The sequence below is a fragment of the Ramlibacter tataouinensis genome (assembly GCF_027941915.1).
GTDB lineage: Bacteria > Pseudomonadota > Gammaproteobacteria > Burkholderiales > Burkholderiaceae_C > Ramlibacter > Ramlibacter tataouinensis_C.
The window spans coordinates 2244029-2301070 of sequence record NZ_CP116009.1; the positions used below are offsets into that span (position 1 = coordinate 2244029).

49 protein-coding genes and 1 pseudogene (2 of these 50 only partly in view) are annotated in these 57042 nt (G+C 69.8%); 23 read left to right on the forward strand and 27 right to left on the reverse strand.

Features of this window, described 5'->3' with window-relative positions:
- The 7 genes from PE066_RS10535 to PE066_RS10565 all read right to left on the reverse strand — a co-directional run.
- Nucleotides 1-1683, reverse strand: the 5' portion of a protein-coding gene (locus PE066_RS10535; RefSeq protein ID WP_271232496.1) for an AMP-binding protein. The gene continues 27 nt to the left of window position 1, outside the view; only the first 1683 of its 1710 coding nucleotides appear in the window; the start codon lies at nt 1681-1683; the stop codon falls past the left edge of the window.
- Between the two features lie 191 nt (nt 1684-1874).
- Nucleotides 1875-3701, reverse strand: coding sequence for an AMP-dependent synthetase/ligase (locus PE066_RS10540; RefSeq protein WP_271232497.1), 1827 nt, complete (start codon nt 3699-3701; stop codon nt 1875-1877).
- Nucleotides 3702-3711: 10 nt separating this feature from the next.
- The gene (locus tag PE066_RS10545) at nt 3712-4536 is read right to left on the reverse strand and encodes an ABC transporter ATP-binding protein (RefSeq protein WP_271232498.1); all 825 of its coding nucleotides are present in this window, start codon (nt 4534-4536) and stop codon (nt 3712-3714) included.
- A 13-nt stretch (nt 4537-4549) separates the two neighbouring features.
- A complete protein-coding gene (locus PE066_RS10550; protein ID WP_271232499.1) occupies nt 4550-5728 on the reverse strand; it encodes an ABC transporter substrate-binding protein in 1179 nt (392 codons plus the stop codon).
- A 16-nt stretch (nt 5729-5744) separates the two neighbouring features.
- Nucleotides 5745-6782, reverse strand: a complete 1038-nt coding sequence (locus tag PE066_RS10555; protein WP_271232500.1) for a branched-chain amino acid ABC transporter permease — start codon at nt 6780-6782, stop codon at nt 5745-5747.
- Between the two features lie 10 nt (nt 6783-6792).
- The gene (locus PE066_RS10560; protein WP_271232501.1) at nt 6793-7671 is read right to left on the reverse strand and encodes a branched-chain amino acid ABC transporter permease; all 879 of its coding nucleotides are present in this window, start codon (nt 7669-7671) and stop codon (nt 6793-6795) included.
- On the reverse strand, nt 7671-8534 hold the full coding sequence (locus tag PE066_RS10565; RefSeq protein WP_271232502.1) for an ABC transporter ATP-binding protein: 864 nt from the start codon (nt 8532-8534) through the stop codon (nt 7671-7673). The genes PE066_RS10560 and PE066_RS10565 overlap by 1 nt, the downstream gene beginning before the upstream one ends.
- 103 nt (nt 8535-8637) lie before the next feature.
- Between PE066_RS10565 and PE066_RS10570 the strand changes: the two genes are divergently transcribed.
- The gene (locus PE066_RS10570; RefSeq protein ID WP_271232503.1) at nt 8638-9354 is read left to right on the forward strand and encodes a TetR/AcrR family transcriptional regulator; all 717 of its coding nucleotides are present in this window, start codon (nt 8638-8640) and stop codon (nt 9352-9354) included.
- 7 nt (nt 9355-9361) lie between these two features.
- Here the strand turns inward: PE066_RS10570 and waaF are convergent, their stop codons facing one another.
- The 6 genes from waaF to radA form a co-directional block, all read right to left on the reverse strand.
- A complete protein-coding gene (gene waaF / locus PE066_RS10575) occupies nt 9362-10360 on the reverse strand; it encodes a lipopolysaccharide heptosyltransferase II (protein ID WP_440480601.1) in 999 nt (332 codons plus the stop codon).
- A gap of 125 nt (nt 10361-10485) precedes the next feature.
- Nucleotides 10486-10704, reverse strand: a complete 219-nt coding sequence (locus tag PE066_RS10580; RefSeq protein WP_271232505.1) for a zinc-finger domain-containing protein — start codon at nt 10702-10704, stop codon at nt 10486-10488.
- Nucleotides 10701-11636: a branched-chain amino acid transaminase gene (locus tag PE066_RS10585; protein ID WP_271232506.1), complete on the reverse strand. Its 936-nt coding sequence runs from the start codon at nt 11634-11636 to the stop codon at nt 10701-10703. The genes PE066_RS10580 and PE066_RS10585 overlap by 4 nt, the downstream gene beginning before the upstream one ends.
- Nucleotides 11637-11672: 36 nt before the next feature.
- Nucleotides 11673-12095 (reverse strand): glycerate kinase, encoded by a 423-nt coding sequence (locus tag PE066_RS10590; RefSeq protein ID WP_271232507.1) that lies wholly within the window; start codon nt 12093-12095, stop codon nt 11673-11675.
- A 98-nt stretch (nt 12096-12193) separates the two neighbouring features.
- Complete coding sequence (locus tag PE066_RS10595) at nt 12194-13711, reverse strand: BCCT family transporter (RefSeq protein ID WP_271232508.1); 1518 nt, start codon at nt 13709-13711, stop codon at nt 12194-12196.
- Between the two features lie 54 nt (nt 13712-13765).
- A complete protein-coding gene (gene radA, locus PE066_RS10600) occupies nt 13766-15142 on the reverse strand; it encodes a DNA repair protein RadA (RefSeq protein ID WP_271232509.1) in 1377 nt (458 codons plus the stop codon).
- 116 nt (nt 15143-15258) lie between these two features.
- On the opposite strand from radA, the gene PE066_RS10605 reads away from it, so the two are divergent.
- The 12 genes from PE066_RS10605 (at nt 15259) to PE066_RS10660 (ending at nt 24653) form a co-directional block, all read left to right on the forward strand.
- Nucleotides 15259-15549, forward strand: coding sequence for a hypothetical protein (locus PE066_RS10605; RefSeq protein WP_271232510.1), 291 nt, complete (start codon nt 15259-15261; stop codon nt 15547-15549).
- 87 nt (nt 15550-15636) lie between these two features.
- Nucleotides 15637-16134 (forward strand): homoprotocatechuate degradation operon regulator HpaR, encoded by a 498-nt coding sequence (gene hpaR, locus PE066_RS10610; RefSeq protein WP_271232511.1) that lies wholly within the window; start codon nt 15637-15639, stop codon nt 16132-16134.
- Complete coding sequence (locus PE066_RS10615; RefSeq protein ID WP_271232512.1) at nt 16131-16742, forward strand: fumarylacetoacetate hydrolase family protein; 612 nt, start codon at nt 16131-16133, stop codon at nt 16740-16742. The genes hpaR and PE066_RS10615 overlap by 4 nt, the downstream gene beginning before the upstream one ends.
- Entirely contained in the window at nt 16739-17491 is a 753-nt protein-coding gene (locus PE066_RS10620; RefSeq protein WP_271232513.1) for a fumarylacetoacetate hydrolase family protein, read from the forward strand. Before PE066_RS10615 ends, PE066_RS10620 begins: the two co-directional genes overlap by 4 nt.
- A 1-nt stretch (nt 17492) precedes the next feature.
- Nucleotides 17493-18950: a 5-carboxymethyl-2-hydroxymuconate semialdehyde dehydrogenase gene (gene hpaE / locus PE066_RS10625; RefSeq protein WP_271232514.1), complete on the forward strand. Its 1458-nt coding sequence runs from the start codon at nt 17493-17495 to the stop codon at nt 18948-18950.
- A 2-nt stretch (nt 18951-18952) separates the two neighbouring features.
- A complete protein-coding gene (gene hpaD / locus PE066_RS10630; protein ID WP_271232515.1) occupies nt 18953-19879 on the forward strand; it encodes a 3,4-dihydroxyphenylacetate 2,3-dioxygenase in 927 nt (308 codons plus the stop codon).
- Between the two features lie 32 nt (nt 19880-19911).
- The gene (locus PE066_RS10635) at nt 19912-20319 is read left to right on the forward strand and encodes a 5-carboxymethyl-2-hydroxymuconate Delta-isomerase (RefSeq protein WP_271232516.1); all 408 of its coding nucleotides are present in this window, start codon (nt 19912-19914) and stop codon (nt 20317-20319) included.
- 1 nt (nt 20320) lies between these two features.
- Nucleotides 20321-21121 carry a 2-oxo-hept-4-ene-1,7-dioate hydratase gene (gene hpaH / locus PE066_RS10640; RefSeq protein ID WP_271232517.1) on the forward strand — a complete coding sequence of 267 codons (801 nt, stop codon included), beginning with the start codon at nt 20321-20323 and terminating at the stop codon, nt 21119-21121.
- Nucleotides 21122-21132: 11 nt separating this feature from the next.
- Complete coding sequence (locus PE066_RS10645; protein WP_271232518.1) at nt 21133-21951, forward strand: HpcH/HpaI aldolase/citrate lyase family protein; 819 nt, start codon at nt 21133-21135, stop codon at nt 21949-21951.
- Nucleotides 21952-21967: 16 nt separating this feature from the next.
- Nucleotides 21968-22744 carry a class II aldolase/adducin family protein gene (locus PE066_RS10650; RefSeq protein WP_271232519.1) on the forward strand — a complete coding sequence of 259 codons (777 nt, stop codon included), beginning with the start codon at nt 21968-21970 and terminating at the stop codon, nt 22742-22744.
- Between the two features lie 13 nt (nt 22745-22757).
- Nucleotides 22758-23732, forward strand: a complete 975-nt coding sequence (locus PE066_RS10655) for a 2-dehydropantoate 2-reductase (RefSeq protein ID WP_271232520.1) — start codon at nt 22758-22760, stop codon at nt 23730-23732.
- 9 nt (nt 23733-23741) lie between these two features.
- The gene (locus PE066_RS10660) at nt 23742-24653 is read left to right on the forward strand and encodes a DMT family transporter (protein WP_271232521.1); all 912 of its coding nucleotides are present in this window, start codon (nt 23742-23744) and stop codon (nt 24651-24653) included.
- Here the strand turns inward: PE066_RS10660 and alr are convergent.
- Entirely contained in the window at nt 24650-25744 is a 1095-nt protein-coding gene (gene alr, locus PE066_RS10665) for an alanine racemase (protein WP_271232522.1), read from the reverse strand. The two genes, PE066_RS10660 and alr, sit on opposite strands and share 4 nt — an antisense overlap.
- A gap of 122 nt (nt 25745-25866) precedes the next feature.
- Between alr and lplT the strand changes: the two genes are divergently transcribed.
- From lplT to PE066_RS10680, 3 genes are all read left to right on the forward strand, one after another.
- Nucleotides 25867-27156 (forward strand): lysophospholipid transporter LplT, encoded by a 1290-nt coding sequence (gene lplT, locus PE066_RS10670; protein ID WP_271232523.1) that lies wholly within the window; start codon nt 25867-25869, stop codon nt 27154-27156.
- On the forward strand, nt 27143-28060 hold the full coding sequence (locus tag PE066_RS10675) for a DMT family transporter (protein WP_271232524.1): 918 nt from the start codon (nt 27143-27145) through the stop codon (nt 28058-28060). The genes lplT and PE066_RS10675 overlap by 14 nt, the downstream gene beginning before the upstream one ends.
- A gap of 61 nt (nt 28061-28121) precedes the next feature.
- Nucleotides 28122-28607 (forward strand): glutathione peroxidase, encoded by a 486-nt coding sequence (locus tag PE066_RS10680; RefSeq protein ID WP_271232525.1) that lies wholly within the window; start codon nt 28122-28124, stop codon nt 28605-28607.
- Here PE066_RS10680 and PE066_RS10685 read toward each other — a convergent pair.
- Nucleotides 28537-29721, reverse strand: coding sequence for an acyltransferase family protein (locus tag PE066_RS10685; RefSeq protein ID WP_271232526.1), 1185 nt, complete (start codon nt 29719-29721; stop codon nt 28537-28539). The genes PE066_RS10680 and PE066_RS10685 overlap by 71 nt on opposite strands.
- A 144-nt stretch (nt 29722-29865) precedes the next feature.
- Between PE066_RS10685 and PE066_RS10690 the strand changes: the two genes are divergently transcribed.
- Nucleotides 29866-30780, forward strand: a complete 915-nt coding sequence (locus PE066_RS10690) for a LytTR family DNA-binding domain-containing protein (protein WP_271232527.1) — start codon at nt 29866-29868, stop codon at nt 30778-30780.
- Nucleotides 30781-30800: 20 nt separating this feature from the next.
- A complete protein-coding gene (locus PE066_RS10695) occupies nt 30801-31559 on the forward strand; it encodes a CPBP family glutamic-type intramembrane protease (protein ID WP_271232528.1) in 759 nt (252 codons plus the stop codon).
- Here the strand turns inward: PE066_RS10695 and glcF are convergent.
- From glcF to PE066_RS10710, 3 genes are all read right to left on the reverse strand, one after another.
- Nucleotides 31548-32774 (reverse strand): glycolate oxidase subunit GlcF, encoded by a 1227-nt coding sequence (glcF, locus tag PE066_RS10700; protein WP_271232529.1) that lies wholly within the window; start codon nt 32772-32774, stop codon nt 31548-31550. The two genes, PE066_RS10695 and glcF, sit on opposite strands and share 12 nt — an antisense overlap.
- 3 nt (nt 32775-32777) lie before the next feature.
- The gene (gene glcE, locus PE066_RS10705; RefSeq protein WP_271232530.1) at nt 32778-33869 is read right to left on the reverse strand and encodes a glycolate oxidase subunit GlcE; all 1092 of its coding nucleotides are present in this window, start codon (nt 33867-33869) and stop codon (nt 32778-32780) included.
- 64 nt (nt 33870-33933) lie between these two features.
- Nucleotides 33934-34860 carry an SMP-30/gluconolactonase/LRE family protein gene (locus tag PE066_RS10710; protein ID WP_271232531.1) on the reverse strand — a complete coding sequence of 309 codons (927 nt, stop codon included), beginning with the start codon at nt 34858-34860 and terminating at the stop codon, nt 33934-33936.
- Between the two features lie 66 nt (nt 34861-34926).
- Here PE066_RS10710 and PE066_RS10715 point away from each other — a divergent pair, with 66 nt between their 5' ends.
- The gene (locus PE066_RS10715) at nt 34927-35616 is read left to right on the forward strand and encodes a hypothetical protein (protein ID WP_271232532.1); all 690 of its coding nucleotides are present in this window, start codon (nt 34927-34929) and stop codon (nt 35614-35616) included.
- Between the two features lie 38 nt (nt 35617-35654).
- Here the strand turns inward: PE066_RS10715 and PE066_RS10720 are convergent, their stop codons facing one another.
- The 9 genes from PE066_RS10720 to PE066_RS10760 form a co-directional block, all read right to left on the reverse strand.
- A complete protein-coding gene (locus PE066_RS10720; RefSeq protein WP_271232533.1) occupies nt 35655-37130 on the reverse strand; it encodes an HlyD family type I secretion periplasmic adaptor subunit in 1476 nt (491 codons plus the stop codon).
- Nucleotides 37031-43381, reverse strand: coding sequence for a VCBS domain-containing protein (locus tag PE066_RS10725; protein ID WP_271232534.1), 6351 nt, complete (start codon nt 43379-43381; stop codon nt 37031-37033). The genes PE066_RS10720 and PE066_RS10725 overlap by 100 nt, the downstream gene beginning before the upstream one ends.
- A complete protein-coding gene (locus PE066_RS10730; protein WP_271232535.1) occupies nt 43378-44019 on the reverse strand; it encodes a hypothetical protein in 642 nt (213 codons plus the stop codon). Before PE066_RS10730 ends, PE066_RS10725 begins: the two co-directional genes overlap by 4 nt.
- Nucleotides 44016-46169 (reverse strand): peptidase domain-containing ABC transporter, encoded by a 2154-nt coding sequence (locus PE066_RS10735; RefSeq protein WP_271232536.1) that lies wholly within the window; start codon nt 46167-46169, stop codon nt 44016-44018. The genes PE066_RS10730 and PE066_RS10735 overlap by 4 nt, the downstream gene beginning before the upstream one ends.
- A gap of 177 nt (nt 46170-46346) precedes the next feature.
- Nucleotides 46347-47828: an ammonium transporter gene (locus tag PE066_RS10740; RefSeq protein ID WP_271232537.1), complete on the reverse strand. Its 1482-nt coding sequence runs from the start codon at nt 47826-47828 to the stop codon at nt 46347-46349.
- Nucleotides 47829-47850: 22 nt separating this feature from the next.
- Nucleotides 47851-48189, reverse strand: coding sequence for a P-II family nitrogen regulator (gene glnK, locus PE066_RS10745; protein ID WP_271232538.1), 339 nt, complete (start codon nt 48187-48189; stop codon nt 47851-47853).
- Nucleotides 48190-48212: 23 nt separating this feature from the next.
- The gene (locus PE066_RS10750; RefSeq protein ID WP_271232539.1) at nt 48213-48941 is read right to left on the reverse strand and encodes a TorF family putative porin; all 729 of its coding nucleotides are present in this window, start codon (nt 48939-48941) and stop codon (nt 48213-48215) included.
- Nucleotides 48942-49135: 194 nt separating this feature from the next.
- Complete coding sequence (locus PE066_RS10755) at nt 49136-50200, reverse strand: FAD:protein FMN transferase (protein ID WP_271232540.1); 1065 nt, start codon at nt 50198-50200, stop codon at nt 49136-49138.
- 16 nt (nt 50201-50216) lie between these two features.
- Nucleotides 50217-50621 carry a c-type cytochrome gene (locus PE066_RS10760; protein WP_271232541.1) on the reverse strand — a complete coding sequence of 135 codons (405 nt, stop codon included), beginning with the start codon at nt 50619-50621 and terminating at the stop codon, nt 50217-50219.
- A 290-nt stretch (nt 50622-50911) separates the two neighbouring features.
- Between PE066_RS10760 and nosZ the strand changes: the two genes are divergently transcribed.
- The 4 genes and pseudogenes from nosZ to PE066_RS10780 all read left to right on the forward strand — a co-directional run.
- Complete coding sequence (gene nosZ, locus PE066_RS10765) at nt 50912-52858, forward strand: TAT-dependent nitrous-oxide reductase (RefSeq protein WP_271232542.1); 1947 nt, start codon at nt 50912-50914, stop codon at nt 52856-52858.
- A 49-nt stretch (nt 52859-52907) separates the two neighbouring features.
- Nucleotides 52908-55522 (forward strand): annotated as a pseudogene (locus tag PE066_RS10770) (4Fe-4S binding protein).
- A 30-nt stretch (nt 55523-55552) separates the two neighbouring features.
- Nucleotides 55553-56812 (forward strand): nitrous oxide reductase family maturation protein NosD, encoded by a 1260-nt coding sequence (locus tag PE066_RS10775; RefSeq protein WP_271236557.1) that lies wholly within the window; start codon nt 55553-55555, stop codon nt 56810-56812.
- Nucleotides 56784-57042: the start of an ABC transporter ATP-binding protein gene (locus tag PE066_RS10780; RefSeq protein ID WP_271232543.1), read on the forward strand. Its footprint extends 677 nt past the window's final position; the window shows 259 of its 936 coding nt (coding positions 1-259); the start codon lies at nt 56784-56786; its stop codon lies beyond the right edge, outside the window. Before PE066_RS10775 ends, PE066_RS10780 begins: the two co-directional genes overlap by 29 nt.

Below are 57042 nucleotides of genomic sequence, written 5' to 3' on the forward strand. Positions count from 1 at the left end.
CGCATTTGCCGCTGCCGCGGGATGGCGCAACTCGCGCCGAAGAATCTTGCCGATGTTCGACTTCGGCAGCGGCTCGCTGCGGAACTCGACGATCTTCGGCATCTTGTAGCCGGTGAGGTACTGGCGGCAATGCTCGAGCAGAGCCTGCTCGGTCAGTGCCGGATCCTTCCTCACGACGACAATCTTCACGACCTCGCCCGAGCGCTCGTCGGGCTCCCCGATGGCCGCCACCTCGGCCACGCCCGGGTGCAGCGCCACCGCATCCTCGATCTGGTTGGGGAAGACCTTGAATCCGGAGACGACGATCATGTCCTTCTTGCGGTCCGTGATCCTGAAGTACCCGCGCTCGTCCACCGACCCCATGTCGCCGGTGCGCAGCCAGCCGTCGTGCGTGAAGACCTTGTTCGTCTCGTCCGGGCGGTTCCAGTAGCGTGGCATGACCTGCGGGCCGCGCACGCAGATCTCGCCGACCTCGCCGGGCGCGAGCTCGCGGCCTTCATCGTCGAGGATGGCCGCCTGTGTGGAGGGAATCGGCAGTCCGATCGTTCCGGTCCACTCCGCAATGTCGATCGGGCTGGCCATCACGACCGGCGACGTTTCCGTCAGCCCATACCCTTCGACGATGGCCGCGCCGGTGCGCTGTTTCCAGCGTTCGGCCACCGTGCGCTGCACCGCCATGCCCCCCGCGCTGCTGAGCTTGAGGGCGCGCGTGTCGACCTCGGCAAACTCCGCCGCATCGAGCAGCGCCCGGTACAGCGTGTTGACGCCGATGATGATCGTGAAGGGATACCTCTTGAGGTCGTGGATGAAGGCCTTCATGTCTCTTGGGTTGGTCACCAGCACGGTGTGTGCGCCCATGTTCATCAGCACGAGACAGGAAGTCAGCGCGTACACGTGGTAGAGCGGCAGCGGGCAGACGAGCACCTCCTTGCCGTCCACCAGGTCGCGCGCCATCCACGCCGTCATCTGCAGCACGTTCGCGACCAGGTTCCCGTGCGTGAGCACGGCGCCCTTGGCCACGCCGGTCGTGCCACCGGTGTACTGGAGGAAGGCCATGTCATCGCGATTCAGAGGCACCTCCTCCAGGTGCCGCCCCCGGCCGGCGCGCAATCCGTCGTTGAACCCGGTCGCGCCGGCGATCTTCCATGCGGGCACCATGTGCCTCACGTACTTCACCACCACGTTGGTGAGCAGTTCCTTGACCACCGGAAACATGTCACCGACCTCTGTCGTGATCACGGCCAGGTTCAGGGTCGGGTTTCTCTCCAGCGCTTGCTGCAGCGTGTGGGCAAAATTTTCCAGCACCACGATGGCGCTCGCGCCTGAGTCCTTGAGCTGATGCTCCAACTCGGGCACGGTGTACTGCGGATTGACGTTGACGACCACCAGGCCGGCGCGCAGCACGGCGAACAGCGCCACCGGATACTGCAGCAGGTTCGGCATCATGATTGCCACCCGGTCGCCTTTGCGCAGGCCCAACGTCCCCTGCAGGTAGGCGGCGAAGTCGCGGCTCGAGCGGTCGAGCTCGGCATAGCTCATCGATGCGCCCATGTTGCTGTAAGCGGGCAGGTCGCCGAAGCGCTGGCAGCTGTGCAGCAACATGTCCCTGAGCGAGGCGAACTCATGCACATCCACCTCGGCTGGAATCCCGGCTGGGTAGAGCTTCAACCAGATTGCTTCCATCTCGAATCGCTCCTTCCAACCTCGAGTGAAGCGATGGTTAGCCACGGCCGTCACGACATCGAGGCAACTCGCGCAACCACGCGAACATGGACAAGCATGCTCGCACGCCTGGGCAGGTTGAGCAACTCAAGCGCAGTGAAGGCGACTGGCGCGTATCGTCGCGTTTCCCGCTTCGCGATGCAGCCTTCCGCTCACGCGTACAGCTGCTCGATCTCCCCCGCGTACACCTTGTAGATGCTGGAGCGCCGCACCTTCATGGTGGCGGTGACTTCGCCGTCGTCGTGGTCCAGCTCCTTGGTCAGCAGGTGGAAGCGCCGCACCTGGGACACGTTGGCCAGCCGGGCGTTGCCCTTGTCGATCTCGGCCTGCACCAGCTGGCGCACCGGCTCCAGCTCCACCAGCGAGCGGAAATGGGTGAAGGCCAGGCGCTGCGCCTCGGCCCACTTGCCCACCGTCTCGTAGTCGATCTGGATCAGCGCCGAGACGAACTTGCGCGCCTCGGCCACCACGATGCACTCCTTGATGAAGGGGCTGGCCTTCATGGTGTTCTCGATCTCCGAGGGCGTCAGGTTCTTGCCGCCGGCGGTGATCATGATGTCCTTCAGGCGGTCGACGATGCGCAGCTGGCCATCGGCGCCCTGCTCCACCACGTCGCCGGTGTGCAGCCAGCCGTCGCGGATCGACTGCGCCGTGGCCTCGGGGTTCTTGTAGTAGCCGGCGAACACCACGTCGCCGCGCAGCAGCAGCTCGTCCTGTGCGCCCAGCCGGACTTCCACGCCTTCGGTGGCGCGGCCCACGGTGCCGATGCGCACCTCGTCCAGGTCCTGGCCCAGCACCATGCCGGTCGATTCGGTCAGGCCATACACCTCCACCAGCGGCACGCCCAGCGTGCGGAAGAAGCGCACCACGTCCGGCGGAATGGGCGCAGCGCCGGTCAGCGCCACCTCGGCCCGGCGCAGCCCGATGAAGTTCTGCAGCGCGCGCAGCACGGTCCAGTAGGCGAAGGCAAAGCGCAGCCGCTCGCCCAGGCTCCATTGCCCCCGGGGCTTCTCCGCCATCGGCGCGGCGGCCGCCAGAGCCCGCCGGTACAGCGCCTGCTGGAGCGAGCCCGCCTCCTGCATCTTGATGCTGATGGCGGCGTGCAGCTTCTCCCAGATGCGCGGCACACCCAGGAACATGCTGGGCGCGACCTCCCGCAGGTCTTCCTGCACGGTGCGGATCGATTCGCCGAAGTTCACCTGCGAGCCCAGGTACAGCGGCACGAAGGTGGTCAGCATCTGCTCGGCCACGTGGCACAGCGGCAGGTACGACAGGTGGCTGGTGCCGGCGTGCAGCCGCAGCCGCTGCACGATGCCGGGCACCACGCCGCGGATGTTGCGCCAGGAGATCATGGCGCCCTTGGGCGCGCCGGTGGAACCGGACGTGTAGATCATCAGCCCGATGTCGTCCAGCGTCTGCGCGGCCAGCGCGACGTCGATGCGGCCGTGGCCCTCGCTGGCGGCCATGGCGGCGCCGGCGGCCTCGATCTCGGCGAAGGTCTTGATGCGGGCCCGCTCCTCGGGGCCGTAACTCGCCAGCCCCTTGGTCTCGACCATGACGATCCAGCGCAGGCGCGGCAGCTGCCCGATCGCGTCGAGCAGCTTGTCGACCTGCTCCTGGTCCTCGCAGACCACGGCCTCGCAGTCGGCATGGCCGACCACGTAGGCCACCTCGTTGCTGGGGCTGGTCGGATAGACGCCGACGGTCACGGCGCCGATCAGGCCGGCGCCCATCTGCGCCAGCACCCACTCGGCGCGGTTCTCCGACAGCACCCCCAGGTGCGAGCCCTGGTGCAGGCCGAGCGAGGCGAGGCCGAGCCCGAAGTGGCCGGCCCGCCGGTAGTAGGCGGTCCAGGTCAGCGGGTGCCAGATGCCGAAGTCCTTCTGCCGCACCGCCACCCGGTCGGGCTGGCGCTGCGCCTGCTCGCGCAGCATCTGCGGCAGGGTCTTCTCCGGCAGGGGATTCACGTATGCATTCATGCGAGGCAGTTCAGGACAGCCATCGTTTGCGGCGCTTGTAGTGCTTCAACTCGCGGAAGCTCTTGGCCTGCCCGCCGCCGCCCATGCCCAGGTAGAACTCGCGCACGTCCGGGTCGGCCGCGAGCCGCTCGGCGGGGCCGTCGATCACGATCTTGCCGCTTTCCATGATGTAGCCGGCGTGCGCCACCGCCAGCGCCAGGCTGGCGTTCTGCTCCACCAGCAGCATGGAGACGCCGCGCTCGCGGTTGATGCGGGCGATGATGGTGAAGATCTCCTCCACCAGCAGCGGCGACAGGCCGAGCGACGGCTCGTCCAGCAGGATCAGCTGGGGGTCGCCCACCAGCGCGCGGCCGATCGCCAGCATCTGCTGCTCGCCGCCCGACAGATATCCGGCCAGGCCCTTGCGGCGCTCGTGCAGGCGCGGGAAGTAGCTGTAGACGGCGTCGAAGTCGCGCGGCGCCGGCTTGCGGCCGGTGAGCGCGTAGGTGGCCACCACCAGGTTCTCCTCGACCGACAGGTCTTCGAACACGCGGCGGCCTTCCATCACGTGGGCCAGGCCGCGCCGCACCAGCTGCTGCGGCGCGCTGCGGTCGGTGGGCGCACCGTCGAAGGTGATGGCGCCGGCCTGCAGCTCGCCGTCTTCCAGCGGCAGCAGGCCGCAGATCGCCTTCAGCGTGGTGGACTTGCCGGCCCCGTTGCTGCCCAGCAGGGCGACGATCTGGCCGCGCGGCACGGCCAGCGACAGGCCGCGCAACACCTGCACGACCTTGTTGTAGACCACCTCGATGTTGTTGACGTCGAGGACGGTGTCCACCGCCGCTGACCGCTGCTGCATCGCCACCGCTTCTTCAGTTCAGCTTGATCCAGTCGGAGGCGGGCACCATCTTCTGCGCCTTCATGTCGGCGCGGTAGACGCGGCCCACCGGGATGGAGTTGCCGCTGATGGTGACCGGCACGCCGATGATGCCGCCGGTGTCGAAGTCCTTGATGGAGTTCAGCGCGGCCTTCAGGTTGGCGCCGTTCAGCGCCTTGCCGGCGTCGAGCGTGCGCTTGGCCGCCTCGGTAAACAGCATGGCAGTCAGGAAGCCCTGCATGTAGGCCGTGCTCTGGTATTCCGGGCGCATGGCGCGGATCTTGTCCAGCATCGGCGCCTTGGCCGAGGTGTCGTAGTAGTAGCGGAACGGCATCACGCCCATGAAGCCGTCGCCCGCCTCGCCCATCTTCATGACGGTGGAGCTGTCCATCGTCCAGAAGGTGCCCATCCACTTGCTGGTCATGCCCTGCTGCTTGCCCTGCTGGATGAACTCGGGGATGGGCGCCAGGATGTAGCCGTGGAAGATGGTGTAGTCGGGCGCGGCGCGGCGCAGCTTGATCACCTCGGTGGACACGTCCACGCTGCCCGGCGGCGTCATGATCTTGGCCGCCACCGACAGGCCCAGCTTCTTGGCCAGCGCCTCGCTTTCGTCGATCGGGTCGCGGCCGAACTCGGAGTCGGAATAGACGAAGGCCACCTTGGCGCCCGGCTTCTCCTTGGCGATGTGTCGCAGCAGGATGCCGAACATCTCGGTGTAGTCGGGGCCGACCAGGAACTGGTTCGGGTACTTCTTGGGGTCGTTCAGCTCGGTGGCGAAGGAGGCCCCGGCCATCAGGATGTTGGCGTTGCGGTCCAGCTCGGGGTTGATGGTCTTGGCAAAGCCGGTGGAGTCGCCGTAGTACAGGTTGACCTTGTTCTGGCTGGTGATCTTCTTGAACGCCGCCACCGACACATCGACCTTGTAGGCGGTGTCCTCGGGCACGTAGCGGATCTTGCGGCCCTTGATGCCGCCGGCGTCGTTGACCATCTTCACGTAGTCGGTGATGCCGGCGTTGATGCCCACGCCGGCGAACGCGAACACGCCGGTCATCGGGATCGAGCCGCCGATGACGATGTCCTCGGCCTGCGCGTGCACCAGCGCCGGGGCGGCCAGCGCGGCGCCCGTGGCCAGCACCAGGCTGCGCCGGGTCAACGAGGGGGATGCCTTCTTCATGCTTGTCTCCTAGGGGTCAGTGACGGAACGGCCACAGGTGGAAATAGCGGCGGATGCGCCGCCACACTTCGGCGAGCCCATGCGGCTCGAATACCAGGAAGCCCACGATCAGCAGGCCGAAGATGACGGTGCGCACCGGCGACAGGAACACCGTCATCGCGGTGCCGCCGGGCAGCAGGTCGAACACCAGCTTGAGCACCTCCGGCACCATGGTCATGAAGACCGCGCCCAGGATGCCGCCCAGGATGGTCCCCATGCCGCCGACGATGATGGCGGCCAGGAAGAAGATCGACATCAGCAGCGGGAAGCTCTCGGGCGTCACCACCCGGAAGAAGTAGGCCCACAGGCCGCCGGCCACGCCGGCATAGAAGGACGACAGGCCGAACGACAGCAGCTTGTAGCGCAGCAGCGGGATGCCCAGCACCTCGGCCGAGATGTCGCGGTCACGGATGGCAATGAAGGCGCGGCCCACCCGGGTGCGGAACAGGTTGGCCGCGCCCCACAGCATGGCGATGGTGACCGGCAGGATCAGCCAGTACAGCCGGAACGAGGTGTCCAGCGGCAACCCGAACAGGCTGGCGGGCGGCATCGACAGCCCGCCGGTGCCGCCGGTGAAAGACAGGTTGGCGAACAGGAAGTGGGCGATGAACGAGGCGGCGATGGTGGCGATGGCCAGGTACAGGCCCTTCACGCGCAGCGACGGGATGCCGACGATCAGCCCGCCCAGCATGGCGACCCCGCCGCCGGCCAGCAGGTTGACCGCGAACGGCGAGCCGGTGTGGATCTCCAGGATCGCCACCGTGTAGGCGCCCAGCCCCATGAACGCCGCCTGGCCCAGGCTGACCAGGCCGGTGTAGCCGGTCAGAATGTTCAGGCCGGTGGCGCTGGCCACGTTGATCGCCACCAGGCAGGCCAGGTACAGCCAGTAGTCGTTGGCGACGAACGGGAACAGCAGCAGCAGCGCGGCGCCCACTCCCAGCCACGCCTTCTGCGTGACCGAGTCGAACAGCGCAGCGTCCGCGACGTAGCTTTCCTTGAGGGTGCCGATGCGCATCGCGGGGTTTCTAGAGGCGTTCGATCTCGCGGGTGCCGAACAGCCCGTAGGGGCGGATCATCAGCACCACGACGAGCACGATGAAGGTGGCCAGCAGCTTGTACTCGGCGCCCAGGAAGGCGCCGGCCAGGGCTTCGACCAGGCCGATGAAGACGCCGCCGACCAGCGCGCCCAGCACGCTGTCCAGGCCGCCGACGATCACCACCACCAGCACCGACAGGCCGAACACGCCCATGGCCGAGGAGATGCCGCCGATCGCACCGACCACGATGCCGGCGACGGCGGCGATCATCCCGGAGGCGACCCAGGCCAGCGAGAACACGCGCGGCACGTTGATGCCCATCATGTAGGCCGCGCCCTGGTCGGAGGCGGTCGCGCGCAGCGCCACGCCGCCGCGCCAGAAGCGGAACAGCAGCAGCACCGCGGCGATGAACACCACCGCCACCAGCGAGCCGTAGGCCACCTTGGGCGCCAGGAAGGCGTCGCCGATCACCACCGGCGTGTTCGGCAGGAATTCCGGCAGGCGGCGCTGGTCCGCCGACCAGATGATCTCCACCACGCCGACCAGGATGGACGCCAGGCCGACGGTGACCATGAAGGCGGAGATCGGCGGCTCGCCCAGCAGCGGGCGGATCATGGTGCGCTCGATGATCGCCCCCAGCAGGCCGCAGCCCAACACCGCGCCAGGGACCGCCAGCCACAGCGGCAGCGAGAACGTGGCGGCGAAGGCGAAGAACAGGTAGGCGCCGATCATCAGCACCTCGCCGATGGCAATGTTCACCACCCGGGTGCCCTTGTAGACCAGCACGAAGGCCAGCGCCGCCAGGGCATAGAGGCCGCCACCGGCCACGCCGGTCAGCGCGATCTCGAACAGGTAGCCCCAATCCATCAGGCCGCCTCCGCCATCGGCTGCGGCTCGCCGTGCAGCTTGCGCCGCAGGACCTGGACGTCGCCGGCACCGAGGTAGGCGCGGATTACCTCGGGGTCGGCCTGCACCTGCGCCGGCCGGCCCTGCGCGATCACCTGGCCGAAGTTGAGCACCACCACGTGGTCGGACAGGTCCATCACCATGCCCATGTCGTGCTCCACCATCAGCACGGTGATGCCCCACTCGCGCCGCACGTCGAGGATGAAGCGCGCCATGTCCTCGGTTTCCTCGCGGTTCATGCCGGCCACCGGCTCGTCGAGCATCAGCACCTTGGGCTGCATGGCCAGGGCGCGCGCCATCTCAACGCGCTTTTGCAGGCCGTAGGGCAACGCGGCCACCGGCGCGTGCCGGATGTGGTCGATCTCGAGGAAGTCGATGATGCGCTCCTCGATCTCGCGGCGCAGCTCGGCCTCCTCGCGGCGGGCCCGGCCGACATAGAGCAGCGCGTCGAGCACGTTGGTCTTCAGGTGCGCGTGGCGCCCGAGCTTGATGTTGTCCAGCACTGTCATGCCGCGAAACAGCGCGATGTTCTGGAAGCTGCGCGCCAGCCCCAGGCGCGCGCGCTGCGGCGCCCGCACCCGGCTGATGTCCTGGCCCTCGAACAGCACGCGCCCGGCGGAGGGCCGGTAGAAGCCCGAGATGGTGTTGAACAGCGAGGTCTTGCCGGCCCCGTTGGGCCCGATCACCGCCGTGATGGTGCCGGGCTGCACGGCGAAGCTCACGCCGGTCAGCGCCTTGACGCCGCCGAAGGCCAGGGTGACCGAATCCACCTGCAGCACCGGGGGCTGCGGCTCGGCGGAAGAAACGCGGGGAGTGGGCTGCAAGGCAGGGAACTTACTGATACGTAAAACGGCTACTCGTGGGTAACTTGCGTTCCATTCTTGGCCGGGCCGCCGCACCGGTCATCGGTGGTTACCCCAGCAGACGATGAACACCCGCTCCCGAACCACGCCCGCGACCGCGGCGCCTGCGCCGGCGCCCGAGTCCCCGTGGTCCACGCCCGCGCAGCGGGCGCAGCAGCGCCAGCGCAAGCACGAGGCGGTGCTGCAGGCGGCCGCCCGCCTGTTCAACGAGAAGGGCTTCCACGCCACCTCGCTGGACGACATCGCGCAGCAGCTGCACGTGACCAAGCCGACGCTGTACTACTACGTGCGCAGCAAGGACGACATCCTGCTCGAATGCGTGCGCACGGCGCTGGGGCTGATGCAGCGTGAGATCCAGGCCGTGCGCAAGGCCGGCGGTCGCGCGCCCGACCAGCTGGTGGCCTGCATGCGCGTCTATGCGCTGATCGTCACGCAGGAGTTCGGCAAGTGCGTGATCCGCATCGGCGAGGACCCGCTGCCGGCGCCGCTGCGCAAGGAGCTGCGCCGGCTCAAGGCCGGCATCGACCTGGAGTTCCGCCGGCTGCTGCAGGAGTGCATCCGCGAGGGCGCGATCGTCGACTGCGATCCCAAGCTGGCGGCCTTCGTGCTGGCCGGCGCCCTGAGCTGGATCGGCCGCTGGTATCGCGAGGACGGCGAGCTGACGCCCGAACAGATCGCGGACCAGGCGATCGGGCTGTTGCTCAACGGGGTGCTGAAGCGGCCGGATCCGCCGCAGGCGCCACCGGTTGCTTCCGGGGCGCGGAAGAAGCGCGCGCCGTAGCGCGCGTTCAGTGCGCCTGCAGCAGCCCCGCCACCCGGGCCGGCGCGATGTCGCGCAGGCAGCGGTGGTGCCCCAGCGGACATTCGCGCGCAAAGCACGGCGCGCAGTCGAGCGGCGGCTGGTAAGCCGGATCGTTCTTCAGCCAGACCACCTGGGCACGCTCGTTCAGCGGCGGCGTGTGCAGCGGGCTGGACGACCCGAACAGCGCCACCTGCGGCACGCCGAAGGCGGCGGCCACGTGCATCAGGCCGGAATCGTTGCTGACCATGGCGCCGGCGCCGGCGATGAGGGCGAAGGCCTGCATCAGCGAGGTCCTGCCGGCCAGGTTGCGGCAGTGGCCCGGCGCACCGGCCACGATCTCTTCGCACACCGGCGCGTCCTTGCCGGAGCCGAGCAGCAGCACCGGGCGGCCCAGGCCGGCGGCCAATGCGGCGTAGTGCTCTGCGGGCCAGCGCTTGGAAGGCCCGAACTCGGCACCCGGCGCGAACACCACATAGCCGCCGCGCGCCACGCCTTGTGCGCCCAGTGATTCAGCGATGGCGCTTTCCGGCACATGCAGCTGCGGGCGATCGGCCTCCAGTCCGTCGCGCTCGCCGCTCAGGGCCGAATAGAAGGCCACCATCGGCGGCTTGCCCCGGGGGTTGGGCAGGCGCTGGGTCAGCACCCCGTAGCGCGACTCGCCCAGGTAGCCGACGCGGCGCGGGACGCCGGCCAGCAGCGGCAGCAGCGCGCTCTTGAAGGAGTTCGGCAGCACGTAGGCGCTATCGAAGCGCCCCCGCAGCTCGCGCCCGAGCCGGCGCCGCGCGGCCCATTGCAGGCCGCCGTGCTGGAAGGGCAGCTCGACGACTTCGTCGACCTGCGGCATGGCGCGGTAGACCGGCGCCACCCAGGGCACCGCGCCGACCGCCAGGCGCTCACCGCGCGCGTTCAGCCGCCGCAGCAGCGGCTCGGTCATCACCGCGTCGCCGATCCATTGCGGGGCGATGACCAGGGAATTCATGGGGATTGCCGCGCTCGGTGCGACGCCAGTGCCGGTCAGCCCCGTTCCCGTGCCATCGCGGAACCGGCTTTGCCGGGCCGCTGATGGCGCCCCTTGAGGGTGAGCGGCCGGGAGGCCGCTTCGGGGGTGGGTCAATGTCCTCCCACCTGCTCGCCGTCCTTGAGCTTGTACACCGTGCCGCAATACGCGCACTTGGCCTCGCCGGTGTGGGCGATGTCCAGGAAGATGCGCGGATGGTTGTTCCACAGCTTCATGCCGGCCTGGGGGCTGGGGCAGAAGATGCCGCCGTTGCCGTTGAGGTCGGCCGCGCGCAGCTCGACCACCGTTTGCTTCTGGGCCGGGGTGCTCATACCTTGGTCAGCCAGTGGGCGTACTTGGGATTGCGGCCGTTGACGATGTCGAAGAACGCGTTCTGGATCTTCTCGGTCACGGGCCCGCGGCTGCCGGCGCCGATCTGCACCCGGTCCAGTTCGCGGATCGGCGTGACTTCGGCGGCGGTGCCGGTGAAGAAGGCCTCCTCGGCGATGTAGATCTCGTCGCGCGTGATGCGCTTTTGCACCAGCTCGATGCCGAGGTCCTTGCAGATGTGCAGCACCGTGTTGCGCGTGATGCCGTTGAGCGCGCCGGCCGACAGGTCGGGCGTGTAGACCACGCCGTCCTTGACCACGAACACGTTCTCGCCGGCGCCTTCGCTGACGAAGCCGGCGCTGTCCAGCAGCAGGGCCTCGTCGTAGCCGTCGTCCAGCGCCTCCATGTTGGCCAGGATCGAGTTGCTGTAGTTGCTGACCGCCTTGGCCTGCGTCATGGTGATGTTGACGTGGTGGCGGGTGTAGCTGGAGGTCTTGACGCGGATGCCGCGCTGCATGCCCTCCTCGCCCAGGTAGGCGCCCCAGGCCCAGGCCGCCACCATCAGGTGGATCTTGTTGCCCTTGGGCGAGACGCCCAGCTTCTGCGAGCCGATCCAGGTCAGCGGCCGGATGTAGCAGCTCTCCAGCTGGTTGGCGCGCACCACCTGCTTTTGCGCCTCGTTCACCTGCTCCTTGGTGAAGGGCAGCTGCATGCGCAGGATCTTGGCGCTGTTGAACAGGCGGTCGGTGTGCTCGGCCAGGCGGAAGATGGCGGTGCCGTTGACCGTGTTGTAGGCCCGGACCCCCTCGAACGCGCCGCAGCCGTAGTGCAGCGTGTGGGTGAGCACGTGGATCTTGGCGTCGCGCCAGTCCACCAGCTCGCCGTCCATCCAGATCTTGCCGTCGCGGTCGGCCATGGAGGGTACTACGGTCATGTCTGTGTCCTTGGGCTGGGAAGCAAACCGGTCATTTTACCGGGGCGCCTGCCCTGGCTCCTGCGCCTCGGCCGGCGGCCGCTCCAGCTGCCAGCGGGCCAGCTTGCCCTGCTCGAACTCGCAGGTCACGCGCGAGCCGGAGTTGTCGGTCCAGCGGAACACCTCGGGCTGCTGCTCCTTCGGCGAGAGCTGCTCGCCCAGCGCCCGCGCCAGCCCGACCACGTGCAGCAGCGTCAGGTTGGCCCGCAGCCGGGAATTGAGCATGACGGCGCTGCCGACGTAGCCGATCGGCTGGTCGGCCGCGCGCTTGAGCACCTGGGTCAGCCGGGTGAAGTGCAGCAGCATCCACATCACGATGCCGCCCGCCACCAGGGCCACGCCGGACCAGCCGAAACTGCGATAGGCGAACGCCACCAGGGCGGCGCCGGCGAGGGGAACGAGAATGCGTTGCCAGTTCATGCCGCGATTGTCGCGGGCCGCCGGCCACCCCGACGGAACGGCCGCGCCGGTCGGCCGCCTTCGACCATTCCGCGGCCGTCCGGCTGCCGGTCCCGGCCTCAGGGCTTGAGCAGCTGGCGCACCTTGCGCTGCAACTCGCGCTCGTGGCGGCGCTCCTCGTGCCAGTCGTGGCGGATCGCCAGCGTGACCGAGATCGCCATCAGCACCACCACGGCGGCGAACGGCAGGGCGAACACGATGGTGGCGTTCTGCACCGCCTGGATGCCGCCGGCCAGCATCAGGCTCATGGCGATGGCCGAGATCAGCACGCCCCAGACCAGCTTGACGCGCCAGCCCGGTTCGGGATCGCCGCCGGTGCTCATCATGCCCAGCACCAGGACGGCGGAGTCGCCGGAGGTGACAAAGAAGATGGCCACCAGCACGGTGGCCACCACCGACAGCACGAGGCCGAAGGGCATGGCGTCGAACATGGCGAAGATGGCGGTGGAGACGTCGGCCTTGACGGCGGCGGCCAGCGGCACGCCGTCGAAGATCTCCATGTGCAGGGCCGTGCCGCCGAACACCGAGAACCAGGCGAAGCCGACCAGCGTCGGGGCCAGCACCGTGCCGATCAGGAACTCGCGGATGGTGCGGCCGCGCGAGACGCGGGCGATGAACAGCCCGACGAAGGGCGACCAGGAGATCCACCAGGCCCAGTAGAAGATGGTCCAGTCGCCCACCCAGGAGTTGTCGCGGAAGGGCGTCATGCGCAGGCTCATGCGCACCAGCTCGCTGAGGTAGGCGCCCAGCGTGTTGGTGAAGGTGTCGATGACGGCGACCGCCGGCCCGAGCAGCAGCACCGCCAGCGCCAGCAGGCCCGCCAGCACCATGTTGATGCCGGACAGCCACTTGATGCCGCGCTCCACCCCGCTCAGCGCCGAGCCGACGAACAGCACCGTGGTCAGGACGATGATCAGGGCCTGCGCCACGCGGCCGATCGGCACCCCGAAGATGGCGTTCAGGCCGCTGTTGATCTGGCTGGCACCCATGCCCAGCGAGGCCGCCACGCCAAAGGCGGTGGCCACCACCGCCAGCACATTGAACAGCGGCGAGGCGCGCTGGACGATGCGCCAGGGCAGCGCCTCGGTGGCCGTGCTCACCAGCGCGCTGCCGCCGCGGCGGAACTGGAAGAAGGCCATCGACAGCCCCACCACGCCGTAGATCGCCCAGGGGTGCAGCCCCCAGTGGAAGAACGCGTAGCGCATGGCGATGTTGGCGGCCTCCGGCGTGCCGGGCGCGACGCCCGGCGGCGGGCTGGCGTAGTGGGACAGCGGCTCGGCCACGCCCCAGAACACCAGGCCGATGCCCATGCCGGCGGCGAACAGCATGGCAAACCAGGCGGCGACGGAGAACTGCGGCTCGTCGTCCTCGGCGCCGAGCTTGAGGTCGCCGAAGCGGCTGAAGGCCAGCACCCCGGCCAGCAGCACCAGCCCCAGCACCACCCACAGGTAGAACCAGCCGAAGTTGCGCGTGATCACGGCCAGCGCGCGCCCGCTGGCCGCGTCGAGCGAGGCGGGCGCCAGCAGGCCCCACAGCACCACCAGCGCGATCACGCCGGCCGAAACGATCAGTTGCATGGCGTTCTCCTTGCCGCCCACAGTATGGAAGCGGCGCCACGCCAGCGGTAACCCTCAGGCCAGGCCGCGCACCACATCCATGGCTTCCTCGATCCGGTCGACCGGATGGATGAGCAGGCCCTCAATCTCGCGGCTGCCCTTCTTCGGCGCATTGGCCCTGGGTACCACTGCCACCGAGAAGCCCAGCTTGGCGGCTTCGCGCAGGCGCTCCTGGCCGCGCGGCGCGGGCCGCACCTCGCCGGCCAGCCCGACTTCGCCGAACGCGATGAAGCCCTTGGGCAGCGGCTTGCCGCGCAGGGACGAGGTGATCGCCAGCATCACTGCCAGGTCGGCCGCCGGCTCGGTGATGCGCACGCCGCCGACCGCGTTGACGAACACGTCCTGGTCCATGCAGGCGACGCCGGCGTGGCGGTGCAGCACCGCCAGCAGCATGGCCAGGCGGTCGCGCTCGAGCCCGACCGACAGCCGGCGCGGGCTGGGGCCGCCGGTGTCGACCAGCGCCTGCACCTCCACCAGCATCGGCCGGGTGCCCTCCAGCGTCACCAGCACGCAGCTGCCGGGCACCGGCTCGGCGTGCTGCGACAGGAAGATGGCGCTCGGGTTGGCCACGCCCTTGAGGCCCTTCTCGGTCATGGCGAACACCCCGATCTCGTTGACCGCGCCGAAGCGGTTCTTGATCGCCCGCACCAGCCGGAAGCTGGAGTGCGTGTCGCCCTCGAAATAGAGCACCGTGTCGACCATGTGCTCCAGCACGCGCGGGCCAGCCAGGGCGCCTTCCTTGGTCACGTGGCCGACCAGCACGATCGCCGTGCCGCTGGCCTTGGCGGCGCGCGTCAGGTGGGCCGCGCATTCGCGCACCTGCGCCACCGAGCCGGGCGCCGAGGTGAGCTGGTCGGAGTACACGGTCTGGATCGAATCGACCACCGCCACCGCCGGCTGGCTGGCGGCCAGCGCGCCCAGGATCTTCTCGAGCTGGATCTCGGCCAGCACCTGCACCTGCGAGCGGTCCAGCCCGAGCCGGCGCGAGCGCAGCGCCACCTGGGCGCCCGACTCCTCGCCGGTGACGTAGAGCGTGGCCACGCCGGCGCGCTGCAGCCCGTCGAGCGCCTGCAGCAGCAGGGTCGACTTGCCGATGCCGGGGTCGCCGCCGATCAGCACCACGCCACCCTCGACCATGCCGCCGCCGAGCACCCGGTCCAGCTCGCCGATGCCGGTGGGCGTGCGCGCCACCTCGGCGGCCTCGATGTCGGCCAGCGTCGCCACGGCCGAGGTGGGCGCAAGCGAGGCGAAACGATGGCGCTGGGCGGCCGGCGTCTCGGCCACGGTCTCGATCAGGGTGTTCCAGGCGCCGCACTGCGGGCACTTGCCTTGCCACTTGGGCGTGCTGCCGCCGCATTCGGTGCAGCTGTAGGTCGTCTTGTCTTTGGCCACGCGCGGCAGTGTAGGTCGGCCGTGCGCAGGCAGGGGTGGCTCCCGTCCCGGCGCCGGACGGACCCTCCCTCGAAGAGGGCAGACGCGCGTTCTTCCGCGGCGCCGGGAGCCTGGTCATGACTGCAACGAAGCTGCTGGCCGGCGCGCTGCTGGGGCTGGCCGCCTGCGCCGCCGGCGCAGCCGCGCCGCCCACCGTCGCCCGGATGGACAGCGCGGCCCTGCGCAAACACTACCTGCAGTGCAGCCGCGAATCCGAACAGGTTCGGCTGGGCCCGCCGCAGGCGCAGTTCTGCGCCGAGGTGGCGCAGGCCCTGCTCCAGCGCGACTTCGGCGGCAGCCTGGAGCGGCAACTGGCCTGGTGGCGGCAGGCCCGGCAGGAGCCGCCGCCGGCCGCGCCCGGCCGCTAGGACCCTGCCCGCGCCGGCAGAACACCCGCCGCGCGGCGGGGCTTTGCCGATGCGCGCCTTTCATTTAACATGTTAAACAAATCGCCCATGCTCACGACCACCTTCTCGCACCGCAACCTGCCGCGCCTGCTGCTGCAGGCGCGCGAAGCCGTGATGGCGCACAACCGGCCACGGCTGCGCGAACACGGCCTGTCCGACCAGCAATGGCGGGTGCTGCGCGTGCTGGGCGAGCACGGCACGGTGGAAACCGGCCGCGTCGCGCGCGAGGCCTTCATCCTCGGCCCCAGCCTGACCGGCGTGCTGGCGCGCATGGAGCGCGACGGCCTGGTCCGGCGCGAGCGCGACCCGGCCGACCAGCGTCGCACCGTGGTGGAGGCCACGGCCCGCGGCCGCAAGCTGGTCGGCAAGCTCTCGAACGCGGTCGAGGCGCACTACCAATGGATGGAAGAGCAGCTGGGCAAGGACCGGCTGGCCCAGCTCTATGGGCTGCTCGACCAGCTGATCGAACTGGAGCAACCCGAAGTGACCCATCGCGATGCCTTGCGCCGCAACGGTGCGAGCCGCAAGCCGGAGGCCTGCGCATGACCTGGCTTCCGGCTGGCACGGTGTACGGCACGCTGCTGAACCAGCGCAGCGAGTACGAGGCGCTGGCGCCGCACATGCACGACGCGCCGTACAAGGCGCCGCCGCGGGCGCCGGTGCTGTACGTCAAGACCGCCAACACCTTCAACCCCGACGGCGGCGCCATCGCGCTGCCGGCGCAGGTGCCCGAGGTCGAGGTCGGCGCCACCGTCGGGCTGGTGATGGGCGCCGCCGGGCAGGTGCAGGGCTGCGTGCTGCTGAACGACGTGTCGGTTCCGCACGCCAGCTTGTTCCGCCCGCCGGTGAAGTTCAAGTGCCTGGACGGCTTCCTCGGCATCGGCAGCGGCGTCCGAAACGTGGACCCCGCCTCGGTGCAGATCGAAGTGCGGGTCAACGGCGACCTTCGGCAGACCGTGCGCTTCGACGCGCTGGTGCGCGATCCCGGCCAACTGCTGGCCGCTGTCGGCGAGTTCATGACGCTGGGCGAAGGCGACGTGCTGATGCTCGGCTGCGATGCCGCGCGCCCGCGCGCCCGGGCCGGCGACCGGATCGAGCTGCGCTCGGCCGCACTCGGCCGCTTGGGCCACACGCTGGTCGCGGAGGCCGCATGAAGCACGCCCGCGTCATCCACCAGGGCAGCGTGCAGCGCGCCATCGAGCGCGACGGCCAGTTGCTGCTGGCCGACGGCCAGCTCGTGCCGCTCGAGGCCGTCACCTGGCTGCCGCCGCTGGAGCCGGTGCCGCGTCCGCGCACCATCCTGGCGCTGGGCCTGAACTACGCCGACCACGCCAGGGAACTGGCCTTCAAGGCGCCGGAAGAGCCGCTGGTGTTCCTCAAGGGCGAGCGCGCCCTCAACGGCCATCGCCAGGCCACGCGCCGGCCCGCCGGCGTCGAATTCATGCACTACGAGTGCGAGCTCACGGTGGTGATCGGCCGGACCGCGAAGAAGGTGCGGCGCGACGACGCCTGGGATTTCATCGCCGGCTACACGGTGGCCAACGACTACGCCATCCGCGACTACCTGGAGAACTGGTACCGGCCCAACCTGCGCGTGAAGAACCGCGACGGCGCCACCCCGCTCGGGCCGTTCCTGGTGGACCGCGGCGACGTGCCCGATCCGATGGCGCTGGCGCTGCGCACCACCGTCAACGGCCAGGTCACCCAGTCGGGGAACACGAAGGACATGATCTTCGACGTGCCCTTCCTGATCGAGTACTTCTCCAGCTTCATGACGCTGCAGCCGGGCGACCTGATCCTGACCGGCACGCCCGACGGCGTGGTGGACTGCCGCCCCGGCGACGTCGTCGTCACCGAGATCGAGGGCCTCGGCGCCCTCATGAACACCATCAGCAGCACCTGACATGCGCATCGACCACCTGATCGCCGGCCAGCCCGTGGCCGGCCGCGACTACTTCGAGACCGTCAATCCGGCCACGCAGGAGGTGCTGGCCGAAGTGGCGGCCGGCGGCGAAGACGAAGTCAACGCCGCCGTGGCCGCTGCCAAGGCGGCCTTTCCCGCCTGGGCCGGGCTGCCCGCGCCGCAACGCGCCAGGCTCATTCGCAAGCTCGGCGAGCTGATCGCGCAGCACGTGCCCGAGCTGGCGCGCACCGAGACCGACGACACCGGCCAGGTGATCGCCCAGACCGGCAGGCAGCTGGTGCCGCGCGCCGCCGACAACTTCAGCTACTTCGCCGAGATGTGCGTGCGGGTCGACGGCCACACCTACCCCACCGACACCCACCTGAACTACACGCTGTTCCACCCGGTCGGCGTCTGCGCCCTCATCTCGCCCTGGAACGTGCCGTTCATGACCGCCACCTGGAAGGTCGCGCCCTGCCTGGCCTTCGGCAACACCGCGGTGCTGAAGATGAGCGAGCTGTCGCCGCTGACCGCCGCGCGGCTGGGCGAGCTGGCGCTGGAAGCCGGCATCCCGGCCGGCGTGCTGAACATCGTGCACGGCTACGGCCAGGCCGCCGGCGAGCCGCTGGTGCGCCATCCGGACGTGCGCGCGATCTCCTTCACCGGCTCCACCGCCACCGGCAACCGCATCGTCAAGGAAGCGGGACTCAAGAAGTTCAGCATGGAGCTGGGCGGCAAGTCGCCATTCGTGGTCTTCGACGACGCCGACCTGGCGCGCGCGCTGGACGCCGCGGTGTTCATGATCTTCTCCAACAATGGCGAGCGCTGCACCGCCGGCAGCCGCATCCTGGTACAGCGGAGCATCTATGCCGACTTCGTGCAGCGGTTCGTCGAGCGCGCCAGGCGCATCACCGTCGGCGACCCGCTCGACGACAAGACGATCATCGGCCCGATGATTTCGCAGGCCCACCTGGCCAAGGTGCGCAGCTACATCGAGCTGGGCCCGAAGGAAGGCGCCACCCTGCTGTGCGGCGGGCTGGATGCGCCGCTGGTGCCCGATCGCGTCAAGCGGGGCAACTTCGTCGCGCCCACCGTGTTCGCCGATGTCGACAACCGCATGAAGATCGCGCAGGACGAGATCTTCGGCCCGGTGGCCTGCCTGATCCCGTTCGAGGACGAGGCTGACGCGATCCGCATCGCCAATGACATCGCCTACGGCCTGTCCAGCTACGTCTGGACCGAGAACATCGGCCGCGCCCACCGGGTGGCCGCGGCCGTCGAGGCCGGCATGTGCTTCGTCAACAGCCAGAACGTGCGCGACCTGCGCCAGCCGTTCGGCGGCACCAAGGCCTCGGGCACCGGGCGCGAGGGCGGCACCTGGAGCTACGAGGTGTTCCTGGAGCCCAAGAACATCGCGGTCTCGCTCGGATCGCACCACATTCCGCACTGGGGAGCCTGACCATGGGCAAGCTCGCACTCGCCGCCAAGATCACCCACGTGCCGTCCATGTACCTGAGCGAGCTGCCCGGCGACCGCCACGGCACGCGCCAGGACGCGATCGACGGCCACGTCGAGATTGGGCGGCGCTGCCGCGAGCTGGGCGTGGACACGATCGTGGTGTTCGACACCCACTGGCTGGTCAACGCCAACTACCACATCAACTGCGGACGGCACTTCAAGGGGCTGTACACCAGCAACGAGCTGCCGCACTTCATCAGCAACATGGCGTTCGAGTTCCCCGGCAACCCGGAGCTCGGCCAGCTGCTGGCCAAGGTGTGCAACGAATGGGGCGTGGAGACGCTGGCGCATGCCGACACCACGCTGGACCCCGAGTACGGCACCCTGGTGCCGATGCGCTACATGAACACCGACCAGCATTTCAAGGTGGTGTCGGTGTCGGCCATGTGCATGGCGCACTACCTGAACGACAGCGCCCGGCTGGGCTGGGCCATGCGCCGCGCCATCGAGGACGAGTACGACGGCACGGTGGCGATCTTCGCCAGCGGCTCGCTGTCGCACCGCTTCGCCCAGAACGGCCTGGCGCCCGAGTACGGCTTCAGGATCTGGAGCCCGTTCCTCGAGCAGCTCGACCGCGAGGTGGTGCGCATGTGGCAGGCCGGCGAGTGGAAGGCGTTCTGCGGCATGCTGCCCGAGTACGCCGCCAAGGGCCACGGCGAGGGGTTCATGCACGACACCGCCATGCTGCTGGGCGCACTGGGCTGGTCCGACTACGACGGTCGCGCCGAGGTGATCACGCCCTACTTCGGCGCCTCCGGCACCGGCCAGATCAACGCCGTCTTCCCAATCACGCCGCAGACCGGCGCCGCCATCCCGAAGGCGCAGGCCTCCTCGGCCGAGGGCTACACCGCGATCAGCAGCCGGCTCTGATCGCGAGCATCCGTAGCCGACCCCGATTGCCCATGCCGCACCTGGTCATCCTGTACACGCCCAACCTGGAGGCCGAGACCGACATGACGACGCTGTGCCGCGTGCTGGCCGACGGCATGCTGCAGGTCAAGGACGAGGCGGGAAGACAGGTGTTTCCGACCGGCGGCACGCGGGTGCTGGCGTATCCGGCGGCGCACTACGCGGTGGCCGACGGCCAGGGCGACTACGCCTTCATCTACCTGAACCTGCGCATGGGCGCGGGGCGCAGCGCGGCGGTGCAGCAGCTCGCGGGCGACACCTTGCTCGAGCGAGCCCGGGCGCATCTGGCGCCGCTGTTCGAGCGGCGCCTGCTCGGGCTGACGGTGCAGGTCGACGAGAGCCCGGGTCAGGTGTACGACGGCAAGCACAGCACGCTGCATCCCCACTTCAACAAGCCTTGACATGCTCCAGCCCGACCTGATCCAGCAACTGGCCGCCGAACTGCACGAAAGCGAACGATCGCGCGTGCAGGTCGAGCACTTCTCCAAGCGCTTCCCCGGCATGACGATCGAGGACGGCTACCGGGTCTCGCGCGCCTGGACGGCGCTCAAGATCGCCGAAGGCCGCCGGGTAATCGGGCACAAGATCGGCTTGACCTCGCGCGCCATGCAGCAGTCCAGCCAGATCGACGAGCCCGACTACGGCACGCTGCTGGACGACATGCGGTTCCAGCCGGGCGACATCCCCACCGACCGCTTCATCGCACCGCGGGTGGAGGTGGAGCTGGCCTTCGTGCTCAAGCGCAAGCTGGAAGGCGAGCGCATCACGGTCGACGACGTGCTGAACGCCACCGAGTACGTGACCCCGGCCATCGAGATCATCGACGCCCGCATCGAGCAGTTCGACCGCCACACCCGGGCGATGCGCAAGGTGCAGGACACCATCAGCGACAACGCCGCCAACGCCGCCATCGTGCTGGGCGGCTCGCGCGTGCACCCGCGCGAGGTCGACCGGCCCTGGTGCGGCGCCATCCTGCGCCAGAACGGCAACGTGGAGGAAACCGGGCTGGCGGCCGGCGTGCAGGGCGATCCCGCGATCGGCGTGGCCTGGCTGGCCATGAAGCTGGCGCCCTGGGGCGAAGGCCTGCAGGCCGGCGAGATCGTGCTGGCCGGCTCCTTCACCCGGCCGGTGGCTGCGAAGAAGGGCGACCTGTTCGACGCCGACTACGGCGCGCTCGGCCGCTTCCAGTTCCGCTTCAACTGAACCGAGGTTCCATGCAAACGCCCCCCAACCCCTTCAAGCAGGCGCTGGCCGCCCGCCAACCGCAAATCGGCCTGTGGCTCGGACTGGGCGATGCCTACGCGGCCGAGATCTGCGCCGGCGCCGGCTTCGACTGGCTGCTGATCGACGGCGAGCACGCGCCCAACGACCTGCGCAGCGTCCTGCAGCAGGTGCAGGTGATCGCCGCCTATCCCGGCTCGCACGCCATCGCCCGGGTGCCGCTGGGCCACGGCGACGCCGGCACCGCGCTGATCAAGCAGTACCTGGACCTCGGCGTCCAGACCCTGCTGGTGCCGATGGTCGATACCGCCGAGCAGGCCGCGGCCATCGTGCGCGCCGTGCGCTACCCGCCGTTCGGCATCCGCGGCATGGCCGGCGCGCGCGCCTCGCGCTGGGGCCGCTGCACGCAGTACGCGCGCGAGGCCAACGACCAGGTCTGCCTGCTGCTGCAGGCAGAGAGCCAGGTGGCGCTGGACAACCTGGACGCGATCGCCGCCACCGAAGGCGTCGATGGCGTGTTCATCGGCCCGGCCGACCTGTCCGCGGCCATGGGCCATCCCGGCCAGCCCGGCCATCCGCAGGTGCAGGCCGCCATCGACGATGCCATCGTGCGCATCGCGCGCGCCGGCAAGGCGCCCGGCATCCTGACCACCGACGAGGCGCTGGCGCGCAAGTACCTCGAGCTGGGCGCCACCTTCGTCGCGGTCGGGCTCGACACCAACCTGCTGGCGCGCGCCACCTCGGCACTCGCGGCCCGCTTCAAGCCGGACGCGCCCGCGCCGGCACCCGCCGCGCCCGGCAACACCTATTGAACCCAGGAGAACCACCATGAGCGCCGTCCTCCAGCCTTCGGCCCGGATGCATCCCGACGAATGGGCCGCGCGGCTGCAACTGGCCGCCTGCTACCGCGTTTTCGACCTGCTCGGCTGGACCGAGATGATCTACAACCACGTCACGGTGCGCCTGCCCGACAGCGTGACGGGCGGCGCCAAGCAGTTCCTGATCAACCCGTTCGGCCTGCACTACAGCGAGGTCACGGCCAGCAACCTGCTGAAGATCGACATCCAGGGCAACAAGCTGGATGCGGACAACCCCTGGCCGGTGAACCCGGCGGGCTTCACCATCCACGGGGCCATCCACGACCACGTCGATGGGGCGCACTGCGTGATGCACACCCACACCACCGCCGGCGTGGCGGTGGCCTGCACCGAGGGCGGGCTGGCGCAGAACAACTTCTACTCGGCGCAGCTGCACGACATGGTGGCCTACCATGACTTCGAGGGCATCACCATCCACGCCGACGAGGCGCCGCGGCTGCTCGCCAGCCTGGGCCGCAAGCCGCTGATGATCCTGCGCAACCACGGCCTGCTCGCCTGCGGCCCGACCCTGCCGCTCACGTTCGTGCGGCTGTGGACGCTGCAGCGCGCCTGCGAGATCCAGATGGCGCAGGCGACCCTCGGCAAGGCCATCCCCGTGCCGGAGGCGGTGGCGCGCAAGACCACCCAGGACTCCTTCCAGTTCGACGCCCGCTTCGGCGCCGGCCAGGACGTGTTCGACGCCCTGGTGCGGCGGGTCGACCGCCTCGACGACTCCTACAAGCAGTGAGGCGCGCGACCCGATGAAAGTCTGCATCTACGGCGCCGGCGCCATCGGCGGCTGGATCGGCACCCGGCTGGCGCAGGCCGGCTGCGAGGTCAGCGTGGTGGCGCGTGGAGCCACGCTCGACGCCCTGCAGCTGCACGGCCTGAGGCTGCAGGAAAAGGGCGAAACCGTGTCGGTGCCGGTGCGCTCCAGCGCCTCGCCGGCCGAGCTGGGCGTGCAGGACCTGGTGGTGGTGGCCGTCAAGGCGCCGGCGCTGGGCGACGTCGCGGCGGCCATCGGCCCGCTGATCGGCCCGCACACCCTCGTCCTCACGGCGATGAACGGCGTGCCCTGGTGGTTCTTCGAGGGCTTCGGCGGCCGCTACGCCGGCACCCGGCTGAAGGCGGTGGACCCGCAGGGGCGCATCGCGCAGGCGATCCCGGCGCGCCACGTCATCGGCTGCGTGGTGCACGCCAGCTGCTCGGTGCCCGCGCCCGGGCTGGTGCAGCACCACTCGGGCCACCGGCTGATCATCGGCGAGCCCGCCGGCGGCCGGACGGAGCGCCTCGGCGAACTGGCCAGGCTGCTGGAAGGCGCCGGCTTCGAGGTCGAGGTCTCGCCGCAGATCCAGAAGGACACCTGGTACAAGCTGTGGGGCAACATGACCGTGAATCCGGTCTGTGCCTTCACCCGTGCCACCACCGACGCGGTGCTGGACGACCCGCTGGTGCGCGGCTTCATCTCCAGCGTGATGCTGGAGGCGCGCGAGATCGGCGCGCGCATCGGCACCCCGATCGACCAGCTGCCGGAAGACCGCCACCAGGTCACGCGCAAGCTGGGCCGCTTCAAGCCCTCGATGCTGCAGGACGTCGAGGCCGGCAAGCCGGTGGAGCTGGACGCGCTGGTCACCGTGGTCAAGGAACTGGGCGAATTGACCGGCGTGCCGACGCCGTACACCGACGTGCTGCTCGGGCTGGCGCGGCTGCACGGACGGGTGCACGGGCTCTATTAAGCTCGGTGCATGTCCGCCATCGCCGCCCCGCGCGCCCTCTCGGGCGCGGCCTTCGCCACCCTGCTGCTGATCGCCCTGATGATGGGCGCCAACCACGTGGCGGCGCGCATCGCCTTCAACCACGGCGCCGACGTCGCCACCGCGGTGGTGGTCCGCAGCAGCGTGACGGCGCTGGTGATCGTCGCCATCCTGGCCTGGCAGCGGGTGCCGGTGCGTTTTTCCGCGCGCCACAAGCGCTTCCTGCCGGCGATCGGCCTGCTGGTGGGCGTGCAGAGCCTGTGCCTGTATTCGGCGGTGGCGCGGCTGCCGGTGGCGCTGGCGCTGCTGGCGTTCAACACCTACCCGATCTGGACCGCGGTGTGGTCGGCGCTGGTCTATCGCCGCCCGCCCGAGCGGGCAACGCTGCTGGCCATGCCGGTGATCCTGTTCGGGCTGGCGCTGGCGCTGGACGTGTTCGGCGCCGCCTCCGGCCTGGGCGCGGCCGGCCAGTGGTCGCAGATCGGCGCCGGAGTGGCGTTCGCGCTGGCGGCGGCAGCCACCTTCGGGCTCGCGCTGGTGCTGACGCAGCACGAGGCCGGCGATGTCGATGGCCGCGTGCGCACCGCCACCACCATGGCGATGGCGGCGCTGGTGGCGCTGGCCACGGTGGGCCTGCAGGGCGGCTTCCACCTGCCGCAGGCGCCCGCCGGCTGGGGCGGGCTGGCGGCGCTCACCTTCCTCTACGGCACCGCCTTCACCATCATGTTCACCGTGCTGCCGCGGCTGGGCGTGGTGGGCAACTCCGCCATCATGAACGTGGAACCCGTGTTCGCGCTGGTGCTCGGCTGGCTGATTCTGGGGCAGGCGATCTCGCCGGTCCAGGTGGTCGGCGCGCTGGTGGTGGTCGGCGCGGTGATGGCGCTGGGGATGCGCAAGCGCTAGCCGACGACCACCGGCACCCGCGGCGCGACGGCGCACATCAGCTCGTAGCCCAGGGTGCCGGCCGCCTGCGCGACCTCGTCGATCGGCAGCACGGCGCCGTTGGAAGCGCGGCCCCACAGCGTGACTTCGCTGCCGAAGCCGGCCTGCGGCAGCGGCGCCAGGTCGACCGCCAGCATGTCCATGCTGACCCGCCCGAGCAGCCGGGTGCGCACCCCGTCGACCAGCACCGGCGTGCCGGTGCCGCAGTGGCGCGGATAACCGTCGGCGTAGCCGCAGGCCACCACGCCGACCCGCAGCGGCGCGTCGGCCACGAAGCGCGAGCCGTAACCCACCGTGTCGCCCGGCTGCAGCTGCTGCACGCCGATCACGCGGCTGGCCAGCGTCATCGTCGGCTGCAGCTCCCAGTGCGCGATGCCGTGTTCGGGGAAGTCCGGCGAGCTGCCGTAGACCGCGATGCCGGGACGGATCCAGTCGGCGCGCACCGCGGGATCCTGCGCGTGGCGCAGCGTGGCGGCGCTGTTGGCCAGCGAGCGCTCGCCCGGCAGGTCGCGCGTCGCCTCGGCGAACGTGCGCGCCTGGTGCGCGATGCCGCGTTCGGCGTCGGCATCGGAGAAGTGGGTGACGAAGGAGATCTCGTCGACCTGCGGCAGCGCGTTCAGCCGGGCCCAGGCGGCGCGGAACGACGCCGGCGCAAAGCCCAGCCGGTTCATGCCCGAATTGAGCTTGAGGAACACGCGGTGCGGCTGCTGGGTCTTGTGCGCGGCCAGCCAGTCGATCTGCTGCTCGCAATGCACCACGTGCCACAGCTGCAGGCGCGAGCACAGCTCCAGGTCGCGCGGCTCGAACACGCCTTCGAGCAGCAGGATCGGCCCGCGCCAGCCCAGTGCCCGCACGCGCTCGGCCTCCTGCAGGTCCAGCAGCGCGAAGCCGTCGGCGCCGCGCAGCGCGTCGTACACGCGCTCGATGCCGTGCCCGTAGGCATTGGCCTTGACCACCGCCCACACGCGCGCGTCGGGAGCGGCGCGCCGCACGCGCGCGAGGTTGTGCCGCAAGGCCGGGGCGTGGATGGTGGCGAGGATGGGACGGGGCATCGCGGCGGCTGCGCAAACGCTACGGAAGCGCGGATTTTGTCATTACCCCGCGTGATATAACCCTGCGTCGTTCGCAAGACCGCTTTCCCCCAGGCCCGCTCACGGCCGCAGAGCCCAATCGAATGAAGCGCGGCTTCTACACCATCATGGCGGCGCAGTTCTTCTCGTCGCTGGCGGACAACGCGTTGTTCGTCGCCGCGGTGGAACTGCTCAAGACCGAAGGCGCCGCCGAATGGCAGCGGGCGGCGCTGGTGCCGATGTTCGCGCTGTTCTACGTGGTGCTGGCGCCCTTCGTCGGCGCCTTCGCCGACGCCCAGCCCAAGGGCCGGGTCATGTTCATCAGCAATGCGATCAAGATCGTCGGCTGCCTGATGATGCTGTTCGGCACCCACCCGCTGCTGTCGTACGCCATCGTGGGGCTGGGCGCCGCCGCCTACTCGCCGGCCAAGTACGGCATCCTCACCGAGCTGCTGCCGCCTTCGCAACTGGTCAAGGCCAACGGCTGGATCGAGGGCCTGACCATCGCCTCCATCATCCTGGGCATCCTGCTGGGCGGCCAGCTGGTGGGGCACGCCATTGCCAGCCGCCTGCTGACGCTGGACTTCCCGGTGATCGACACCGGCATCGACAGCGGCCCGGAAGCGGCGATCTTCGTGCTGATCTTCGTCTACGTGATCGCCGCCTGGTTCAACCTGCGCATTCCGCACACCGGCGTGGAGATGCGGCCGATGCCGCGCAATTCGCTGGAGCTGGTGCCGGACTTCTGGCACTGCAACGCGCGCCTGTGGCGCGACAAGCTGGGCCAGATCTCGCTGGCCACCACCACCCTGTTCTGGGGCGTGTCGGGCAACCTGCGCTACATCATCCTGGCCTGGAGCGCCGCCGCCCTGGGCTACAGCACCACCCAGGCCTCCACCCTGAGCGGCGTGGTGGCGCTGGGCACCGCCGTGGGCGCGGTGGTCGCGTCCATGCGCATGCGGCTGGACTCGGCCACCAGCGTGATGCCGCTGGGCATCGCCATGGGCGTGCTGGTGATCCTGATGAACTACATCGACAACGTCTGGGTGGCTGCGCCGTTCCTGATCCTGCTGGGCGGGCTGGGCGGCTTCCTTGTGGTGCCGATGAATGCGCTCTTGCAGCACCGCGGCCACAACCTGATGGGAGCCGGCCGCTCGATCGCGGTGCAGAACTTCAACGAGCAAGCCTGCATCCTGGGGCTGGGCGCGTTCTACAGCCTGTCGGCCGGCCTCGGCCTGTCGGCCTTCGGCGCGATCACGGTGTTCGGCATCGTGGTGGCCGGCATCATGTGGCTGATCCAGCGCTGGCATGCCTCGAACCTGCGCCACCACAAGGAAGAAGTCGACAAGCTGCTGATGATCGCGCGGCACGACAACCCCGATGGCGGGCATTGACGGCGGCCGCCAGCTGGCGGTGCTGGCGCTGATGGTCAACGCCTTCGTCTGGGGCGTCTCCTGGTGGCCGCTGCGCGAGCTGCAGTCGCACGGCCTGCACCCGCTGTGGGCCACCGCCGGCGTCTACCTGGCGGCACTGGCGCTGCTGGCCGTGCTGCAGCCGCGCGCCTGGCGCGGCTTGGCCGGGCACCCCGAGCTGCTGGTGCTGATGGCCGCCGCCGGCCTGACCAACGTCGGCTTCAACTGGGCGGTGACGGTGGGCGACGTGGTCCGGGTGGTGCTGCTGTTCTACCTGATGCCGGCCTGGAGCGTGCTGCTGGCCTGGCCGCTGCTGGGCGAGCGCCCCACCCCGGCGGCGCTGCTGCGGCTGGCGCTGGCGCTGGCCGGCGTGCTGGTCATCCTGAAGACGCCCGAGACCCCCTGGCCGCTGCCGGAATCGCTGGCCGACGGGCTGGCCCTGCTGGGCGGCTTCAGCTTCGCGCTGACCAACATCCTGCTGCGCCGGCTGCACCGCACGCCGCCGGCCACCCGGGTCGTCGCCATGTTCCTCGGCGGCACGATCGCGGCGACCGCGGTCGGCACGCTGGCGATGGGGCAGGGGCTGGTGCCGGCGCCGGTGGCCTTGCCGTCGGGGGCGCTGCTGGTCGCCGGCCTGCTGGGCCTGGCTTTCCTGCTGGGCAACTCGGCGCTGCAGTACGGCGCGGCCCGGCTGGCCGCCCAGACCACCGCGCTGGTGATGCTGTCCGAGGTGCTCTTCGCCAGCGTGTCGTCGGTGCTGGCCGGCGCCGCCCAGTTGAGCGAGCGCACCTGGGTCGGCGGCGCGCTGGTGGTCGCGGCGGCGGCATGGTCGGCCTGCGCCGCGCCCGGCGAGGATCGCGCCGGCGCCGCACAATCGGCGGCTTGAGCGCTGTCCGGGGCCGGCCGAAGGCGCTTCCACCGGAGTGCGCAGCACGGAGGTATTCCCAGTGACGACCGCCTACGACTTCCAGGCCACCTCGATCGACGGCAAGGCCGTGCCGCTGCGGCAGTTCGAAGGGCGGCCGCTGCTGATCGTCAACACCGCCAGCGCCTGCGGCTTCACCCCGCAGTTCGGCGGGCTGCAGCAGCTGCACGAACAGTACGGCGCGCGCGGCCTGGTGGTGCTGGGCTTTCCCTGCAACCAGTTCGGCGCCCAGGACCCGGGCAGCAACGGCGAGATCGCCCAGTTCTGCCAGCGCAACTACGGCGTCGACTTTCCGATGATGGCCAAGATCGAGGTCAACGGGCGGGGCGCCGATCCGCTGTACCAGTGGCTGACCGCGCAGGCGCCCGGGCTGCTGGGCAGCCAGGCGATCAAGTGGAACTTCACCAAGTTCCTGGTCGGCAAGGACGGCCAGGTGCTCAAGCGTTACGCGCCGCAGGAGCCGCCGGAAGCGCTGGCGAAGGACGTGGAAGCGGCGCTCGCGGCTTGAGCCCGAACAGCGGGCGCAGGCGGTCGCTGCGCCGGATCAGGGCGGTCAGCGCCCAGCAGCCGCCCACCGTCGCCAGCAGCAGGGCGGCCGGCTCCAGCACCGGCCCGAGCGCCAGCGGCGCCAGCCAGACGGCGGCGGCGATGATCAGCGTCTGGTGCAGCACGTACCACGGGTAGACCGACTCGTTGGCCCAGCGCAGCCAGCGCCAGGGGCGGTTGAGCGCATGGTGGGCCCAGCCCAGGATCGCCAGGATGGCGCTCCAAAGGTACAGGTCGGCCAGCAGGCGCAGCCCCAGGCGGGCGATGCCGTCCACCGGCGCGGCCGCGCGCAGCGGCAGGTAGAGCACCAGCAGCAGCAGCGCCAGACCGGCCGCCCGCCCGCGCCAGCGTCGCAGCTCGGCCCACAAGCCGGCATCCAGCCCGATCCACCAGCCGTAGAGGAAGAGCGTGCCGTACACGGCGTGCAGCCAGCCATCGCCGACCAGGTCGTGGGTCGGCGGGAACTGCGGCCACAGCAGCAGCGAGTAGGTCATCAGCGGCAGCACCGGCAGCAGCAGGCGCGCCCCGCGCAGGCCGGTGAAGGCCGCCCGCAGCCGGCGCCCGGCGGCCGATTCGAGCAGCGGCAGGGCCAGCACCCACAGCGCGGTGTACAGCCACAGGTAGGGCAGGTACCACAGGTGGTTCCAGGTCACGCCCACGTGGGCGCCGTCGAAGGCACCGGCCGGCCAGGGTCCGCCCGTGTAGTAGCGCAGGAGGAAGTCGCCGAAGCCGGGAGCGACCAGGCCGTTGGCGACGCCCTGCGCATAGGGCTGGTAGGGCACCACCACCACCATGCCGAAGGCCAGCGGCAGCAGCAGGCGCCAACTTCGCTGGCGCAGCAGCGCCCAGCGCGAGCCGCCGCGCCACAGCAGCGCCAGGGCCATGCCGGAGATGAGGAACACCAGGTCCATCCGCCACAGGTTGAGCGCCCGCATCGGCGCCGGCAGCCAGCCAGCCGCGTGCGGGCTCTTGAGGTGCCAGTCCCAGCCGGCCACGTAGTACATGGCCACGTGGTAGAGGATGACCAGCGCGAAGGCCAGTGCCCGCAGCGCGTCGATGTCGTGTCGTCGTTCCATGTTTGTTCGCAACTCCTGATCGGCCGCGATGGTGCGGGCGCAGGGACTTGCGCCAGCCGGGTTTGGGACGATCCGCGGGCGGGCTGGGACGAGCGGCGGCCGGCCGGGACGAAAAATCGATGGCTGGACCTAGACTCGCGCCCCATGCCCGACGCCCTCACCCCCTGGCTGACCCGCTACCGGCGCCACGAACGCGCCGCCGACATCGGCTTCTGGGTCGTCGTGATGGCCGCCCAGCTGGTCTTCAACACCGCCGTGAGCTGGTTCGATCTGCGCCGCTTCGACCCCGGCCAGCCGGTGTGGGAGCCGCTGCTGTGGGAGCTGACCAGCGTTCCGGTGGTGGGCGCGCTGATCCCGGCGATCGTCTGGTGGGAGCGCCGCCATCCGCTGCGGCTCGACACCCTGCCGGGCAGCCTGGGCTGGCACCTGACCGGCGCCGTCGGATTCACCGTGCTGCACGTGCTGGCCATGGTCGCGCTGCGCTGGGCCGCCTACGGCGCCCTGGGGTTGGGCTACCGGGTGTCCAGCTGGCCGGGCGTGCTCGGCTACGAATTCCTGAAGGACGTGCGCAGCTACGGCGCGATCCTGCTGGCCATCCTGGGCTGGCGCTTCCTGCTGCTGCGTGCCCAGGGCGAGGCGCGCGTGCTGGATCCGCCCGAGCCGCCGGCCGGCGAGTCCGCGCCGGGGCCGGACGCGCCGGCGCCCGTCGTGTCGCCGCCGGCCCCGGTCCGGCCCGAGCGCTTCCTGGTGCGCAAGCTGCGCAAGGAGTTCCTGGTCGCCGCCGCCGAGATCGACTGGCTGCAGGCCCAAGGCAACTACCTTGGCCTGCGGGTCAACGGCCACGACTACCTGCTGCGCTCGACGCTGGCCGACTTCCTGCAGCAGCTGGATCCGGCCCGGTTCGCGCGGGTGCACCGCAGCTGGGCGGTCAACCTGGACCGGATCGCCGAGATCGAGCCGCTGGAGGCCGGCGACGCCCGCCTGAAGATGAAGGACGGCAGCCAGGTCCCGTGCAGCCGGCGCTACCGCGACGCTCTGGCCGCGGCGGCCGGGGGTTGAGGGCCGTGCCACAGTCGGGCATGGCACCCGTCTCTCGCCGGCCCTCGTTCGCGCGCCGCTTCGGCGCGGTCTTCGGCCTCGGCCTGCTGGGCGTCGCCGCGCTGGCGACCCACCTCGCGCCGCGGTTGCCGGCCATGCCCCTGCCCGAGTCGCTGGCCGGGCTGCCGTCGGCGGCGATCCTGGCCTTGTCGCTGCTCAACCCGCTGATCCTGCTGCTGCTCGCCAGCCTGGCGGGCGCGGCGGTGGCGCACCGCACCGGCCTGCACAGCGCGGCCGCGGGCACCACCCGCTGGCCGGCCGCGCGCCAGTGGACCGCGGCCCTGGCCAGCGGCGTGGCGTTGGGGCTGCTGATCGCGGCCGTGGATGCCGCCTGGGCCCGGGCGGTGCAAGTTCCCTGGATCCCCGCGGGCGGACCGCAGGCGGCCGGCGCCGGACCCTTGCTGCTGGGCGTGTTCTACGGCGGCCTCGCCGAAGAAGTGCTGATGCGCTGGGGCCTGATGGCGCTGGCGGCCTGGGCGCTGCAGCGCTGGCTGGGGCGCGGTCCGGCGCTGGCGGTCGCCGCCGTTTTCGCTGCGCTCGCCTTTGCCGCCGGCCACCTGCCGGCGCTGCTGGCCGCGCAGCAGGAACTCACCGGAGCGCTGGTGGCGCGCACATTGGCGCTGAACGCAACCGCCGGCCTGCTGTACGGCTGGTGGTTCGGGCGACATTCGCTGGAAGCGGCCATGGCGGCGCACGCCGCCACCCACCTCGGCTTCTGGCTGGCCGCCTCAGCCCTGTAGGGACTCGTCCAGCACTTCCACCCAGTGCCGCACCGGCACGCCGGTGCCGCTTTGCAGGTGGGTGATGCAGCCGATGTTGGCGGAGATCACCGCCTGCGGCTGCAGGGCGCCCAGGTGGCCCAGCTTGCGGTCGCGCAACTGGCGCGACAGCCCGGGCTGCAACACCGAGTAGGTGCCGGCCGAGCCGCAGCACAGGTGCGACTCGTCCAGCGGCAAGCGCACGTCGAAGCCCAGTTGGCGCAGCCCGGCCTCGACCCCGCCGCGCAACTGCTGGCCGTGCTGCAGCGTGCACGGCGGGTGGTAGGCCAGCACGCCCTGCGGCGCCCGCACCCGGCCCTGCAAGGCCGGCACCAGCTCGGGCAGCAGCTCGCTGAGGTCGCGCGTGAGCTCGCCGATGCGCCGGGCCTTGTCGGCGTAGGCGACGTCGTGCCGCAGGTGGTGGCCGTACTCGCGCACCGTCACGCCGCAGCCGGAGGCGTTCATCACGATCGCCTCGACCTCGCCGCGTTGCACGTACGGCCACCAGGCATCGACGTTGCGGCGCATCTGCGCCAGCCCGCCGGCCTGGTCGTTCAGGTGGAACTTGACGGCGCCACAGCAGCCGGCCTCGGCCGCCACCAGCGACTGGATGCCGGCGGCATCCAGCACCCGCGCCGTCGCGCTGTCGATGTTGGGCACCATCGAGGGCTGCACGCAGCCGGCCAGCAGCAGCACCTTGCGCGCATGGCTGCGCGTGGGCCAGGCGCCGGCCGGCCGCGGCGCCGGCACCTTGGCCTTGAGCGCGGCGGGCAGCAGGCCGCGCACCGCCTGCCCCAGCTTCATCGCCGGCCCGAACGCCGGCGACGGCAAGCCTTCCTTCAGCGCCCAGCGCAGCGCCTTGTCGGCGCCCTGGCGCGGCACCTTCTCCTCGACGATGCGCCGGCCGATGTCGACCAGGTGGCCGTACTGCACGCCGCTCGGGCAGGTGCTTTCGCAGTTGCGGCAGGTCAGGCAGCGGTCCAGGTGCAGCCGGGTCTTTTCCGTTGGCTGTTCGCCCTCCAGCACCTGCTTGATCAGGTAGATGCGGCCGCGCGGCCCATCCAGTTCATCGCCGAGCAACTGGTAGGTCGGGCAGGTCGCGGTGCAGAAGCCGCAATGCACGCACTTGCGCAGGATGGCTTCGGCTTCGGCGCCCTCGGGCGAGCCGGCGAACTCGGGGGACAGCTGGGTCTGCACGGCTCAGAGATCCGGGTAGAGGCGGCCGGGGTTGAGGATGCCGGCCGGATCGAACGCCTGCTTCAGCTCGCGGTGGACGCGGTCCAGTGGCGGCAGCAACGGCTGGAAGCGTGGCGCGCCGGCACTGGCCGCGTCGGCGCGGAACAAGCTCGCGTGGCCACCCGCCGCTTCGACCACGCGGCGCAGCCGCTCGCCCTCGGCCGGGTCGGCCGCGACCCAGCGCTGGCCACCGTGCCATTCGACCAGCGGAGCTTCCGGCAGGTCCAGCACCGGCGCAGCCTGCGGCAGCGACAGCCGCCACAGGTCGCGGCCGGCGCGATCCTCGAACCAGGGCAGGCGCTGGTCGCGGCACAGCAGCCAGTCGTTGGCGACCACCGCATTGTCCTGGCGCTCGCCGCCAAGCGCGCGGCAGGCCGCCTCGACCGCGGCGTGGGCGCCGCGCAGGCGCAGGTAGAGCGTGGGCACGCCGCCGTCATCGACCCAGCAGCTGGCATTGAGCGGCAGCGGCTGCCCGCCCCAGGCGTTCAACCTGTGCAGCGCTTCAGCCTGCGGCAGCTCGAACTTCAGCGTGGCCTCGGCCGGGGCGCGCGGCAGCACCTTCAGGCTCACCTCCACGATCAGGCCCAGCGTGCCGAGCGCGCCGGCCATCAGGCGCGAGACGTCGTAGCCGGCGACGTTCTTCATCACCTGGCCGCCAAAACTCAGCAGCTCGCCGCGGCCGTTGACGATGGCCAGGCCCAGGATGAAGTCGCGCACGGCGCCGGTGCTGGCGCGCGCCGGCCCCGACAGGCCGGCCGCCACCATGCCGCCGACGGTGGCGCCGCCGCCGAAATGCGGCGGCTCGAAGGCCAGGCACTGGCCCTGTTCGGCCAGCACGGCTTCCAGCTGCGCCAGCGCCGTGCCGGCGCCCACGGTGACCACCAGCTCGCTCGGCTCGTAGCTGCGGATGCCGGCCAGGCCGCGCGTGTCCAGCAGCTCGCCGGCGCCCGGCTGGCCGTAGAAATCCTTGCTGCCGCCGCCGCGGATGCGCAGCGGCGTACCCGCCGCCGCGGCCTCGCGGATGCGCGCCATGCAGTGGGAAAGCGCCTCCTCCATGGCCTGAGATGGTAAGCGCGCGGCCGGGCTGCCGCAGCGGCGCTGCGGCTTGATCTTTTCGGCGTCAGTCGATGAAGAAATTGACCGGCAGGCCGGGTGTCTCGACGCGCGTGCAGACCACGTGCCCCGACAGCGGCCGCGCGGCCATCTCCGCCGCGCTGCGGTTGCCGGCGCTGGTGACGAAGAGGATGCGCAGGTCCGCGCCACCGAAGCAAGGCATGGTGGGACACAGCATCGGGGTGGCTATCTCGCCCACAAGGTCCCCCGCAGGTGACAGGCGCACGATGCGGCCGCCCTCGAACATGGCGCACCAGTAGCCGCCTTCGGCATCCACCGCGGCGCCGTCGGGCCGGCCGCCATAGCCCGGCTGGCCGGGCTGCCAGCCGGCGGGCTTGGGATCGAACTGGTGGAAGACGCGCTCGCGGCTCATCACGTTGCGGCGCGCGTCCCAGTCCCAGGCCCGGATGCGATGTTCCTGGGTGTCGGCCCAGTACACCGTGTCGCCCGCGGGTGACCAGGCCAGGCCGTTGGCGGTGACCAGCCCGCCCGCCTTGCGTTCCACGACCGGCGCCCCGCCCGCGCCGTTGTCGGGGCGGCCATCCAGGCTGAACAGCTCGCCGGCCGGCGCCGTCTTGGGCTCGAACACGGTGCCGGCCCAGAAGCGGCCGAGCGGGTCGGCCTTGCCGTCGTTGAAGCGGGTCGTGGCCGGGTCGTGGTCGAAGCGCTGCAGCAAGGACAGTACGCCGCCCCACTCGCGCGCCCGGTAGACGCCGTCGCGCAGGGCCATGACCCAGCCGCCGCTGAGCGCCGGCGCCAAGCAGCCAGGCTCCTGCGGCATCGGCCAGCTCTCGACGCGGCCGCTGCCGGGTTGGGTGCGCCGCATCGCGCGGCCGGGAATGTCGATCCAGTACAGCCGCTGCTCGCCGGGATGCCAGAACGGCGACTCGCCGAGCTGGTCGCGCTGCGGAGCCACGCTTTGCCAGGGTGTCATGCACGTGTCCTTGCCACCGCGCATTGTGCGGCGCGCCGCCACACGCGGGCGGCCGAAGCCGGTACCATGGTTTCCGCCTTGAACGACATGACCTCTACCGCAGCGAGCAATGCACAAGACAACCTGATGCGGGTGGAAGCGGCGCGTTACGCGCTGCTGCGCCGGCTGGCGTTCTCGATCCGGCACCAGATGGTGGCCCACCTGCAGCCGATCGGCATGGTGACCGAGCTGCTCGAGCGCCGGCTGCGCGCCCCCACGCCCGACCTGCACCAGGCGCACGACAGCGTGGCCAAGATCAACGGCCTGTCCAAGGCCGCGGCGCACGACTGCCTGGACGTGATCACCTGGATGGCGCCCGAGCCGGGCGCCACGGTGCCGGTCGGCCAGGCGGTGCAGGACTGCATGGTGCTGCTGCGTGGCAACTTCAGCTTCCGCGGGCTGTCGCTGCGCAGCGACCTGCCGGAGCTGCCGCAGCCGGTCGGCCGCAGCGCCGCCCGCATGCTGCTGTCGGCCTGCCTGCTGGCCCTGACCGATCCGCTGGACGGCCCGGCCGAGGTCACGATCAGCGCGCAGGCCAACGACGAGTTGGCGACGGTGGATCTGCGCGTGCAGCGCACCGAGGGTGACGGCTACGAGAATCAGCTCAACTACCGTGCCCTGCTGTGGCCCGACGTGCAGGCCATGGCCCAGGCCGAGGACGTGGAGTTGGCGCACACGGAGAGCACCGCCAGGTTGACCTTTGCGGTCCTGGATTAGCGACCCGCGTCGACGCTGCTCGACCAGGCGAACGCCTGCTACCGCTCGCGGCCGGCCTCGTGGAACGCCTTGCGCACGGGCGAGAGCAGGTATTCGAGCACGGTGCGCTCCCCCAGCTTGATCTCGGCGGCCACTTGCATGCCTGAAGCCAGGCGGTGGTTCACGCCGTCGGCGACGAGCAACTGCTGCTGCAAGGCCACGACGGTGCGATAGGCCAGCAGCGCCGGCTGCGCCCCGTCGGCCTGCGCCTGCTGGGGCGCAGCCGCATCCGCGGCGACCTGCTCGACCGTGGCATCCAGCATGCCGTACTTCTGGAACTGGAACGCCGAGAACTTGAGCCTGGCCGGCAGCCCTGGCCTGACGAATCCGACGTCCTCGTTGGAGAGCCACACCTCGGCCTGCAAGGCATCGTCGATGGGAACGAGGGTCATGAGGATGGTGCCGGGCTGGACCACGGTGCCCGCGGTCTGGGTCGCCAGGTCCTTGACCCGCCCCTGCTGCGGCGCCCTGAGTTCCAGCAACGCGTGTCGGTGGTCCTGCTTGGCCAGCTCGGGACGCAGCTTTTCCAGCCGCTCGACCACGGCCGCGCGTTCGGCGCGCAGCTGGCGAAGGTAGTCGCTGCGGATCTGGGCCAGCCTGCGCTCGGACAAGGCCAGGTTGGCGCGCTCCCGCTCGACCGCATGGGATTGGGCGTTGAGATCCTGTTCCTTCTCGATGCGTTCGCGCGTCTTGTCCTCGGCCATCAGGCGCCCGGCAAACCCCTCGCGCACCAGGTTGCGGTAAGCCTCGGCCTGCTCCTGGTAGTGCGGCAAGGTCTGCTCGAGCTTGGACTTCAAGGCCCGCGCCGCGGCCAGTTCCTGGCGCGAGCGTTCCCCGGTCGCGCGCTCCTGGGCCAGGGCGCTTTCGAAGGCCAGCCGGTTCGCCTGTAGTTGTGCGTGCGCCTGCTGGAGCAGCTCCGGTGGATCCCGTGGGTGCGGCTCGAGCGACCGGTCGGCAATCTGTGCGTCGATGCGCCGCAGCGCCAGCTCCTTCTGCGCGAGCTCCCGGCGCAGGGAGTCGAGTTCAGCGGCGGACAGCGTCGAGTCCATGCGCATCAGGAGCTGCCCGGCACGCACCAGCTCGCCCTCTGCAACCAGGATGTCCTTGACGATGCCGGCCTCGGCCGGTTGCACGATCTTCAGCGACGACTGCGGAACCAGCCGACCCGGCGCCACGGCGACGATGTCCAGCTTGCCCCAAAGCGTCCAGGCCAGCGTGCAGGCGAGCAGCGCGACAGCCGCGCCGAGCACCGCGCGCGGGAGCGGCGCCGGCGGACTGGCCTGGACGCGAAGGATGTCCGGCACGAAATCGGCGGCATCGGAGCGCCAGTCGCGCGGCAGGGCACCAGCCGGGCGGTCGCCTTGGCCGCCGCCTTTCACCGCAAGCCCGGGCCTGCCAGCCCTTCGCTCAGCCCCCGGAACACCGGCAGTCCAGGCCTGCTGCCCGAGACCATGGTGACCGGATCGGGCCCCCATGGGCTGCCCACGAGACTGTCGCCGCCTCGAGACCCTGCGCCTCCCTCCGATTCACCGCCGTCGTGAAGATCGGCTGCCGCGAGGTGCGCCGCCAACTGTTCGTCAAGCTGCTTCCAGCGGGAGAAGAACGAATTTGCTCCCGAAGGCGGCGCGCTGACGACGCTCCATGGCGCCGCCGCCAGCTGCAGCCCGCTCGCGAGCGGCCGGGAAGATGAAGCCCAGGACGGGGGAATCGGCGTGGCGGCGGCCTCGCCTGCGTCCGACGGCGCTGCACCGGCCGCTCTGCGTTCCCGTGCAGTGTCGGCAGGCTCCCCGCCGCCCACTGTCCCCTTTTCGACTTCGAATCCGGTCGACGCGGTTGCGTGGTCCGAGTGCTCGGCGCCCATCGGGCTTGTTCGTCCAGCCCCGATGCGGTGGCCGATGGCCTCGCCTGCTGCCTCGGCAACCAGGGTCAGCGGCTCGATGTCCTTCTTGTCTGGACGATCCGGGTGGGCACGCCGGGCCTTTGCTCCGGGATTGCCGGGACCCGTGCCGGGGCCGTCGTTGAAGCTGTCGTCGTGACCCGGCGGTGCGGGATCGGGCCCGTTCCCAACGCCCTGGTTGCCGTGCGATCCACCGCCGCCACCGCCACCGCCACCGCCACCGCCACCGCCACCTCCGCCGCCAGCTGCATCGAAGCTGAGCCGAAACACGTCCGAAGCCGACAGGCTGCCCGTCAGGTCGGCGCTGTTGCCCACGCGGTCGGTGGCCGTGACCTGGATGTCCAGGAAGCCCGTGGCCGTTTTCGGCACGCGTCCGCTGAAGGTCAGGGTGGCGGTATCGAAGGCCAGCCAGTCCGGCAGCGGAGCGCCATCGGCCAGGCTGGCGGCAAACAGCAAGGTGTCACCCGTGTCCGGGTCCGCGAAGCTGCCGGCGGGGATCTGCCACAGGTAGGACTTGTTGGGGGCCGCGGCCTGGTCCGGCAGCGCGGAGGAGACCACCGGCGCATCATTCCTGCCGTCGATGTGCACCTGCAGCTGCCCGGGTGCTGCAGCCAGCCCGTCGAACGCGCCGTAGCTGAAACTGTCGGTGGCCCGCTGGCTGCGGCCGAGCGCCTGGACCGCGGCCGAGCCATTGGCCAACGTGTACGCATAGCTGCCGTCCACAGACAGCGTGAGGCTGCCGTACGTCCCCGTATACGAGCCGGGCGCCGCGACCTGCAAGAGGGCGCCCGCGTCGATGTCGTGGTCGTTGCCCAGCACATTGCCCGTGACCGTGGCGCTGCTGTCTTCCGCGGTGAGGGCCTGGTCCGGCTGGGCCACGGGGGCATCGTTCGCGCCGCTGATGGTCACCACGATCGACGAAGAACTGCTGGCCGCGCCATCCGGATCATCGTCGCTCGCTGTGTAGACGAACGTGTCCGTGACTTGCTGACCGGCAGCCAGCGCCTGCACGCCCGCGCTGGCGTTGGCCAGGTCATATCGGTAGGTTCCGTCGCCCGTCAGGCGCAGGCTGCCGAACACACCGGCATACACGCCGGGGTTGGTCACCCTGAGCGGCCGGCCATCGGGATCGGCGTCGTTGCCCAGGACGTTGCCGGAGACCTGCACGAGGCCGTCCTCGCTCACGGACACCGCATCCTGCACCAGCACCGGCGGCTGGTTGCGCAGCACGCGGGACTCGACGTCGGCGCGGTCCCAGAAGGTTCCGTCGTCCAGGCTGATGCCCCACTCCGAGCCGGTTGCCGCGAACCAGTCCGAGATGGTCAGCCGGTCTTCCGTTCCGGTGATGGCCACCACCAGGTCGCTGCCCGAGCGGCTGAAGCGCAGTTCGGATTCCGTCGCGCCACCGAGCTGGATCTGGTTGCTGCCGCTGGCATCGACCACGGTGTCCTGCCCATCGCCTCGCGCGAAGGCATACGTGTCGTCGCCTGCTCCGCCGTGCAGCCGGTCGCTGCCCGTGCCGCCGGCCAGCAGATCGTTGCCCTCGCCCCCGTACAGCAGGTCGTCCCCAGCCTCCCCCAGCAGCCAATCATCGCCGTCGCCGCCCACCACGTGGTCGGCACCGCCGCCTGCCAGGACGAGGTCCGACCCCTGCAGCGCGTCGATGTCGTCGGCCAAGGCAGTGCCGGTGAGGGTGTCGGCTTCCGGCGTGCCTGCGATGGTGAACCCGTGCAGGTCGATCAGCTGCTGCCGGCTGAACACACCATCGGCGAACTGGAACCATTCGATGGCGCCCTCCAGCGGGTTCGCCGGATCGAAGTCGTCCAGGTGCACGGCACCGCCGCCCGGCAGCGAGATCTTGAGCGAACCGACGCTGATCTCCACCTGACCCGCGTACACGTTGGAAAAGACCAGCCAATCCGTGCCGCCGCTGTCGGTGATGCGGTCCGTGCCGTCGCCCAGGCTGTAGTAGTAGATGTCGTCGCCCCCGCCGCCTGCGAGGATGTCGTCGCCGAGCCCGCCGATCAGGTGGTCGCTGCCGGAGCCGCCGGTGAGGATGTCGTTGCCGGCTTCTCCCCACAGCTGGTTGCTGCCTTCGCCGCCCTCCAGCAGGTCGTCGCCTGCGCCCCCCACCAGCACGTCGTCTCCGTCGCCACCGAGCAGGAGGTCATCGCCCGCCTCGCCGAAGAGGCGATCGTTGCCCTCCTGCCCGTCGAGCTGGTCGTGGCCGGCGCCGCCCTGCAGTTCGTCGTGGCCCGTCCCGCCGAAGAGGAGGTCATCGCCACCCCCGGCGATGAGCAGGTCGTCGCCCTCTCCGCCATCGAGATGATCTGCGCCGTGGAACTGGGCCGCCAGGTCGCCGCCGTTGCCGTCACCCAGCAGGAGGTCGTTGCCGGCTCCGCCGAACAGGACATCGGCTCCACCGTACCCGACCATCTGGTCGTTGCCGTCGCCGCCTTCCAGGTAGTCGTCGCCATGGGCGCTGCCAGCCAGGACGGAGGGACTTGCGTCACCGATCAGGACGTCGTTGCCATCGCCCCCGAGCAGGATGTCGGCGCCGCCACCGCCGTAGAGCACGTCGTCGCCGGCCTCTCCATCGAGATAGTCATGCCCCTGGTACTGGGCGGCCAGGGCGCTCGTGTTCTCGTCACCATAGAGACGGTCACGACCCGCCCCGCCATAGAGCGTGTCGGCCCCGCCGCCGCCGATCAGGAGGTCGTCTCCTTCCTCGCCGTCGAGGTAGTCATCGCCCCAGATCAGCGCCTGGTGCGCCGCGATCACGTTGACGGCACTGGTGTCGCCCACGAGCACGTCGGCGCCCTGGCCGCCGTAGAGGGTGTCGTCCTTGCCGCCACCTTCGAGGATGTCATCCCCGTCTTCGCCGTCCAGGTAGTCGGCTCCGTGGTAGGTGGGATCGATGTAGTCGCTGGCCGCGGTGGGGCCGCTGGCATCCCCCGCGATCTGGTCGTTGCCCGCGCCGCCGAACAACTGGTCGGCGCCACCGTCGCCGACCAGCGTGTCGTCACCGGCGCCGCCATCGAGGAAATCGGCCCCATGGTGGGCGGCCGCCACGGACGACAGGAACCCGGCGAGGACGTCGCCGTCGCCGTTCAGGAAATCGTCGCCGTCGCCGCCTTCGAGGATGTCGGCGCCAGCCAGCCCCCAGAGGACGTCATCGCCGTCGTCGCCCTTGACGCGGTCGTCGCCCCAGCTTGCCAGGACCAGGTCGTCGCCGGCTCCGGCCTCGACCACGTCGCTCTGCCCGGTGTCGGTGGAAGTGGCGCCGATGCCATCCCATACGGCCCCGCCCCCTGCGCTCCTTGTATAGATCCCCCAGGTCGCACCCTTGGCCAGGACCGACGTGGCCCCTGCCGGCACGGTCCACGCATCGTCGGGCCGCAGGCGGGTGCGCGCTGTCAGGACCGCACTGGTGCTGATGAAGTCATTGCCCTCGCCGCCCATGATGTGGTCGGAGCCCGAGCCTCCGGCGAGCAGGTCATCGCCGGCACCGCCATCGATCTCGTCGTTCCCGGCGTTACCGCCCAGGGCATCGTTGCCGCCGGCGCCGGACGTTCGGTCGTTGGTGGGCGCGCCGTAGATCACGTCCGCGAAATCGGCCTCCGCGACACCGTTGATCAGGGTGCCATCGGGCGCCCATCGGGTTTCCGACCAGGCGAAGGTGCCGAATCGGCCATCGCTGGGCGGGATATCGAGGCGCGTTTCCGTTCCGATGATCAGGGCGCGTTGGTCACCCCGGAATACGTTGCTGGCGTTGCCCGCGTCCTTGAGTGTCAGGGCCCAGGTGTTGCTGGTGGCGGTGTGCTTTTCTCCCTGGAAGCTGACGCCCAGCGAAACCGCTTGATCGCTTTCGAGATCACCCGCTTGCACGAGCGAGAACGACACGGTGGTCTGGCCTTCAAGCAGCGAGATGACCGCACCGCTCGCCGGCACGGTGCCGTCCCCCAGGACGACCTCGCAGCCAGCCGCCCCTTCTCCGGTCAGCGCCAGCTTGAGCGTGTCGCCGGCGCGGGCCGCCGCCCCGAGGAAGACCGTGAATGCCTTGCCGGCGCCTTCGGCAAGCGTGCCCAGCAGGGTGCCGAGGCTGCTGGCCACGAAATCCGGATCCTTCATCACGTTCGAGCGGCCGCCTTCCAGCAAGGCCAGCCGCTGGCCGTCGTCCAGCTTGAGCCCCAGGTAGCCTTCGCCGCCGATCGCCCTGGCCGAGTCGAAGTGGCCGATCGTGATGCGGTTGGCCGCCTCACCCTGGCGAATGATCTCGAGTTTCTTGAAGGTCCTGGAGGTCGAATCGTCGTACAGCGATAGAACCGCAGCTTGCCCACTGGCCAGCCGCACGCCCCAGCGATCGCGGCCGATGGCAATAGCAGTCGTCAGCACAGAACCGTCGAGTTCGATGGATCCATCGCCGTCCGAGTCCACTACCAGGTCGTCGCCGAACTGCCCGTTGAAGCGATAGGTATCGACCCCCACGCCTCCGTACAGCTTGTCCTTGGCTCCGCCGCCGTCGAGTGTGTCGTCCCCAGCTCCGGCGTAGAGCACATCGCCGCTGTCCCCGCCGGTGAAGACGTCATTTCCACTGCCGCCGATGAAAGCCTGTGTCTTGGCGGTGTCGCGGGCCGTCGCCGTGGATCCTGCGGACCCTGCGGACACGTTCCATTGGGCGAAGGGCTCTACGGTGGTGGGGAATTGGCGGTAACCCACCCCATGGCTCAGCATGATCGGCTGAAGCCAGGGCAACACGTACTTGTGAGCCTTGTTCAGGGCTCCTGCCAAGCCATCCCCCTGGGCGGAGGTGTACTGCAGCAGCTCGCCGTCCGCAGTGAAGAACTCCTGGCCCGCGTAGTTGGCGCCCTGCCAGTAGTACCACTCGATGCCCTGCGCGATCAGCGCGTCCTGGGCCTGCCGGTTCAGGCCGGCGATGTTGGTGCCGAGCTTGTGCAGGTCCGCGGAAAAATGACTCAGCTTGCTGTTTCCGGGGCTTGCCTGCTCGGACCGGATGAGATCGATCAGGAAATTCCGATCGTCGATGCCCCGAGGTTCAGGCGAATAGAAATCGCCAGACATGATGAGAGGAAGGCTGGACTGGACTCGGAGAGTTGCTTTGCGAAAGTCTTCACTCATGAGCCCAGCGGTGAGGAGAGCCTGACTGTGCATAGCCAGTGCGCTCACATGCTCGTTCCCGAACTGAACCGGTTTGAGCCCCGACAGGTTGACGGTCAATAGATCCGCGCGAACGGATTCCAAGAACTCCCCTTTGGCGTAGTAGCCGGTAACGTTCAACGATCGCGCTTGATAATCCTCCACCGGCCTGAAGTCCCTAAAAGCCTGGGGCAACGACTGACCCATTGCGGCTCTTGCTTCGTCCACCCGATGGGGGTGGAGCGCCGTGAACGCGAAGGGAGCCGGGTCGAAGACAATGGCAGGACGGTTGAACCAGACTGCCGCAATGGAAGCTAGGCCTCCCCCTAGGCTGTGGCCGGCGAACGAGATGTTGCTACCCGCCGCGTCGGCGCCGTAAATGCGCAAGACTTCGCCATACACCTGCGCGGCCTGGACGGCCTGCGACTCTCGACTTCCATTAGTGAGGTTGATGTCGGCGATAGCGTCGTTCAGTCCGTCCGTTCCGCGGAATGAGATGACGACTTCGCCGTTGTCGTTATTTCGGAAGACTGCGTATGCAAATCCGCCCGTTGGAACGATTGGATCTGGTAGACGCTTCCAACCTACTGGTTCGGCGACCAGGTTCTGTGGACGAACTTCATCGTCGTAAACACGCAGAGCGAAGATCGCTGCATCTTCTTTTGAGATCATTTCTTGACTCTCCCTTCCAGGATTGAAGAAGGATCAGTTAAGCAACTTGTCTTGTGCTGCGGGTCAACACGCATCGCTGCCGGCCACTGATAACGCAAGGACGCATCCCGCTCCTCTCTTTCACGAGCGGTGTACCGCTGCTTCACCTCACCAGGTTTAGGCACATTGCCCATGAGGTTGGCCGGCATGTTGAAAACCCACGGCTCAATGCTCTTTGGCCACGTCCAGCGAGTGCCATCGCGCGGATCGGGGACAAACTGCACATATTGAGGAACCACGCAGTAGTAGCTATTGCGCGCGTCCCAACCCAAGCTAGCCGATTCAGCCAGCAACACTGGAGCGCCCGCAGGCGAGATCAAGATCCATCGAACGTCGGCGCCGCCGCCGTACGAGTACTGAGTTCGCCGGTACTCAAACGAGAGTACTTGACGGGACAATCGTGCTCTCAATCCCCAGTCGAAGGGGTTCCCGGTTCCGCTCTGAACTTCCCAGGGAACCGTTCGCCTCACCCAGATGCTCTCGCCGGTATTCAGCGGCACCTCTTCTTCCCACGTGATCGTCTTTGAGCACGCCGTGGTTAACAGAACCAGCCCCAAGAAGGCAAACAACTTGGGCCACCTTCTCAGAACTCGCTTCATGATGCATTCGCCCGCGTCTTGCTCTCGCTTCTTTCCATTCCAACAATCACGGTCTCATCCACCTGCAACCCCCGTGGCACCTGGTGCGCGATGAACAGCACCGTCACCTTGCCGCGCAGCTGATTGATGGTGCGGGCGAGCTGCGCCGCAGTTTGCACGTCCAGGCTCGCAGTGGCTTCATCAAAGATCAGGATGCGGGGTCGTTTCAGCAGCGCGCGAGCGACGGCGATGCGCTGCTTCTGGCCGCCGGACAGCCCGACACCTTTCTCGCCGATCTCGGTCTGGTAGCCCTGTGGCAAGCCTTCGATCACCTCGTGGATCTCCGCCATCCGGCAAGCCTGCACCACCTGGTTGAAGCTGGCCAGCGGATTTGCCATCTGGAGGTTTTCGTACACCGTGCCGGCGAACAACTGCGTTTCCTGCGGCACGACGCCGAACCTGCAGCGCAACTCGTTGGCCGAGAAATGGCGGGCGTCCTGGCCATCGAGCAGCAGGCAGCCTTCCACCGGGCGGTAGAAGCCGAGCAGCAACTTGGCCAGCGTGCTCTTTCCGCTGCCGGAGGGCCCGACCAGGAGCGTGGTCGTGCCTGGCTTGAACGACAGCGAGAGATCCCGGAACAGCCACGGGTGCTCCGGGCTGTAGCGAAAGCTCAGGCCCTCGATGTCGATGCGGCCGGTTCCGGCCCCGGCCCGCGCCGGCAGCAGCCCGTAAGGTTCGGCCGGTGCATTCATCAGGTCCCCCAGGCGCCTCACCGACAGGTTGGCTTGCTGGAACTCCTGGTACAGCCCGACCAGCCGCAGCAGCGGTTGTGACAGGCGAGCCGCGAACATCTGGAAGGCCACCAGCATGCCGATGGTGAAGCCATCGTTCCTCATGACCAGCAACGCGCCGACCACGAGGACGGCGAGCCCTTGCAGTTGCTCGAGCCCCTGCGCCGCCGTGCCGTACGTGTTGGCAAGCTGCCGCGTGCGGAAGCCGGCGGCCACGTACTCCGCCAGGCAGTTGCCGTACCGCTTTTCCAGTTGCGGCTCCAGCTGCAGCGCCTTGACGGTTTCCATGCCGCCGATGTATTCGGTGACAAAGGCCTGGTTGCGGGCACCGAGCAGGAATTGCCGGTCCAGCCGCCATCGCAGCAGCGGCGTGATGGCCAGGCTCAGGACCGCGAGCAGGACGAGCAAGCCGACGGCGATGAGCGACAGTTGCCAGCTGTACCAGAACATCACGCCCAGGAGCACCAGCATGAAGGGCAAATCCAGCAGCAGCGTGATGGCGGCACCCGCCATGAACTCGCGGATCGCCTCGACCCCTTGCAGGCGCGCGACCAGGGTTCCCGTGGGACGCCGGGCGAAATAGCCCATGGGAAGCCGCAGCAGGTGCGAGAAGACGCGGCTGCCGAGCACCGCGTCCACCCTGTTGCCCGTGTGCAGGACGAGGTACTGGCGAACCCATGAAAAGACGGCCGTGAAGACGATCGCCAGGGCGAGCCCCACACCGGCCGCAACGAGGGTGCTGCGGCTTTGATGCACGACGACCTTGTCGATCACCACCTGGGTGAACAAGGGCGTGGCGAGCCCCACGAGCTGGAGCGCCAGTGACGCGAGCAGGATGTCCCGCCAGACGGCGCGATAGCGCAGCAGCTCCGGCACGAACCAGGCGAAGCCGAACGGCCTGGCCTCGGAAGCACGCGCGCCGTCTTCGTCGCGCAGCGCCTGCGGTTTCGGTGTGAAGCAGACGGCCGTGGAGCCGAGCGCCGGAAACAGGTCGCCGACCGGCACCGTCCGCTCCGGTTCGCCGGTCGAACAGACATAGCTGACGTGATCTCCGGCGATGCCCGTAACCAGGATCGGCTCCCCGCAGGGCGCCGCCGGCGTTGCTCCTGGCGCCGGCTGGGATACGCCCAGCTCCGCGCGACGGAGGAACAATGCGGGCAGCCGCGTAGCGATGAAGCCCAGGTTGCCTGGAGGCCCGTGCTCCGCCTGCAGGCCCATCGCTTCCGCGGCCAGGAGAACATCGGCCAGCGAGTAGCTTCCGTCTTCCCCCGGGGGATGGCGCTGCAGGATGAGACCGGCGTCGAACGGAATCCGGTGCTGGCGGCAAACGGTCGCCAGCACCCAGATGACCTCCTCCCTCGCCAGCCGCTCGTTCGGCATGCACTGCATCGCAAGATGCTAGTCACGTCCGCCGCAACCGCGACCGCTCGCCCTGGTTGAGCACCCTCTTCTTGCAGGAGCCCGGCGCGCCGGAAGGAAGCGAGCCCGCCGAAGCGGGCTCGAAGGCGGATCAGACTTGCCTTCTGCTCGGCGACCCGAGCCCGACTCCAGGGTCGATCACCGGCTGTACGCCGTCTCGCCATGCGCCGTGATGTCCAGCCCCTCGCGCTCTTCTTCTTCGCTCACCCGCAGCCCGATCAGCAGGTCCACCAGCTTGTAGGCGACCAGGGCCACCACGCCCGACCAGGCGATGGTGAACAGCACGCTCTTGAACTGCACCCACAGCTGCGCGGCGACGGTGAAGGTCTCGGGCGCCGGTCCGCCGGTGCCGCCGAGGTAGGGCGACGCGAACACGCCGGTCAGCAGTGCGCCGACGATGCCGCCGACGCCGTGCACGCCGAACACGTCGAAGGCGTCATCGGCGCCCAGCGCGCGCTTCAGGCCGCTCACGCCCCACAGGCAGACCAGCCCGGCCAGCAGGCCCAGCACGATGGCCCCCATCGGGCCGACGAAGCCGGCCGCCGGCGTGACGGCAACCAGTCCTGCGACGGCGCCGGATGCGGCGCCCAGCATCGAGGCCTTGCCCTTGCCCAGCGCCTCGCCGGTGATCCACGACAGCGTGGCGGCGGCGGTGGCCAGCACGGTGTTGATGAAGGCCAGTCCGGCACTGGCGTTGGCGGCGCCGGCCGAGCCGGCGTTGAAGCCGAACCAGCCCACCCACAGCAGCGAGGCGCCCACCATGGTCAGCGTCAGCGAATGCGGCGTGAAGGCCTCCCTGCCGAAGCCGATGCGCTTGCCCAGCAGCCAGGCGCCGACCAGGCCGGCGACCCCGGCGTTGATGTGCACCACGGTGCCGCCGGCGAAGTCGAGCGCCCCCTCCTGCGCCAGCAGGCCGCCGCCCCAGACGATGTGCGCCATCGGCACGTAGGAGAAGGTGAACCACAGCGCCGAGAACAGCAGCACCGCCGCGAAGCGGATGCGCTCGGCGAAGGCGCCGACGATCAGCGCCACCGTGATGGCGGCAAAGGTGCCCTGGAAGGCGACGAACACGTACTCGGGGATCGTCGGCAGGGCGCCGAAGGTCGCCGGCGTGACCCCGTGCAGGAACAGCTTGTCGGCGCCGCCGATGAACCGGCCCTCGCCGGAGAACGCGAAGCTGTAGCCATACAGCGCCCACAGCAGGCTGACGAGCGAGAACACCACGAACACCTGCATCAGCACCGACAGCATGTTCTTGGAGCGGGTCAGGCCGCCGTAGAACAGCGCCAGCCCGGGGATCGTCATCAGGATCACCAGCAGCGTGGACGTCAGCATCCAGGCGGTATCGCCGGAATCGACCTTGGGCGCCGGCGTGGCGACGGGGGCGGCAGCAGGGGCCGCAGCGGCGGGCCCGGCGCCAAGCGCGGCCGGGGCGGGGGCCGCAGCGGCGGGCCCGGCGCCAAGCGCGGCCGGGGCGGGGGCCGCAGCGGCGGGCCCGGCGCCAGGCGCGGCCGGGGCGGCGTCCGCCGCGGCAGGGGTGGCTGGCACCTGCGCCAGCGCGGCGGCGGTACCGCCCAGCAGGCCCAGGGCGAGCGCAAAGCAGGCAAACAGCTTTCTCATGGGAAGCCTCTTTCGACGGGGGTTACAGCGCCGCGGGGCCGGTCTCGCCGGTGCGGATGCGGATGACCTGCTCGAGGTCGAAGACGAACAGCTTGCCGTCGCCGATCTTGCCGGTGCGCGCCGCGCCCTCGATGGCCTCGATGGCGCGCTCGACCAGCTCGTCGGCGAGGGCCGCCTCGATCTTCACCTTGGGCAGGAAGTCGACCACGTACTCGGCGCCGCGGTACAGCTCGGTGTGGCCCTTCTGGCGGCCGAAGCCCTTGACCTCGGTGACGGTGATGCCCTGCACGCCGATCGCCGAGAGCGCATCGCGCACCTCGTCGAGCTTGAAGGGCTTGATGATGGCGGTGACCAGTTTCATGGCTTGCTCCTTGGGCCCATGGATCAGAACGCGTACTTGACGCCCAGCACCAGCCCGCTGCGCCCGAGGTTCTTGCCGCCGGGCGAGAGGTACACGCCATTGCTGTCGGTATCGACCCAGGCGGCGCTGGCCGACAGGCCCTTGCCGAAGTCCTTGTTCAGCGTCACCGCGTAGTCGGTGTACGAGGACGGGTCGTTGTTCTTGACCTTCTGGTGGCCGACGTGCGGCACCAGCGACCAGCCCCGGCCGAGGTCGAAGCTGGCCGACAGGTCGAGGTAGTAGCTGTTCTTGCTGTTGGCAAAGCCGAACAGGTTGCTGAAGGCATGCGAGTACTTCAGCGTTGCCGGGCCCCAGCTGGCCGCGACGTAGCCCTCCTGCGTGTTCGGGCTGGTGGCCAGCTCGTGCCCGGGGTAGTTGTAGGTGAGCACGCCCAGGTCCAGCCCCAGCGGGCCGGCCGGAAAACGCCAGCCGCCATACAGGTCCAGTTCGGCGTCCGCGCCGCCGCCGCCGTCCTTGATCCAGCGGATCGAGGATGCCCAGGCGCCCAGGTACAGGCCGCTCGCATGCGTGTAGTCGACCCCGCCCTGCAAGGCCGGCCGCAGCCGGCTTTGCGAGATGCCGCGGTAGCGGTAGTCGCTGATGGCGCCGGCATTGAAGGCGAACGTGTGGTCCGGCTGCGGCGCCTGGGCCTGCGCCAGCGCGGCACCGGCCGGCACGAGAGCGGATAGAAGGAAGGCGGCTTTCGCTTTCATGGTTCTCCGTTGAGTCAGGGGGAGTCCCCGACAGCAAAGCAGAAGCCATGCCAGATGGCCGAGCGCGGCTGCGCGGCGGGCGCCGCACCTTGCATGCACCGGCGGCGTGCGGGCCGCGCCGACGGCGGACGCCGCGCGCACCGCGATGGTGAGGGCAGGCCGGCCCCGGCCTCCTTTCGGTGCGGTGGGAAGTGTTAGCCGGCCTGGATGCCGGCCGGGCGCAGCCGCTCGCGCAGAGCCGGCGAAAGCCAGAGCTCGCCCGAGGCCGAGGCGATCAGGCCCTGCACGCCCTCGGTGCTGCGGATCAGTTCACGCCCGCGTGCCAGCCCGAGCACCATGGCCGCGGCCCCGAGGCCGTTGACGGCCTGCAGCTCGCGGCCGACCAGGGTCACGCCACGCGGCCCTTCGCTGGGATAACCGGTGCGCGGGTCCAGCACGTGGTGGTAGCGCCGGCCATCGTGCAGGAAGAAGCGCTCGTAGTCGCCCGAGGAGGCGACAAAGCCGTCGCGCAGCTCCAGGCTGGCGAGCAGCTGCGCGGGCGCGCGCGGGTCGCGGATGCCGACCCGCCAGGGGGTGGCGCCGGGCGCCGCCATCGCGACCACGTCGCCGCCGCCGTTGACCAGCGCCGTGCGCACGCCATGGCTGCGCAGCGCGGCCAGTCCTTCCTGCAGGATGTAGAGCTTGGCGATGCCGCCCAGGTCCAGCCGCATGCCGCGGCGGCGCAGGTACGCGGTGCCGGCGCGCTCGTCCAGTGCCAGCTGGCGCCAGTCGACGGCGCCCAGGTGCTCGCGGATGTAGGCATCGGTAGGCCGGCGCGGCGCCTGCGGGTCGAAGTGCCACCGACCGACCGAGCCGATGGTGGCGTCGAAGGCGCCGCTGCTGCGCCGCGACACGTCGGCGGCCATGTGCAGCACTTCGAGCAGCTCGCGCGGCACCGGCACCGGCTGGATGCCGGCGGCGAGGTTGATCGCCGCCAGCCGGCTGGTCGGCGCGTAGTGGCTCATGACGGCTTCGAGCGCGCCCATGCGCACGAAGGCCGCATCGACGGCGGCGCGAAGGAGGCCGGAATCGGCGCCCTGGGCGGCGATGTCCACCTGGGTGCCCATGAGGGTCCGGCTGTCGCGCAGCCGCGCGTCCGGCACCCCTGCGCGAGCGGTGAGCGCCCAGCCGGCCAGGCAGGCGCCCGCGCCGAGGATGGCACGCCGGCCGCGGTCCGCCACCGGACCGCGCGGCGCGGCGCCGGCATCGACACGCGTCATCGCTCGCATGGCTCGATCAGCGCGACTGGCTGACCATGTAGTCGACGGCGGCCTTGACCTCGTCGTCCGGCAGCGCGGCGTTGCCGCCCTTGGCGGGCATCTGGCCCTTGCTGCCGGTGTATCCCTCGATGGCGTGCTTGTAGAGGGTGTCGTTGCCTTGCGCGATGCGCGGCTCCCAGTCGGCCTTGTCGCCGGGCTTGGGCGCGCCCGCGACGTTGGCGGCATGGCACAGCGCGCAGGTCTTGTTGTAGACCGACTTGCCCAGTTCGGCGTTGGCCGCTGCCGGTGCCGCAGCCTCCGCAGCCGGGGCGGACGCCGCAGCCGGCACCGCAGCCTGGGGAGCGGGGGCGCTTTCCTGCTTGCCGCAGGCCGCCAGCGCTGCGGCGGCCGAGAGAACGAGTGCGAGGGCCAGGTGGTTCATGACGGAAGGAATCCTTGGTCGAGGTGCGGCGGATTCTAGGAAGCGGCCCGGCCTGCCGCGAGCATTGAAGGCAGGTTCGTTGATGAACCGCAAGGTCGCGGCGCCGGCCGTCCTTTTCCGTTGATGAACCGCAACAGCCCCGGGTGAACCCTTGACGGTTCATTGATGAACCTCAACAGCGAAGCGATGCGCTCTCGGGATCATCCCCCTGCAGCCTTGCCGCCACCCTGCTTCCCGGAGCGCGGTTCGTGCATCGGGCTGCATTCGACCCACGCAGCTCGGAAACCCCGATGTCCAACAAGACCACAACCCTCTCGCCTTCCGCCTCCGTCCCCGAAGCCGTCCCGTCGCGGCGCCGGTTCCTCAACACCGCTGCCGCGGCCGGACTGGCCGGAGTGGGCCTGTCGGCCTGCAGCGACAAGCCCGATAGCGCGCCGGCGCCCAAGGCCACCGCGGCCGGCGCCGCCTCGCATGCCGACGAGGGCGGCGCGGGCAGCGTCCACCTCAAGCCGGGCGAGCTCGACACCTATTACGGCCTCTGGAGCGGTGGCCACACCGGCGACATGCGGGTGCTGGGGCTGCCCTCGGGCCGCGAGCTGACCCGCATTCCCTGCTTCGTGCCGGATGCCCTGGTGGGCTGGGGCATCACCAACGAGTCCAAGGCGGTGATGGGCACCAAGCCCGACGGCAGCCTGAAGTACACGGTGGCCGACACCCACCACACGCACGCTTCCTACAAGGACGGCGACTACGACGGCCGCTACGCCTGGATCAACGACAAGATCAACTCGCGCATCGCGCGGATCCGGCTCGACTACTTCGTCTGCGACAAGATCACCGAGCTGCCCAACGTGCAGGGCTTCCACGGCATCTTCCCGGACAAGCGCGATCCGGTCGACCCGGCCATCAACTACACCACCCGCGTGTTCTGCGGCGCCGAGTTCGCGATCCCGCTGCCGGGCACCGGCCTGGAAGACGACAAGAACTACCGTTCGATGTTCAGCTGCGTCGACGCCGAGACGATGGAAGTGCGCTGGCAGGTGATGATCGACGGCAACTGCGACCTGGCCGCCACCTCGTACGACGGCAAGCTGGCCGCCACCAACCAGTACAACGTGGAGAACGGCGTGCGCTTCGAGGACATGATGTCCGCCGAGCGCGATGCCTGCCTGTTCTTCAACGTCGCGCGCATCGAGGCCGCCGTCAAGGCCGGCAAGTTCAAGACCATCGGCAGCTCCAAGGTGCCGGTCGTCGACGGCACCCGCGCGGCCAACAAGGACCCCAAGACCGCGCTGACCGCCTACGTCAGCGTGCCCAAGAACCCGCACGGCGTGAACGCCAGCCCGGACGGCAAGTACTTCATCTGCGCCGGCAAGCTGTCGCCCACCTGCTCGGTGATCGAGCTGGCCAAGGTGCTCGACTGGTTCGACGGCAAGCTGGAGAAGCTGGACGCCGCCATCGTGGCCGAAGTGGAAGTGGGCCTGGGCCCGCTGCACACCGCCTTCGACGGCCGCGGCAACGCCTACACCACGCTGTTCCTGGACAGCCAGCTGGTCAAGTGGAACGTGGACGCCGCCATCAAGTTCCACGCCGGCGACAAGAACGCCAAGTACGTGGTCGACCGCCTCGACCTGCAGTACCAGCCGGGCCACGTGAACGCCTCGCAGTCCGAGACCGTCAAGGCCGACGGCAAGTGGCTGGCGGTGGGCTGCAAGTTCTCCAAGGACCGCTTCCTGCCCGTGGGCCCGCTGCACGCCGAGAACGAGCAGCTGATCGACATCTCGGGCGACAAGATGGTGCTCAAGGCCGACCACCCGGTGCGCGGCGAACCGCACGACTTCATCATCTTCAGGCGCGAGCTGCTGCGCCCCAAGCAGGTGTATGCGCTCGACGACTTCCCCAACGCGGTGAAGGACCCCAAGGAGTCCGGCGTCACGCGCAACGGCCGCAAGGTCACCGTGAAGATGACGTCGCAGGCGCCGACCTTCAGCCTGCGCGAGTTCAAGGTGAAAAAGGGTGACGAGGTCACGCTGATCCTGACCAACCTGGACAAGATCGAAGACCTGACGCACGGCTTCGCGATCCCGAAGTACAACATCAACTTCATCGTGAACCCGCTGGAGACCAAGTCGGTCACCTTCATTGCCGACCAGCCGGGCGTCTTCTGGGCCTACTGCACCCACTTCTGCCATGCGCTGCACCTCGAGATGCGCAGCCGCATGATCGTCGAAGCCTGAGCCCCCGCCGCGGTCGCGCACCCCGCGGTGCGCGACCGCGGAGCCCCTCATGAACCCCTTGTTCCTCCTGTTCCGGCTCTGGCTGGGCGCCGCAGCATTGTTGTTCAGCCCCCTGCTGTGGGCCGGTGCCTACGAGGCGACGCTGCCGGACGAGGTCCACTCCGCCGCGCGGCTGTGCGATTACGCGCCCTGCGCCGAGGTGTTCCCCGGCGCCACCGCGTTCTCCGAGCGCAAGGGCCAGCCGCCCTACGTGGAGGCATACGGCGAAGCCGATGGCCAGCGCAAGCTGCTCGGCTACGTGATGCTCTCCACCGACATCACCGACACCCCGGCGTACTCGGGCAAGCCGGTGGTGACCCTGATCGGCATGAACACCGAGGGCCGCTTCGTCGGCGTCAAGGTGCTCAAGCACTCGGAGCCCATCCTGCTGCTGGGCATTCCCGAGAGCGCGCTGGAGAAGTTCAATGCCCAGTACCTGGGCAAGTTCGTCGGCGACCAGCTGGAGATCGGCCGCTCGCGCCCCGACGAAGGCGTGATCGGCCTCGATGCGATCTCCGGCGCCACCGTCACCGTGATCGCGCAGAACCAGGTGATGACGCTGGCCGGCGCCGCGGTGGCTCGCCAGACCGGCATCCTGGCGCCCACCGTGCGGCCGCAGGCGACGTTCATCGACCGCGGCGGCCAGGCCGACTGGGCGGCGCTGGCCGCCGAAGGCAGCGTGCAGCGCCTGCTGGTGCAGCCGCAGGACGTCGGCCTGCCGCGCAGCGGCGGGCCCTTCATCGAACTGTGGTTCGGCTACCTCAACCAGCCCGACATCGGCCGCGCGCTGCTGGGCGAGGCCGGCTGGTCCAGCCTGATGGCGCAGCTCAAGCCCGGCGAGCACGCGCTGTTCGTCATCCGCACCCAGGGCGAAGAGTCGTTCAAGGGCTCGGGCTTCGTGCGCGGCGGCATCTACGACCGCATCCAGGTGCGCCAGGGGCGCGACACCTTCACCTTCCGCGACCTCGACTACCTGAACCTGTACGGGCTGCAGGCCGCCGGCGCGCCTCGCTACACCGAGTCGGCGATCTTCATCGTTCGATCCGGCTCGTTCTCGGCCGCGTTTCCGTGGCAGCTCAGCCTGCTGGGCAACCGGATCGACCGCGCCACCGGCGCGCGCACCTTCACCAGCTTCGACGCCGAATACTGGCTGCCCGCCGCCACGCTGGAGGGCGGCCGGCCCGCCCGCGAAGCGTCCGAGGCGGCCTGGGTCAAGATCTGGAAGTCGCGCAGCGTCGAGATCGCGCTGTTCTCGGCGCTGCTGGTCGCGGTGGCCGTCGTCTACGCACTGCGCGACAAGCTCACCCGCCGCTCCACCCGCAAGAACAAGTGGCCGGTCAACGCCTTCAAGTACAGCGCCTGGGTGGTCAGCATCGGCTTCGTCGGCTTCGGGCTGATGGCGCAGCCCTCCATCACCCAGGTGCTGACCTGGTTCCATGCGCTGCTGTTCCAGTGGACCTGGGAGTTGTTCCTGAGCGACCCCTTCATCTTCCTGTTCTGGGTCTTCATCGTCATCACGGTGTTCGTCTGGGGCCGGGGCCTGTTCTGCGGCTGGCTGTGCCCCTTCGGCTCGCTGCAGGAGCTGCTGTACAAGGTCGCCGGCGCGATCGGCCTCAAGCGCTTCCAGCGCGCGCTGCCACGGCCGCTGCATGACAAGCTCAAGTGGCTGAAGTACGTCATCTTCGGCGGCCTGCTGGCGGTGTCGATGTTCTCGATGGTCTGGGCCGAGATGCTGGCCGAGGTCGAGCCGTTCAAGACCACCTTCCTGGTCGGCCTGTTCCAGCGCTCGTGGCCCTACACGCTGTTCGTCGCCGCCATCCTGGCGGCCTCGATCTTCATCGAGCGGCCCTACTGCAAGTACATCTGTCCGCTGGGCGCCTCGCTGGCCATGCCGACCACCTTCCGCTGGTTCGGCCTCAAGCGCAAGGCCGAATGCAGCACCTGCACGGCCTGCGCCAAGGGCTGCGGCGCGCAGGCGATCGATGCCGACGGCCGCATCGACCACCGCGAGTGCCTGCACTGCCTGGATTGCATGGTGCTCTACACCGACGCCCACGCCTGCCCGCCGCTGTCGCAGGAGCGCAAGCGCCGCGAGCGCGCCGGCCTGCCGCTGACGCCGATCGGCCGCGACGGCTACTTCATCCCGATCCACCCGGTGCCGGCCGAACCGCCGGCGGGAGGCTGAACACCATGGTCGATCCCCGCATGCCCACCGACCCGGCGCAGCCGTCGTACGCGACGCGGCAGCCGGGCCTGTGCGGCTGGCTGTGCGCCGAGTTCTGGGGCCACCTGTGGCCGTGGAGCCTGCCCGCGCGGCAGCTGCCGCACGCCAGCCTGCGCGCCGGCAGCGTGGCGCTGGCCGTCGCCGTCACCATCGCCTGGGTCCTGGCCGGCATGGGCGAGTTGCGCGCCGGCGCCATCATCGGCTGGTGGTTCGGCTGGAGCCTGTTCGAGGTCCTGATCCGGCTGGCCAACAAGCGCTACGTGAAGGACGGCCCCTGGTGGGGCCGGCGCTACCGCGTGGCCAGCGTGATGGACATGATCTGCTACGTCGGCTTCAAGAACCTGCTGATCGGCGCCGCCCTGTTCCTGCTGCTGAAGTCCGCCGGCTGGCTGGAGGTTTGACGAGCCGTGACACGCCTCGCCGTCCTGCTGATGCGCCTGCTGCTGCTGGTGCTGTGCCTCGCGCCCCTGGCGCTGCGCGCCGCCACCTGGACCGTGCGGCCGGGCGAAGCGATCCAGCCCGTGCTGGACCGCGCCGCCGCCGGTGACGTGATCGAGGTCGAGCGCGGCCACTACAGCGGCAACCTGCGGATCGACAAGCCGCTCACGCTGCGCGGGCTGCAGCGGCCGACCCTCACCGCCGGCATGAAGGGCGACGCGATCCGCGTCACCGCCCCGGACGTGACGATCGAGGGCCTGATCGTGCGTGACTCCGGCGACAGCCTGCTGGAGCAGAACGCCGGCATCTACCTCGCGCCAGGCGCGCACCGCGCCGTGGTGCGCCGCTGCGACCTGGTCTACAACCTGTTCGGCCTGTGGATCGAGAAGGCCGACGGCGTGCGCATCGAGCACAACCTGATCGTCGGCAAGCGCGACTATCCCTCGGCCCAGCGCGGCAACGGCGTGCAGCTGTACAACACCCGCGGCGCGCAGATCATCGGCAACAACATCAGCTTCGTGCGCGATGCGCTGTACGTGGACGTCTCGCACGATGCGGTGTTCCGCGGCAACCGGCTGCACCACAGCCGCTACGGCACGCACTACATGACCTCCTACCGCAACCTGTGGGAGGACAACGACACCTACCTGAACCGCGGCGGACTGGCGCTGATGGAAGTGCGCAACCAGGTGGTGCGCAACAACCGGGCCTGGGGCAACACCGACCACGGCATCATGCTGCGCACCTTGCAGGACTCGGTGATCGAGGGCAACGTGGTGGCCGGCAACGGCCGCGGCTTCTTCATCTACGACGTCGAGTACGCGCGACTGGCCGGCAACCTGGTCGTGAACAACCGGGTCGGCGTGCACCTGTCGGCCGGCTCCACCCGCAACGAGGTGGAAGGCAACGACTTCATCGGCAACCGCGAGCAGGTGCGCTACGTCGGCGCGCGCGACGAGACCTGGGGCGCGCGCAGCGGCAACCACTGGGGCAACTACCTGGGCTGGGACCGCGACGGCGACGGCCACGGCGACGTGCGCTACGAGGCCAACGACCTGGTGGACCGGCTGGTCTGGCGCCACCCGGCGGTGCGCCTGCTGCTGGCCAGCCCGGCGATCCAGGCGCTGCGCGTGGTCGCCCAGCAATTCCCGCTGGTGCGGGTGCCGAGCGTGGTCGACCCCAAGCCGCGCATGGCACCGGCCCACCCCGAATGGAAACGATGGCATGACCTCCCTTCCCCTGCCGGCCACTGAGCCGCCGGCGATCTCCGTGCGCGGCGCCGTCAAGCACTTCGGCGCGGTGCGCGCGGTCGACGGCATCGACCTCGACGTGCAGCCCGGCGAGGTGTTCGGCCTGATCGGCCACAACGGCGCCGGCAAGAGCACCCTGTTCAAGATGATGCTGGGGCTGCTGCGGCCCGATGCCGGCGAGATCCGGGTGCTGGGCGCGGCCACCCGCGGGCGGGGCTTTCGCGCCGCGCGCC

Bases quoted from the DNA above. Each gene is read 5' to 3' on its own strand.
- PE066_RS10555 (WP_271232500.1), bottom strand. From the start codon at position 6,782: ATGCGCATCGGCACCCTCAAGGAAAGCTACGTCGCGGACGCTGCGCTG.
- PE066_RS10690 (WP_271232527.1), top strand. From the start codon at position 29,866: ATGCCCGACGCCCTCACCCCCTGGCTGACCCGCTACCGGCGCCACGAA.
- PE066_RS10590 (WP_271232507.1), bottom strand. From the start codon at position 12,095: ATGAACTGGCAACGCATTCTCGTTCCCCTCGCCGGCGCCGCCCTGGTG.
- PE066_RS10540 (WP_271232497.1), bottom strand. From the start codon at position 3,701: ATGAATGCATACGTGAATCCCCTGCCGGAGAAGACCCTGCCGCAGATG.
- lplT (WP_271232523.1), top strand. From the start codon at position 25,867: ATGAAGCGCGGCTTCTACACCATCATGGCGGCGCAGTTCTTCTCGTCG.
- hpaR (WP_271232511.1), top strand. From the start codon at position 15,637: ATGCTCACGACCACCTTCTCGCACCGCAACCTGCCGCGCCTGCTGCTG.
- PE066_RS10550 (WP_271232499.1), bottom strand. From the start codon at position 5,728: ATGAAGAAGGCATCCCCCTCGTTGACCCGGCGCAGCCTGGTGCTGGCC.
- PE066_RS10570 (WP_271232503.1), top strand. From the start codon at position 8,638: ATGAACACCCGCTCCCGAACCACGCCCGCGACCGCGGCGCCTGCGCCG.
- PE066_RS10725 (WP_271232534.1), bottom strand. From the start codon at position 43,381: ATGATCTCAAAAGAAGATGCAGCGATCTTCGCTCTGCGTGTTTACGAC.
- PE066_RS10675 (WP_271232524.1), top strand. From the start codon at position 27,143: ATGGCGGGCATTGACGGCGGCCGCCAGCTGGCGGTGCTGGCGCTGATG.
- PE066_RS10595 (WP_271232508.1), bottom strand. From the start codon at position 13,711: ATGCAACTGATCGTTTCGGCCGGCGTGATCGCGCTGGTGGTGCTGTGG.
- PE066_RS10620 (WP_271232513.1), top strand. From the start codon at position 16,739: ATGAAGCACGCCCGCGTCATCCACCAGGGCAGCGTGCAGCGCGCCATC.
- nosZ (WP_271232542.1), top strand. From the start codon at position 50,912: ATGTCCAACAAGACCACAACCCTCTCGCCTTCCGCCTCCGTCCCCGAA.
- PE066_RS10735 (WP_271232536.1), bottom strand. From the start codon at position 46,169: ATGCCGAACGAGCGGCTGGCGAGGGAGGAGGTCATCTGGGTGCTGGCG.
- PE066_RS10645 (WP_271232518.1), top strand. From the start codon at position 21,133: ATGCAAACGCCCCCCAACCCCTTCAAGCAGGCGCTGGCCGCCCGCCAA.
- PE066_RS10755 (WP_271232540.1), bottom strand. From the start codon at position 50,200: ATGACGCGTGTCGATGCCGGCGCCGCGCCGCGCGGTCCGGTGGCGGAC.
- PE066_RS10655 (WP_271232520.1), top strand. From the start codon at position 22,758: ATGAAAGTCTGCATCTACGGCGCCGGCGCCATCGGCGGCTGGATCGGC.
- hpaH (WP_271232517.1), top strand. From the start codon at position 20,321: ATGCTCCAGCCCGACCTGATCCAGCAACTGGCCGCCGAACTGCACGAA.
- PE066_RS10635 (WP_271232516.1), top strand. From the start codon at position 19,912: ATGCCGCACCTGGTCATCCTGTACACGCCCAACCTGGAGGCCGAGACC.
- PE066_RS10695 (WP_271232528.1), top strand. From the start codon at position 30,801: ATGGCACCCGTCTCTCGCCGGCCCTCGTTCGCGCGCCGCTTCGGCGCG.
- PE066_RS10775 (WP_271236557.1), top strand. From the start codon at position 55,553: ATGCGCCTGCTGCTGCTGGTGCTGTGCCTCGCGCCCCTGGCGCTGCGC.
- PE066_RS10760 (WP_271232541.1), bottom strand. From the start codon at position 50,621: ATGAACCACCTGGCCCTCGCACTCGTTCTCTCGGCCGCCGCAGCGCTG.
- hpaE (WP_271232514.1), top strand. From the start codon at position 17,493: ATGCGCATCGACCACCTGATCGCCGGCCAGCCCGTGGCCGGCCGCGAC.
- PE066_RS10585 (WP_271232506.1), bottom strand. From the start codon at position 11,636: ATGACCGTAGTACCCTCCATGGCCGACCGCGACGGCAAGATCTGGATG.
- alr (WP_271232522.1), bottom strand. From the start codon at position 25,744: ATGCCCCGTCCCATCCTCGCCACCATCCACGCCCCGGCCTTGCGGCAC.
- glcE (WP_271232530.1), bottom strand. From the start codon at position 33,869: ATGGAGGAGGCGCTTTCCCACTGCATGGCGCGCATCCGCGAGGCCGCG.
- PE066_RS10750 (WP_271232539.1), bottom strand. From the start codon at position 48,941: ATGAAAGCGAAAGCCGCCTTCCTTCTATCCGCTCTCGTGCCGGCCGGT.
- PE066_RS10660 (WP_271232521.1), top strand. From the start codon at position 23,742: ATGTCCGCCATCGCCGCCCCGCGCGCCCTCTCGGGCGCGGCCTTCGCC.
- PE066_RS10720 (WP_271232533.1), bottom strand. From the start codon at position 37,130: ATGGGGGCCCGATCCGGTCACCATGGTCTCGGGCAGCAGGCCTGGACT.
- PE066_RS10685 (WP_271232526.1), bottom strand. From the start codon at position 29,721: ATGGAACGACGACACGACATCGACGCGCTGCGGGCACTGGCCTTCGCG.
- glnK (WP_271232538.1), bottom strand. From the start codon at position 48,189: ATGAAACTGGTCACCGCCATCATCAAGCCCTTCAAGCTCGACGAGGTG.
- PE066_RS10715 (WP_271232532.1), top strand. From the start codon at position 34,927: ATGGTTTCCGCCTTGAACGACATGACCTCTACCGCAGCGAGCAATGCA.
- PE066_RS10605 (WP_271232510.1), top strand. From the start codon at position 15,259: ATGACTGCAACGAAGCTGCTGGCCGGCGCGCTGCTGGGGCTGGCCGCC.
- PE066_RS10545 (WP_271232498.1), bottom strand. From the start codon at position 4,536: ATGCAGCAGCGGTCAGCGGCGGTGGACACCGTCCTCGACGTCAACAAC.
- PE066_RS10740 (WP_271232537.1), bottom strand. From the start codon at position 47,828: ATGAGAAAGCTGTTTGCCTGCTTTGCGCTCGCCCTGGGCCTGCTGGGC.
- PE066_RS10730 (WP_271232535.1), bottom strand. From the start codon at position 44,019: ATGAAGCGAGTTCTGAGAAGGTGGCCCAAGTTGTTTGCCTTCTTGGGG.
- PE066_RS10710 (WP_271232531.1), bottom strand. From the start codon at position 34,860: ATGACACCCTGGCAAAGCGTGGCTCCGCAGCGCGACCAGCTCGGCGAG.
- PE066_RS10580 (WP_271232505.1), bottom strand. From the start codon at position 10,704: ATGAGCACCCCGGCCCAGAAGCAAACGGTGGTCGAGCTGCGCGCGGCC.
- PE066_RS10615 (WP_271232512.1), top strand. From the start codon at position 16,131: ATGACCTGGCTTCCGGCTGGCACGGTGTACGGCACGCTGCTGAACCAG.
- PE066_RS10560 (WP_271232501.1), bottom strand. From the start codon at position 7,671: ATGGATTGGGGCTACCTGTTCGAGATCGCGCTGACCGGCGTGGCCGGT.
- hpaD (WP_271232515.1), top strand. From the start codon at position 18,953: ATGGGCAAGCTCGCACTCGCCGCCAAGATCACCCACGTGCCGTCCATG.
- PE066_RS10650 (WP_271232519.1), top strand. From the start codon at position 21,968: ATGAGCGCCGTCCTCCAGCCTTCGGCCCGGATGCATCCCGACGAATGG.